The sequence below is a fragment of the Brevibacterium sp. genome, assembly GCF_052105255.1.
GTDB classification, from domain to species: domain Bacteria; phylum Actinomycetota; class Actinomycetes; order Actinomycetales; family Brevibacteriaceae; genus Brevibacterium; species Brevibacterium linens_B.
Window position 1 is genome coordinate 1 of record NZ_JBQDYQ010000014.1, and the last position, 56,753, is coordinate 56,753.

General features: G+C 63.4%; 55 protein-coding genes (1 of these 55 running past the window's edge). 21 read left to right on the forward strand and 34 right to left on the reverse strand.

Going from position 1 to position 56,753, the window contains the following annotated elements:
• Positions 1 to 30 precede the first annotated feature (30 nt).
• The gene (locus tag ACTIIH_RS06040; RefSeq protein WP_441451119.1) at positions 31 to 744 is read right to left on the reverse strand and encodes an acyltransferase family protein; all 714 of its coding nucleotides are present in this window, start codon (positions 742 to 744) and stop codon (positions 31 to 33) included.
• 181 nt (positions 745 to 925) lie between these two features.
• Between ACTIIH_RS06040 and ACTIIH_RS06045 the strand changes: the two genes are divergently transcribed.
• Positions 926 to 2,221 (forward strand): CDP-glycerol glycerophosphotransferase family protein, encoded by a 1,296-nt coding sequence (locus ACTIIH_RS06045; RefSeq protein ID WP_441090897.1) that lies wholly within the window; start codon positions 926 to 928, stop codon positions 2,219 to 2,221.
• Positions 2,222 to 2,275: 54 nt separating this feature from the next.
• Here ACTIIH_RS06045 and ACTIIH_RS06050 read toward each other — a convergent pair whose 3' ends face one another.
• The 11 genes from ACTIIH_RS06050 to ACTIIH_RS06100 form a co-directional block, all read right to left on the reverse strand.
• Entirely contained in the window at positions 2,276 to 4,162 is a 1,887-nt protein-coding gene (locus ACTIIH_RS06050; protein WP_441451153.1) for a glycosyltransferase, read from the reverse strand.
• 59 nt (positions 4,163 to 4,221) lie between these two features.
• On the reverse strand, positions 4,222 to 6,825 hold the full coding sequence (locus tag ACTIIH_RS06055) for a hypothetical protein (protein ID WP_441451120.1): 2,604 nt from the start codon (positions 6,823 to 6,825) through the stop codon (positions 4,222 to 4,224).
• A 184-nt stretch (positions 6,826 to 7,009) separates the two neighbouring features.
• Positions 7,010 to 9,130 carry an acyltransferase family protein gene (locus ACTIIH_RS06060; protein ID WP_441090895.1) on the reverse strand — a complete coding sequence of 707 codons (2,121 nt, stop codon included), beginning with the start codon at positions 9,128 to 9,130 and terminating at the stop codon, positions 7,010 to 7,012.
• Between the two features lie 105 nt (positions 9,131 to 9,235).
• Entirely contained in the window at positions 9,236 to 10,159 is a 924-nt protein-coding gene (locus ACTIIH_RS06065) for a glycosyltransferase family 2 protein (protein WP_441090894.1), read from the reverse strand.
• Positions 10,156 to 10,986, reverse strand: a complete 831-nt coding sequence (locus ACTIIH_RS06070; protein ID WP_241241460.1) for a CDP-alcohol phosphatidyltransferase family protein — start codon at positions 10,984 to 10,986, stop codon at positions 10,156 to 10,158. The genes ACTIIH_RS06065 and ACTIIH_RS06070 overlap by 4 nt, the downstream gene beginning before the upstream one ends.
• A 65-nt stretch (positions 10,987 to 11,051) precedes the next feature.
• Complete coding sequence (gene tagD, locus ACTIIH_RS06075; RefSeq protein ID WP_127364802.1) at positions 11,052 to 11,441, reverse strand: glycerol-3-phosphate cytidylyltransferase; 390 nt, start codon at positions 11,439 to 11,441, stop codon at positions 11,052 to 11,054.
• A gap of 103 nt (positions 11,442 to 11,544) precedes the next feature.
• Positions 11,545 to 12,813: a CDP-glycerol glycerophosphotransferase family protein gene (locus ACTIIH_RS06080; protein ID WP_441451121.1), complete on the reverse strand. Its 1,269-nt coding sequence runs from the start codon at positions 12,811 to 12,813 to the stop codon at positions 11,545 to 11,547.
• Between the two features lie 476 nt (positions 12,814 to 13,289).
• Positions 13,290 to 13,700 (reverse strand): DUF2267 domain-containing protein, encoded by a 411-nt coding sequence (locus ACTIIH_RS06085; protein ID WP_441090892.1) that lies wholly within the window; start codon positions 13,698 to 13,700, stop codon positions 13,290 to 13,292.
• 60 nt (positions 13,701 to 13,760) lie between these two features.
• Positions 13,761 to 13,985: a DUF2795 domain-containing protein gene (locus tag ACTIIH_RS06090; protein ID WP_127364806.1), complete on the reverse strand. Its 225-nt coding sequence runs from the start codon at positions 13,983 to 13,985 to the stop codon at positions 13,761 to 13,763.
• Between the two features lie 13 nt (positions 13,986 to 13,998).
• The gene (locus ACTIIH_RS06095) at positions 13,999 to 14,157 is read right to left on the reverse strand and encodes an aldo/keto reductase (protein WP_241241461.1); all 159 of its coding nucleotides are present in this window, start codon (positions 14,155 to 14,157) and stop codon (positions 13,999 to 14,001) included.
• A gap of 74 nt (positions 14,158 to 14,231) precedes the next feature.
• Positions 14,232 to 15,485: a dicarboxylate/amino acid:cation symporter gene (locus ACTIIH_RS06100; protein ID WP_173151601.1), complete on the reverse strand. Its 1,254-nt coding sequence runs from the start codon at positions 15,483 to 15,485 to the stop codon at positions 14,232 to 14,234.
• A gap of 233 nt (positions 15,486 to 15,718) precedes the next feature.
• Here ACTIIH_RS06100 and ACTIIH_RS06105 point away from each other — a divergent pair, with 233 nt between their 5' ends.
• Positions 15,719 to 16,849 carry a magnesium and cobalt transport protein CorA gene (locus tag ACTIIH_RS06105; RefSeq protein ID WP_441090891.1) on the forward strand — a complete coding sequence of 377 codons (1,131 nt, stop codon included), beginning with the start codon at positions 15,719 to 15,721 and terminating at the stop codon, positions 16,847 to 16,849.
• Here ACTIIH_RS06105 and ACTIIH_RS06110 read toward each other — a convergent pair.
• Both ACTIIH_RS06110 and ACTIIH_RS06115 read right to left on the reverse strand, forming a co-directional pair.
• A complete protein-coding gene (locus ACTIIH_RS06110) occupies positions 16,833 to 18,203 on the reverse strand; it encodes a glycosyltransferase (RefSeq protein ID WP_441090890.1) in 1,371 nt (456 codons plus the stop codon). The genes ACTIIH_RS06105 and ACTIIH_RS06110 overlap by 17 nt on opposite strands.
• A gap of 21 nt (positions 18,204 to 18,224) precedes the next feature.
• Positions 18,225 to 18,527, reverse strand: a complete 303-nt coding sequence (locus ACTIIH_RS06115; protein WP_127364812.1) for a hypothetical protein — start codon at positions 18,525 to 18,527, stop codon at positions 18,225 to 18,227.
• A 153-nt stretch (positions 18,528 to 18,680) separates the two neighbouring features.
• On the opposite strand from ACTIIH_RS06115, the gene ACTIIH_RS06120 reads away from it, so the two are divergent.
• From ACTIIH_RS06120 to ACTIIH_RS06135, 4 genes are all read left to right on the forward strand, one after another.
• A complete protein-coding gene (locus ACTIIH_RS06120) occupies positions 18,681 to 19,286 on the forward strand; it encodes an HdeD family acid-resistance protein (protein WP_441090889.1) in 606 nt (201 codons plus the stop codon).
• A 146-nt stretch (positions 19,287 to 19,432) separates the two neighbouring features.
• A complete protein-coding gene (locus ACTIIH_RS06125; RefSeq protein ID WP_441451122.1) occupies positions 19,433 to 20,308 on the forward strand; it encodes a glycerophosphodiester phosphodiesterase in 876 nt (291 codons plus the stop codon).
• A 91-nt stretch (positions 20,309 to 20,399) separates the two neighbouring features.
• Entirely contained in the window at positions 20,400 to 21,161 is a 762-nt protein-coding gene (locus ACTIIH_RS06130; RefSeq protein ID WP_441090887.1) for a pyrimidine reductase family protein, read from the forward strand.
• A complete protein-coding gene (locus ACTIIH_RS06135) occupies positions 21,158 to 21,667 on the forward strand; it encodes a flavin reductase family protein (protein WP_173151589.1) in 510 nt (169 codons plus the stop codon). The genes ACTIIH_RS06130 and ACTIIH_RS06135 overlap by 4 nt, the downstream gene beginning before the upstream one ends.
• A gap of 239 nt (positions 21,668 to 21,906) precedes the next feature.
• Here the strand turns inward: ACTIIH_RS06135 and ACTIIH_RS06140 are convergent, their stop codons facing one another.
• Entirely contained in the window at positions 21,907 to 24,465 is a 2,559-nt protein-coding gene (locus ACTIIH_RS06140; protein WP_441451123.1) for an ATP-dependent DNA ligase, read from the reverse strand.
• Between the two features lie 183 nt (positions 24,466 to 24,648).
• Between ACTIIH_RS06140 and ACTIIH_RS06145 the strand changes: the two genes are divergently transcribed.
• Genes ACTIIH_RS06145 through ACTIIH_RS06160 form a run of 4 tightly spaced genes read left to right on the forward strand, consistent with a single transcriptional unit; the run spans position 24,649 to position 28,913 of the window.
• Positions 24,649 to 25,161 (forward strand): (2Fe-2S)-binding protein, encoded by a 513-nt coding sequence (locus ACTIIH_RS06145; RefSeq protein WP_441451124.1) that lies wholly within the window; start codon positions 24,649 to 24,651, stop codon positions 25,159 to 25,161.
• On the forward strand, positions 25,158 to 26,192 hold the full coding sequence (locus ACTIIH_RS06150; RefSeq protein WP_441090884.1) for an FAD binding domain-containing protein: 1,035 nt from the start codon (positions 25,158 to 25,160) through the stop codon (positions 26,190 to 26,192). Before ACTIIH_RS06145 ends, ACTIIH_RS06150 begins: the two co-directional genes overlap by 4 nt.
• Positions 26,185 to 28,257 carry a molybdopterin cofactor-binding domain-containing protein gene (locus tag ACTIIH_RS06155; protein ID WP_441090883.1) on the forward strand — a complete coding sequence of 691 codons (2,073 nt, stop codon included), beginning with the start codon at positions 26,185 to 26,187 and terminating at the stop codon, positions 28,255 to 28,257. Before ACTIIH_RS06150 ends, ACTIIH_RS06155 begins: the two co-directional genes overlap by 8 nt.
• Positions 28,254 to 28,913 carry a nucleotidyltransferase family protein gene (locus tag ACTIIH_RS06160; RefSeq protein ID WP_441451125.1) on the forward strand — a complete coding sequence of 220 codons (660 nt, stop codon included), beginning with the start codon at positions 28,254 to 28,256 and terminating at the stop codon, positions 28,911 to 28,913. Before ACTIIH_RS06155 ends, ACTIIH_RS06160 begins: the two co-directional genes overlap by 4 nt.
• A gap of 63 nt (positions 28,914 to 28,976) precedes the next feature.
• On the opposite strand, the gene ACTIIH_RS06165 is transcribed toward ACTIIH_RS06160, so the two are convergent.
• The 4 genes from ACTIIH_RS06165 to ACTIIH_RS06180 are packed head-to-tail and all read right to left on the reverse strand — an operon-like array spanning position 28,977 to position 33,289.
• On the reverse strand, positions 28,977 to 29,687 hold the full coding sequence (locus tag ACTIIH_RS06165; protein WP_441451126.1) for a glycosyltransferase: 711 nt from the start codon (positions 29,685 to 29,687) through the stop codon (positions 28,977 to 28,979).
• Positions 29,684 to 31,114: a PIG-L family deacetylase gene (locus ACTIIH_RS06170; RefSeq protein WP_441451127.1), complete on the reverse strand. Its 1,431-nt coding sequence runs from the start codon at positions 31,112 to 31,114 to the stop codon at positions 29,684 to 29,686. Before ACTIIH_RS06170 ends, ACTIIH_RS06165 begins: the two co-directional genes overlap by 4 nt.
• Complete coding sequence (locus ACTIIH_RS06175; RefSeq protein WP_441451128.1) at positions 31,086 to 32,144, reverse strand: hypothetical protein; 1,059 nt, start codon at positions 32,142 to 32,144, stop codon at positions 31,086 to 31,088. The genes ACTIIH_RS06170 and ACTIIH_RS06175 overlap by 29 nt, the downstream gene beginning before the upstream one ends.
• 56 nt (positions 32,145 to 32,200) lie before the next feature.
• Positions 32,201 to 33,289: a hypothetical protein gene (locus ACTIIH_RS06180; protein WP_441451129.1), complete on the reverse strand. Its 1,089-nt coding sequence runs from the start codon at positions 33,287 to 33,289 to the stop codon at positions 32,201 to 32,203.
• 175 nt (positions 33,290 to 33,464) lie between these two features.
• Here ACTIIH_RS06180 and ACTIIH_RS06185 point away from each other — a divergent pair, with 175 nt between their 5' ends.
• Positions 33,465 to 33,743, forward strand: a complete 279-nt coding sequence (locus ACTIIH_RS06185) for a DUF3263 domain-containing protein (RefSeq protein ID WP_441451130.1) — start codon at positions 33,465 to 33,467, stop codon at positions 33,741 to 33,743.
• A gap of 37 nt (positions 33,744 to 33,780) precedes the next feature.
• On the opposite strand, the gene ACTIIH_RS06190 is transcribed toward ACTIIH_RS06185, so the two are convergent.
• Genes ACTIIH_RS06190 through ACTIIH_RS06200 form a run of 3 tightly spaced genes read right to left on the reverse strand, consistent with a single transcriptional unit; the run spans position 33,781 to position 36,359 of the window.
• Entirely contained in the window at positions 33,781 to 34,917 is a 1,137-nt protein-coding gene (locus tag ACTIIH_RS06190; protein ID WP_441451131.1) for an XdhC family protein, read from the reverse strand.
• A 5-nt stretch (positions 34,918 to 34,922) separates the two neighbouring features.
• Positions 34,923 to 36,179 carry a phospholipase D-like domain-containing protein gene (locus ACTIIH_RS06195; RefSeq protein ID WP_441451132.1) on the reverse strand — a complete coding sequence of 419 codons (1,257 nt, stop codon included), beginning with the start codon at positions 36,177 to 36,179 and terminating at the stop codon, positions 34,923 to 34,925.
• A gap of 36 nt (positions 36,180 to 36,215) precedes the next feature.
• The gene (locus ACTIIH_RS06200; protein ID WP_441451133.1) at positions 36,216 to 36,359 is read right to left on the reverse strand and encodes a GPGG-motif small membrane protein; all 144 of its coding nucleotides are present in this window, start codon (positions 36,357 to 36,359) and stop codon (positions 36,216 to 36,218) included.
• Between the two features lie 262 nt (positions 36,360 to 36,621).
• Between ACTIIH_RS06200 and ku the strand changes: the two genes are divergently transcribed.
• The 3 genes from ku (at position 36,622) to ACTIIH_RS06215 (ending at position 39,035) form a co-directional block, all read left to right on the forward strand.
• Positions 36,622 to 37,524, forward strand: a complete 903-nt coding sequence (gene ku, locus ACTIIH_RS06205) for a non-homologous end joining protein Ku (protein ID WP_441451134.1) — start codon at positions 36,622 to 36,624, stop codon at positions 37,522 to 37,524.
• A 58-nt stretch (positions 37,525 to 37,582) separates the two neighbouring features.
• Entirely contained in the window at positions 37,583 to 37,999 is a 417-nt protein-coding gene (locus ACTIIH_RS06210) for a ChaB family protein (protein WP_441451135.1), read from the forward strand.
• Positions 38,000 to 38,141: 142 nt separating this feature from the next.
• Positions 38,142 to 39,035, forward strand: a complete 894-nt coding sequence (locus tag ACTIIH_RS06215; RefSeq protein WP_441090872.1) for an SDR family oxidoreductase — start codon at positions 38,142 to 38,144, stop codon at positions 39,033 to 39,035.
• Between the two features lie 126 nt (positions 39,036 to 39,161).
• On the opposite strand, the gene ACTIIH_RS06220 is transcribed toward ACTIIH_RS06215, so the two are convergent.
• Entirely contained in the window at positions 39,162 to 39,743 is a 582-nt protein-coding gene (locus ACTIIH_RS06220; RefSeq protein ID WP_441451136.1) for a MarR family winged helix-turn-helix transcriptional regulator, read from the reverse strand.
• 53 nt (positions 39,744 to 39,796) lie between these two features.
• Between ACTIIH_RS06220 and ACTIIH_RS06225 the strand changes: the two genes are divergently transcribed.
• From ACTIIH_RS06225 to ACTIIH_RS06245, 5 genes are read left to right on the forward strand one after another with little or no spacing between them, the layout of a single operon-like run.
• On the forward strand, positions 39,797 to 40,837 hold the full coding sequence (locus tag ACTIIH_RS06225; protein WP_441451137.1) for a polyprenyl synthetase family protein: 1,041 nt from the start codon (positions 39,797 to 39,799) through the stop codon (positions 40,835 to 40,837).
• A complete protein-coding gene (locus tag ACTIIH_RS06230) occupies positions 40,834 to 42,084 on the forward strand; it encodes a cytochrome P450 (protein ID WP_441451138.1) in 1,251 nt (416 codons plus the stop codon). Before ACTIIH_RS06225 ends, ACTIIH_RS06230 begins: the two co-directional genes overlap by 4 nt.
• Entirely contained in the window at positions 42,081 to 42,512 is a 432-nt protein-coding gene (locus ACTIIH_RS06235) for a lycopene cyclase domain-containing protein (protein ID WP_441451139.1), read from the forward strand. Before ACTIIH_RS06230 ends, ACTIIH_RS06235 begins: the two co-directional genes overlap by 4 nt.
• Positions 42,509 to 42,856, forward strand: a complete 348-nt coding sequence (locus ACTIIH_RS06240; RefSeq protein ID WP_441451140.1) for a lycopene cyclase domain-containing protein — start codon at positions 42,509 to 42,511, stop codon at positions 42,854 to 42,856. The genes ACTIIH_RS06235 and ACTIIH_RS06240 overlap by 4 nt, the downstream gene beginning before the upstream one ends.
• Positions 42,853 to 44,523 (forward strand): FAD-dependent oxidoreductase, encoded by a 1,671-nt coding sequence (locus tag ACTIIH_RS06245; RefSeq protein WP_441451141.1) that lies wholly within the window; start codon positions 42,853 to 42,855, stop codon positions 44,521 to 44,523. Before ACTIIH_RS06240 ends, ACTIIH_RS06245 begins: the two co-directional genes overlap by 4 nt.
• Before the next feature lie 28 nt (positions 44,524 to 44,551).
• Here the strand turns inward: ACTIIH_RS06245 and crtI are convergent, their stop codons facing one another.
• Entirely contained in the window at positions 44,552 to 46,210 is a 1,659-nt protein-coding gene (gene crtI, locus ACTIIH_RS06250; RefSeq protein WP_441451142.1) for a phytoene desaturase family protein, read from the reverse strand.
• Positions 46,207 to 47,139 carry a phytoene/squalene synthase family protein gene (locus ACTIIH_RS06255; protein WP_441451143.1) on the reverse strand — a complete coding sequence of 311 codons (933 nt, stop codon included), beginning with the start codon at positions 47,137 to 47,139 and terminating at the stop codon, positions 46,207 to 46,209. The genes crtI and ACTIIH_RS06255 overlap by 4 nt, the downstream gene beginning before the upstream one ends.
• A gap of 316 nt (positions 47,140 to 47,455) precedes the next feature.
• Here ACTIIH_RS06255 and ACTIIH_RS06260 point away from each other — a divergent pair, with 316 nt between their 5' ends.
• Positions 47,456 to 48,592, forward strand: a complete 1,137-nt coding sequence (locus ACTIIH_RS06260) for a hypothetical protein (RefSeq protein ID WP_441451144.1) — start codon at positions 47,456 to 47,458, stop codon at positions 48,590 to 48,592.
• On the opposite strand, the gene ACTIIH_RS06265 is transcribed toward ACTIIH_RS06260, so the two are convergent.
• Positions 48,529 to 49,614 (reverse strand): carboxylate-amine ligase, encoded by a 1,086-nt coding sequence (locus ACTIIH_RS06265; RefSeq protein ID WP_441451145.1) that lies wholly within the window; start codon positions 49,612 to 49,614, stop codon positions 48,529 to 48,531. The genes ACTIIH_RS06260 and ACTIIH_RS06265 overlap by 64 nt on opposite strands.
• Before the next feature lie 336 nt (positions 49,615 to 49,950).
• On the opposite strand from ACTIIH_RS06265, the gene ACTIIH_RS06270 reads away from it, so the two are divergent.
• Positions 49,951 to 50,259 carry a hypothetical protein gene (locus ACTIIH_RS06270; RefSeq protein WP_173151541.1) on the forward strand — a complete coding sequence of 103 codons (309 nt, stop codon included), beginning with the start codon at positions 49,951 to 49,953 and terminating at the stop codon, positions 50,257 to 50,259.
• Here ACTIIH_RS06270 and ACTIIH_RS06275 read toward each other — a convergent pair.
• From ACTIIH_RS06275 to ACTIIH_RS06310, 8 genes are all read right to left on the reverse strand, one after another.
• Positions 50,254 to 52,095, reverse strand: coding sequence for an MFS transporter (locus ACTIIH_RS06275; protein WP_441090862.1), 1,842 nt, complete (start codon positions 52,093 to 52,095; stop codon positions 50,254 to 50,256). The two genes, ACTIIH_RS06270 and ACTIIH_RS06275, sit on opposite strands and share 6 nt — an antisense overlap.
• A 341-nt stretch (positions 52,096 to 52,436) precedes the next feature.
• Positions 52,437 to 52,562, reverse strand: a complete 126-nt coding sequence (locus ACTIIH_RS06280) for a hypothetical protein (protein ID WP_441090861.1) — start codon at positions 52,560 to 52,562, stop codon at positions 52,437 to 52,439.
• Between the two features lie 102 nt (positions 52,563 to 52,664).
• A complete protein-coding gene (locus ACTIIH_RS06285) occupies positions 52,665 to 53,465 on the reverse strand; it encodes an SDR family NAD(P)-dependent oxidoreductase (protein WP_173151535.1) in 801 nt (266 codons plus the stop codon).
• Positions 53,466 to 53,507: 42 nt separating this feature from the next.
• Complete coding sequence (locus tag ACTIIH_RS06290; RefSeq protein ID WP_441451146.1) at positions 53,508 to 54,881, reverse strand: NAD-dependent succinate-semialdehyde dehydrogenase; 1,374 nt, start codon at positions 54,879 to 54,881, stop codon at positions 53,508 to 53,510.
• Positions 54,882 to 55,001: 120 nt separating this feature from the next.
• Positions 55,002 to 55,220, reverse strand: a complete 219-nt coding sequence (locus ACTIIH_RS06295) for a hypothetical protein (protein ID WP_441090859.1) — start codon at positions 55,218 to 55,220, stop codon at positions 55,002 to 55,004.
• 82 nt (positions 55,221 to 55,302) lie between these two features.
• On the reverse strand, positions 55,303 to 55,428 hold the full coding sequence (locus ACTIIH_RS06300; protein WP_441090858.1) for a hypothetical protein: 126 nt from the start codon (positions 55,426 to 55,428) through the stop codon (positions 55,303 to 55,305).
• Positions 55,429 to 55,468: 40 nt separating this feature from the next.
• The gene (locus ACTIIH_RS06305) at positions 55,469 to 55,828 is read right to left on the reverse strand and encodes a hypothetical protein (RefSeq protein WP_181270670.1); all 360 of its coding nucleotides are present in this window, start codon (positions 55,826 to 55,828) and stop codon (positions 55,469 to 55,471) included.
• Between the two features lie 134 nt (positions 55,829 to 55,962).
• Positions 55,963 to 56,753 carry the 3' portion of an MFS transporter gene (locus tag ACTIIH_RS06310; protein WP_441451147.1) on the reverse strand. 505 nt of this gene lie beyond the right edge of the window, so the window shows 791 of its 1,296 coding nt (coding positions 506-1,296); its start codon lies beyond the right edge, outside the window; its stop codon occupies positions 55,963 to 55,965.

A 56,753-nucleotide genomic window follows, 5' to 3' on the forward strand; every position in this document is an offset into this window, starting at 1 on the left:
CACGTCTCCACCGTGCCAGTCCTGGAATGGTCAATAAAGGAGACACGCCCTAGCGACAATGCATACCCTGATACCCACCCCATACGGGATCGGAACTTCCATGAACGAGAAACCCCGAGCGCCGTAGAACCACTTGTGGTCAATGTCGCGAAGAGAGAACGCGACAATCGGCAAAGCTGTCGCCAGAGTCAGGGCCAGTTTCTTTAGGACATTCAGATCTGCCGCCCAGTTGAGCAGGCGTACCCCGTAGAGGTTGCCGATGACGAAGAACGGGAAGAAGGTCATGGCCCGCCCAATCGACAGCTCATAGTCAAGAGCCGGCAACATTCCACCGAAAATCCCAATAGCGAGGGAAATACAGAGCATCGGTATCGGAAATCGCTCTACCAGCGGCAGTGCAAGCATCCACCAGACCATAGCGAGAAGGAACCAAGTGATCCAATACGGTTCAGCTGGTTCGAGATCGGGGTGGGCACCGAAAAGCACAGACCAGTAGAAATAGACGGGCTGAGCAGTAAGAGCGAGCACGACAAATGTGAGGACCCGTTCGCTGAGCCTGCTCGACTTCGCTGTCATACCAGCGAGCAGGACAAATGCCGGCATGTGGAACGAGTAGATCACCGTCAGGGCTCCGCGGCTGTAGCCCATGTCCCAGCCGGATATTGCCTCGAGAAAGTGTCCTAGGACCACGAGGAAAATGAGTAGTCCTTTGGCTGTGTCGAGCCTGTCGTCACGTTTCTGCATCGGAGGTGATACTACCGATTGAATCTAACCCGTGCCTCGGCCCGCGGCGAACAAACTGTGACAGACCCCTGGCAGTCAGAGAACGTCGTCCAACGTCTACCCTCGAGATTGCCCGTACCATTGTCTCTGAGCTTCTCCTTCCCCCGGGAAGACAAGTGAACTCTACGGTGAAAGGCACACAGTGAAGAATCTGATCCGCAATACTGCCCTGTGGGCTTTGCGATCATCTGCATGGAAGAACACAAGTAAGTGGATCAGGGGCACCGAACGGTGGAACCGGCTCGAGGACGAATACGACGGCAGCTACGTTAAGGCGGAGGTGGTGGTCTACTTCGGTGATCGCAGTTCCAAGTTCTATCAGCTTGAGCAGTGGATTCCGGTACTTGAGGAACTGCACAAGAAACACAGGGTCGTCCTGGTCATGCGCAAGGGATCGGCTCTTCTTCGTGCGCTTGAGACCACGCGTCTGCCAGTGGTGTTCAAACGTCGGTTCGACCCTTTGCACACCTTCTATCATGCCAACAACTTCAAATTGGCTCTCTACGTCAACAACGGGATGACGAACTTCCAATCGCTGGCATTCGCACCGATGATGCACGTGCACGTCAATCACGGCGAGTCAGACAAACTAAGCATGGTCTCAAACCAGGCCAAGTCCTATGACAAAGTGTTCGTCGCCGGTGATGCCGCAATTGAACGGCACCGCAGAGCGCTCATCGATTTCGACGAGACCTCTCTCGTCAAGATCGGACGGCCTCAGCTCGACATCGAGCGACCTCTGGAACTCGAACCCTCTGCTGCACGGACCTTCATGTATGCGCCCACCTGGGAGGGTGAGAACGAGTCCAACAACTACACGTCGGTCGACCTGTTCGGACCGCAGATCATCGAAGCTGTGCTGCAGATTCCCAATACCCGAGTGATCTACAAACCGCACCCGCGTGTCGAGACATCCAACGACCCGGCGATGACTGAGGCGAACACTCAGATCTTCGCTCTCCTCGAGGCGGCCAATGAATCGATCTCGGACGAATCCATGCAGCATCAGGTGCTGATGCAGGGCGATATCCTCGCCATGTTCGATACTGTCGACCTGCTCATCACCGATATATCCAGTGTCGGACTCGACTTCCTCTACCTGCATCCGGAGAAGCCGCTCGTGCTGACTGATCGCCGGAACGACTCGGCTGCTCTCAACGCAGACGCACCGATCAGCCGTGCCACTCCGATCATCGACCGTTCGACGGTCGGCAGCCTGGAGCAGATGTTCCACGAGATGCTGTCTGAGGACTCAGCGGCCGAAGCTCGGCTCGACCTTCGTCGACACTACTTCGGCGAGGGGGGAAAGGGGACGTCGACTGTCCTCTTCACCGACGCGGTCTCGAACCTGATCTCCGCTCGTGCTGCCGATCTGGAGCACTTCCATTCCGACGACAGCATCAATGCCGAGTCCGAGGACGAATCCGACCGTGAGTGATCATCCGGTCCGGGACATCACACGTTGCTGATGTTCTGGACTCAGTCACCGGCCCTACGGAGTTGTCAGGGGACGGACCGAGAGGTTCCCATGCTTCGTGGAGTACCATTCCCGCGTCCCAGTCCGCATTGCACTGCGCATCCTCGGCAGGCGGATCCTCCGCTTCGTCGTCCACAGATCGCGGGGCAGTCGCAGATAGACATCGAAGGTCTCTTTGGGAGACTCGGAGAAGCGTTCAAAATCCACGTCGAAAGTCGCCACATGTCGGCGGCCAAACCGGCGGGACGACGTCGATGAGTTTCCGCAGACGAAGAATGTATTGACCTCGCGCGCGGAGACGACCAGCTCCAGTCTTTCGATGACCTCTGTGTGGAGATGAGCGAATTCGAGTTCGATGCGGCACCCATCCGGCAAATCCTCGCACTTGGCGCGTTTCACCTCGACAGGGGCACCCGATGTCTCGATGCGGTCATCATGCACGTGTGCGGCAGGCAGTTCCTCGATGGCTGACTTCCAGCGCCGGTATCCGGCCTCCGGCAGATAGTGCTCAACCCTGTCCATGGCAGACCTGCGCATCGACCCAACGGTTTCTGCGCTCAGGGAGAGAAACTTCTCGATCTGATCGGCCAGTGCGTCGACGTCGTTCCGCGAAGTGATGAATCCGTTCTGTCCCTGTTCTATCAGGTCGCGCGGGCCATATGTGATGTCGTAGACGATCGGAATGCAGCCGGCACCCATCGATTCCATCATCGACAACGGCAGTCCTTCGCTGGTGCTCGTCAGCATGGAGAATGAGGCTGATTTCAACCTGTCTGAGACATCATTGACATAGCCGGGCAGCTCCACTCGATCACGAACGTCAAGAGCGTCGATGAGCTTCTCCAGTTTGGGCCGTTCGGGCCCCTCCCCCAGGATCGTCAGAGCGACGTCAATGCCGCGGTCCCGCAGTTTCGCCACTGCGCGAATCGGATGGTCCACGCGTTTGAGCTCAATGAGGTTGGCGATCATCACTGCCTTACCCATCGACCGTTCTTCCGCAGCCTCAGTCAGCACCGATCCTGCCGGCAGCTCGCCGGTCAGAAGCCTGATGTTGTCGTCAGTGAATCCGCGAGCTCGAACGGCTTCCGCCTGCTGACCTGTCTGCACACCGACCACGTCGAAGCGGTCCAAATTGCGTACGGTGTCTAGTCTGCGGGGCAGCACCTGGCCGCGGTTGCCATTCCACGGATAGCGTAGGTGAGTCCCGTGGAGGAACAAGATGAGTGCGAACCTCCGATCCGAGATCTCGTGGATGAACTCGCTGACCTTTTTGTCATCGACGATGACGACAGCGGGTTCCTGATTCACAGCTGCCTTGATCCAGGCGTTGTAGAAATCTCGCGGACGTCGCCATTCCGCCATCGGCGTTCCGTTCGGAGAATGGAGGATGAATCGTCTGCCCAGTTTCAGATCCCGGACGTCTGCGACCAGCAGGCTACCGTCTTCCCGGAAATAGTTGCGGCGGATGATCTTGCCGCTGCGCGCATTGCGGACGACATCATAGAAGGCAGTGATGTTCTCGATTTCACCGTCGATGTCCGGAATCGGGTTCCGCGGCCGTTCGCCTTCGAGCTGCGCGAGTTCGTGCTCAGATCTTTTCCGCAGGTCCTGCCAGATGTTCACCAGCTCGACGTCGTCACTCATTCGTCCCGACGCGACCAAACGATCTCGAATCTCGTCTGTGTCCATTCGAGGGCTGAACGTCAGGATGGTCTGCGACAGCGGCCTGCCGAATTTCTGAAAGCTCCGAATCCGGCGGAGTGCCGCAGTCGTCATTCCGCCCATCGATTCGGGGATCCACCACAGGACGTTGTAGACGTGCACTTCGTCGGTCCCGAGTTTCTGGTCGGGCTCGTGCCGGACTTGAGTCTTGTCGTTGGCGTCATGCGTACGTCGAGCCATGAAACTCACTGGTGACATCCTTCTCAGCTCTTCTCGTGCGGCGGTCTCAGCGGCGCTGATCAACGTGTCAGTGTCATGCGACCGAAGTAGCGTGTCTGGCGCCGCCAATTGACGATTTTGGGGCTGTCCGACGTCTCCCACTGGGCTCGGACGTTCCATTCGTCGTCGATCTCGGAGTACCGTCCGCCGACGATCGTCTGCATTGCGTCAACGTAACTGAGTTTGAGCTCCTGCATCAGACCGACGATCTTGTTGACGAGGCCTTCGCTGCGCATTCCGCTGAGGTTGAGGACAGCAGTCTGCGGGTCGAAGGGAACGAAGTCCTCGGTGAGGCCGGCATGACTTGCGAAGACGAAGTTGAGTGCGCCGACATGATCGTCGCCGAATGAGCTCGCGATCCTCCTCATCAGCGTGAGACCGCTGGAGCGGCTCTTCCTCACATCATGTTTCGCGGCGAGCAATGTACTCCCGAAGTCGACCCTCGAAAGCTCGACGATGTCGGCAGAGAACTCGCCGGCTGCGGGAACGACGACGAGGCGCTCATGGTCGGGGAACAGCACCGGAAGCAGCGCCTGCACCAGGTCATTCTCGTTCGCGATGTCAGCATAGGACACCGGTCCCAATCTCCCGACTGTGCCGAGCGACAGCTGTGCCTGGATCTCATCGGCGGCTTCCGCGCTCACTTCTCCGGACGGCAGCCAGATGCGATACCTGCCGGAGGCGTGGGCGTCGATGGTCCTGATGGCCGTTGCAACCAGCGACTCTTCGCCCTTCTCGACAGTCATGAAGACGTCTGTGACCTGTTCTTCCGGAGCCGGTCGGTCGGTCGTGTTCACGGCGGCGGAAATGGTTGTGCTCTCTGCGCTCGGCAGCGTGGCAGTGGCGAGATACTCATCGGCCGCAGCCATGTCCTCGGCAGTGATCTCGACCCACTTCGAGTAGATCTCGTCGTCGGATGCACCCGTCGCGATGAGCGGCAGGAGCACTGAGAGTTTGTCCAAGATCCCGTCCCGAATGGCGTCGAACTCGGCTTCATCGATGCCGATCAGCCCGCCGAACCGTGAATCCGATTTGTTCTTCGGTTCGAATTCGACCTCGGCGCCCACCGACCGCGCGGGCAGGTTCGCGTGCAGTCGCGAGGTGAGAACTCGCTTGTACTTGTAGGCGTAGTCGGCGACCCAGTTGCGGGCCAGCTCCAGGTTCTCCGGAAAGGTCTTGTCCCGGATTGCGGTGACGGTCTGTTTCTTCTTCGGCCCTTTTCCGCCCTTGGTCCAATCGATTTGCACCGTGCCGGACCGACGGTCAGCCGAGGGAGCAGGAAACAGGGTATCGACCGTCGTGGTGAGGCACCCGGAGAAGAATGCCGGGACACCGACGGCTCTGAGCACGGCGACGGACTGCCAGTCGCGGCAACCGACCGGTCCGTACTTCTTGAGATAGGCGATGGCTTCGGGGGTGAGCATCTCGGGGTAGCGCACGAACACGGACAATAGGATCGGGCGCAGATTCGGGTGGAACGGAATGTTGAACGACTTACCGAAGATGTCGTGCATGTACCAGCCGAAGGCGATGTACCAGGTGTCCTCCGGGATGTCCTGGTAGACGTTGCCGTCGCGATAGACCTCGACCAGATTGAGTTCGCCCTCCGGCCCCGCGTACTTTCGTTGCTCTTTGACTGACTTGCGGAACTTCTTGAAGAGCTCGGTCAGCCCCGGGTCACCCGAGAAGCTGAGATTTTCGTACCGCAGAAGATGGCCGATTGACGCGATCGTCTGGATGTAGTCGCCGATGTTGCGTGATCGGATCCCCGGCTGGTCGTAGCTGAGGACGCCGAAGTTGCGCTTTCCGGCTGTCGTCGGCAGAGCCTCGAGGTGCTTTCCTCCCGGGAGCCAGTCGCGCATGCGATTGAGCTCGTAACGCACCGCCGAATCCGTCTCGTCTTCCATCTGGTTCAGGCGTGATTCGACGAGCGAACGGACGTGGTCAAAAGCTCCGATGCAGAAGGCCGATTCAGCGGTGCGCAGCACGGCTTTCGCACTCCAGCGGTCGGTTTCGCCTGTCTCGTTCACCCGGTCCAGGAGCGGCAGACCGTCGTCACCCAGCGTGTCGATCGCAGTCGGGTAGTACTCCTCGGCGGCAGAGACGATGATGTCCCGGTCGTCGATCTTCTCGAACTGTGCCCACGCCACCGCGAAGTCCGATGTCCGCTGGTAAGCCAAGCCTAAGAGGACTCTGCCAGCATCCTCGGTGGAGGGATTGCTGCGGAGGTTGAGCCCGATCGACACGGTGTCAGCCGTGTGCCCGGCGGCGACGAGCGACCGACCGGCTTCCACAACTGCGGGACCGAACGACGATCCCTGAGTCAGTGCTTCGGACAATGCCGCGTGCGCCTTGACGCGTGCCAGCTGCCGTGCCTTGGTGTCGACCTCTCGGGTCGACGGCGCAACGGTCCATCCGTCGATGCCCTCTGCTGTCGCTCCGCGCAATCCTGTTGCCAGTTTCCGGTAGGCCCGGGCGGTCTCAGTCGCGATCTTCTTGGCCTTCCCGGACGACTTTCCGGTTCCTCTTTCGCCTTCCGCACGTTCTCGCACGTATCTCGTCCCGGAAGCCCGTTCGACCACCGGCAGAGCACGACGGGCGATCCCGTGGACAACTGGTTTCACCAGTTCTCTTCCCTTGCTGAGGTACCGGTCCGCGGCATTTCGTCCAGTTGTCACTCGTTTCGTCCTTTGCAGAGATTTCGGTGAACGGTCGTGGGCTTATGTAAGTTGTTCGGGATCAATCAGGCTCACGATATCGGACTTGACTGTCAGTTCGATGAACCGGTGGGCGGGCTCCCCTCGGCGCTCAATCAAAGGTGTCCAAGCCGGACCTGCGGAGGCTTGCGTCGAGCTGCGGGGCAAGGGTCTGCGCATAGGTCGCGGTGATATGGGCTGTATCGAAATAGGTGATGACGCCACCGATGACCGGCTCGCAGCGCCCGTCCGGGCAGAACCAGTCCTGGGGGTAGATGATCGAAAGCTGCTTCGAATCGATCGATTTCGCCGAGGCGGCCAGGGGATCCATCCAGTGCCATGATTCCGGAGTTCCGGAGCACTCTTCGAGGTCGTCTTTATGCTTGGCAACGCAATCTGGCACGGTGACACCTGCCCCGCCTGGGTATGGGGTATCCCGAATGACCACAACATCCAAATCAGCATCGACCCAGCGCTGCAGGATCTCACGATGTCCTTCAGGCGCCTTCTTCTCGGTTTCTTCCCAGTCCATACCTTTCAGCGGCGTGGACTGCCGCTCGGAGGTGATGACTGCGTCGAAGCCTCCTTCGGTCGTTCTCTTCGAGACCCAATCGGCGTAGTCCTGACACCCTTTGGTTTCGTCCTGCGTCGAAAGGTCCTGAGGCAGGGTAGAAATGCTGCAGTTCGAGGCGAGGAAAGTGGTGATTGTCAGATCTTTTTCATCGGCCAAGCGCTCGAGCGTCGGCAGCCAATGTCCGGCGTGTGAATTTCCGACGAGCGCGACATGTTTCGACCCGTCGCCATAGGTGCATTCCGGTTTGCTTGCATACGGTGCGCTGGCCCAACAGCCATCCGCGTACGCCTTGGACTTGTCCTTCTTCGCCGCAGCGGGCTCCATCTGCAGCGAATTCTTGTCTTTGCAGTTCGGGTTGTCCTTCGCGTTGGGAAGAAGAATCCCGGCACCGAGACAGGAGTCGGGGTCATCCAATTGAGCCTGCAGTTTGTCTTCGTTCTGCTCGACGATGGAGTTGGCGACGACCATCTGGCTGAGCCCCAGAGCCGAGACGAGAGCCATGGCGAGTGCTGCGAACGCGAAGGTCTTCTTCGAGCTGCTGAAGAACGACGACTTGCGGAACCGGTTCTCGACCCACGTCGTCGACGCCCACGCGGCAATGATCGAGACGAGAATGATCGCGATATTGTCCAGTACGCCCAGGCTCTCCGAGCGTCCCAGTTTGGCCGAAAGATAGGGCACGAGAACGATGAGCGGCCAATGCCAGAGATAGACGGAGTACGAGATATCGCCGAGGAAACGAACGGGCCGCAATGACAACAGCGTAAGCACGGAGGTCCGACCCCGCGAGTCAGCGAGGATGACGAGTGCCGTCGAGAGCACCGGGACCAGCGCAATGTAGCCGGGGAACGGCATGTCTGCGCGGATGAGGAAGGTGGCGGCCACAATTCCGGCGAGTCCGACCCACCCGAGCAGAGAGCTGAACGGGAGGCGCTCAGGTCGAACGTAGATGACGAAGACGGCAACCAGCCCGCCCATGGCCAGCTCCCACATCCTGGTCGGAGTGATGAAGTAGGCCATCGCCGGTTCGTCGGCCGTGTAGACGATGGAGAAGGTGAGTGAGGCGAGGAAGATTCCGAGAACGGTGAAACCGACGATCTTCTTGGATCGGCCGAGCTTCGCCCCGACGAGGAACGCCAGACCGATGATCATCGGCCAGACGAAGTAGAACTGTTCCTCGACGGACAGTGACCAGAAATGCTGCACCGGCGACGGAGCATTGTCCGCAGCCAGGTAATCGACGCTGGATACGGCGAAGTCCCAGTTGACGACGTAGAGCCCTGCGGAGAGGATTTGGCGTCCGGTATCGGCCCAGACAGATTGTGGGGCAACGAGGAAGGTTGCGATTCCGACGAGGAAGAGGACGAGCAGTGACGCCGGCAGCAGTCGCCGGACTCGTCGCGCCCAGAACTTTGCCACATCGCCCCAGCTGCGCGGGGGGGACTTGATGAGGTGGCTGGTGATGAGGAAGCCGGAGATGACGAAGAAGATGTCGACTCCGACGAATCCGCCGTCGAATGTGGTCGGCCACAGGTGGTACAGCAGCACGATCCCTACGGCCAGTGCACGCAGCCCCTGGATATCGGAGCGGAAGCCGGAGGGCTGAGGTGCGCTGTTCGCGTGGGGAGAGCTTTCAGCAACGTACGCTGATGACGACATGAAGCGGCTCCACTCGGTTTCTCAGTCGGTGAGGTCGGACCCGACCGCGGTCCCCTCTTTGTTCGCGGTGCGATCTCTCGCGCGCCGGGCAGATAATCCTGGCGTTCACACGATCGGGGGGCGTCCGTGCCGGGACATTCGAAGTACACCTCTTCTTGACAGCTTCTGCCGGTCTTCGTCTTGACCCCAGGGGTCGAGACGCCAGCCGGCGCGCCATCCTTCCATCCAGGCCTTGAGCTGATGTGGCTTGTTGGCCCACTTGATGAACTGCATCAATGTCCATGAACCGACGTACGCCCAGCTGAACGGCCAGGGCAGGTTCCGTCGGGCCAACCAGACGCGGTTTCTGGCGTTCATGTAGAAGTATTCGTCGTGGCGTCTCGGGTCGATCACCGGGTGGGCGACGGCGAGATCGCCCATGTACCAGACGATGTAGCCGGCGTCCCAGACCCGCCACGCGAGCTCGATTCCCTCGTGCGCGTACCAGAATGGTGCCGGCCATCCGCCGCACTCGTCGAACGCTCGACGTTGCATGCAGACTGCGCCTTCCCACACCGAGAACACGTTCGATGAGTGGTCGGCGCTCCCTTTCTTGAGTCTGGGAATCCACCGTTTCGGCGCATCGGGCCCACCGGGTTCCTCGACCCTTGGCTGGATCAGTCCGATCTGCGGCTTCGTACGCATCAGTTGCGCCATGCGCATCAGCGACGTGTCGTCCGGCAGCCATGCGTCATCGTCAAGGAAGAACAGGAACTCACCGTCGACGTGAGGGACTCCGGCGTTGCGCCCGGCAGGGATGCCCAGGTTCTCCGGCAGCCCCAACTTCTTGACGTGGTCCGGTATGCCTCCTGGCTCCCATCCATTTCCAACACAGACGATGTCGAGATCGACGCCTTTCTGCGCCAGCAGTGATTCGAAACCGCGGTTGAGGTCGTCGAGTCGTTTTCCCTGGCTGAGCACGACGACGCCGAACGTGTAGCGACGATTGTCTTCGAACCGCTGGGAGAGGATCTTCGAGTTATCGCTCATGACAGCCTCCTTGATGCCATGATCGACAGGAAGTGTCCGATGACCGACAGCAGGCACAGCGGCACCATGATGAGAACGAGCAACCGTTCCCCTAATAGCGGTTCGGCCCCACCTGCCACAGCAATCGCAGTCACAATGCTCGAGAGCAGAGCCATCAGAGACATCTCCACCGAGTGGAAGATGCGGTGGAAGGGCACGAAGCGGGCGATACGCTTGAGAGTGGCGACGAGGCCCGGGTTGACGGCGGTGGCTTCCTTCGAATCCGCGAGTTTGTCGAGTCCGTTGAACGCGCGGGAGACATGGACCATGTCGTTGAGTGCCTTGTTCAACAGGACCAAAGCTGCTAAGACGGTCCCGGCGAGGAGAAGCGGGTACGAACCGGCCGGGTCGTCTATGAGGTTGCTCCACTCCCCCACCGCTCGTATTCCGAGGGCAACCGCGACAAGACCTTCGGTCGTATAGTGGCCGACCTTGTCGAGAAAGACGCCTTTGGCACCGCTCGTTCCGCGCCAGCGGGCGACCTCACCGTCACAGCAGTCGATGTACATCTGCAATTGGGCGAAGAACACGGCAAGGACTGCACCCCAGATGCCGGGGATCAGCAGGCTTACGGCGATGCACCAACCTGACAGGATCATCAGCCCGGTGACGCCGTTGGCGCTGATCCGGGTCCGAACGAGCAACATGGTGAAGTAGATCGAGATGTGCCGGAGATAGAGCTGCGCGGTCCAGTGCTCCGCGTTTTTGCGGCTGCGGACTTCTATCGGCTGGGCCTTGGCCCGAAGCTCCGCCAGCGACGGATGTTTCGCCGGAGACTTTTCGGGCACGTCCGTTCCTCTCTGGTCCATGGTTGGTCTCCAGCCACGATAGCGCGAAGTCCGCGCCCCTTCGGTCAGGACTTACCCAGCTCGCTTTTGATTCGAGTGGTCGAGATCTCTGGAGTGCGGGGAAGGTAGACGACCTCGCACTTGTCTTTGAGGAAGTCGAACTCGCCTTCCCAGTCGTCGCCCATGACGAACGTGTCGATGTGGTACTTGTCGACGTCGGTCGACTTCTGTTCCCAGTTGTCTTCAGGAATGACGAGGTCGACGTAGCGAATCGCTTCAAGCATGTGCTTGCGCTCTTCGTAGCTGAAGTACGACTTCTTGCCCTTGCCGGCATTGAACTCGTCGCTCGACAGGGCCACCACCAAATAATCGCCCTGTTCCTTGCACCGCTGGAGCAGGCGAATATGCCCGTAGTGGAGCAGGTCGAAGGTTCCGTACGTAATGACTCGTCGCATTGCTGTTTCCGTCCAGTGATCGGAGCCCAGGTGGTGGGCCGCGGAATTGGTCCGGCGTTATTTTACCATTCTGTAACTTTAAGTTAAGAAATTATCAAATGCTTCACACGAGGTGCTTTAACCGATGCTCCTCGACCCGCTGGGCGATCACCTGCTCGCTTGACCGGATGAAACGGGCGATCTGCGCCCCTGGGCTCGTGTCACCGAGATAGAGCTGGGCGATCGCCTCAACAGACCCGGCTTGCGCGACTGCCTCGTCGATGACGTCGACGACATCGGCTTCACCGGTGGATCCGACTGTCGGACACAGATCCAGCAGGCCGCCTTCGAGCACCTCTGCCTCGGGTTCGTGAGGCTGGACCATCACGAGGGGTTTCCCGGAGGAGAGCCAGTCGAAAGCGACGGAGGTCATCTCGACCACTGCGAGATCGGCCTCGTCCAACTGCCAAGACACGTCTGGACTCTCGTCGAGGAACCCACGCGGATCGGACTCGACGATCTCCGCCACGTCTTCCACAGCCTTCTCAAATTCGTGGCACTCCACCCCGGTGCGCGGGTGCGGGCGGAAGATCACTCGGTATCCGGCTTCCAGCAGCGAAGTGACGAGCTGCGTTCCGTTGTAGGCGATGGTGCCGTACGCCATCGACGGAGAGTCACCCTCCCACGTGGGCGCATAGAATACGGCTTGCCCATCCGGGGACGCCTCTTTGAATCTCTTCCACTCGTGCGGAACCGAACGGGGGCGGTCGAGCTGCGGTCGTCCGACGTCGAACATGCGATCGTCGCTCATTCCGTAAAGAGCCTGCTGGACGCGTTTCCTTGCAGCCCGGCCGGCTGTGAAGACATAGTCGTACCCCTTGAGCTGGTTGGAAATCATCGAAATCTTCTCGCTCTCGCCGTGGCTGAGGTGCACGTGAGCGGGCTCGGGGTAGCGCAGCGCTTGGAAATTGCTGGTTCCCTGGTTGACATAGAAGACGGCACGGAGACTCGGCGACTGCATGAACTTGTCGAGGCCGCTGGTCAGGCGTGAGAACCGCACCGGGAACGAGGTGATGCTCTTAAGGTACTCAGCAACCGGGGCATTGCGGACAATGATCCCGAAAGGCTGATCCCCATGACCGGCTTCCTTGAGCCGCGCTTCGAGCTGCTTGAAGGGCCAGAGCCACTGCTCGAGCTGGTAAACCGAGGTGAGGTCACCAGCGAAGTAGCCGGCTGCAACGAAAACGTCATCGTCCTGCGGAGAGAATTCGTCTGGCAGTCGCGATTCACGGAAGCGTTCCCGCAGCCTCTGAGCCACGAGTTTGGCGACCGACTGCGCGAAATTGGCACCGCGAACAGCGGTGTGCGGCAGATCTGCCGGTAGGAAGGTCATGGAGACTATTGTGCATGCCCATCTGTGTCCGACCTGAACTCGACCTCCGTTCCTGCTTGATCGTGGTCAGCTCTCACGCGGTGTGGTCGGCTTCGCCAAGAGCATCCTCACACCACGCACCACGCACCTCGCGCTCTTCTCGCATGAGGGCTACGCCCCGAAGTCGTCACCCGGAGCGAGGGGCTCAACCTCGTCGAGGTCGGGTTCGCTGCTGAAGGATGCCCGAGGCGGATCCGGCAGCATGTCGATGAGTTCATTGACGCCCGGCGCAATGATGTCGTGCTGGTGGCCGGAGAGTTCGAAGACTGTCCATATTCGCGAATTCGCAGCCCTCGAAAGTCGGATGGGGTTCACGCGCTGTGCGCTGCCAGTGGGCCCCGGGATTCATTCATCTCGACGGTGTTCGCGCCGCCGGGTTCAGGTGCGGCCATGACGCCGGAGACAGATCGCCCCTCACTCCGGCGAAGACCGTGCCTTCACCAGGGTGAGGGGCGAAGCACAGATCGGCCTTCGAACAGCGGTGCGAAGCCTGCCGGCAGCTGTGAGCGGAGATCATCGACCTCGCCCTCTGAGACCGCGGCGTCAAGCGTCGAGATCACGGCACGCGCGTAGGCACGGGCGGTATCAGGATCGATTGCCTGGCCCAGCTGGTCAGCCAGACGACGGAGGAACTCATCGACGTCGTCGGTCAGCGGCGCCTCCGACCCGTGCCGTTGGAGCGGCTCCTGCAGTTCGGCAGGAAGCTGGGCGGCCAGATCCGCCGCCTCTCCGCCTTTGAGCCGTTTCCCCAGGTTATCCAATACCGTCCGGGTCACGACGGCAGCGCTTTCAGGATCGCCGGGCCCGCCGGTTTCGGTGACGTTTTTGAGGAACTCATCACTGCGCATGTTCGAACACCTTCTTCCGATTCGCTGTCTTCTGTCACGTCGTCAGTGCACCGGCCGATCTCATCGGTGCACCCCTCCGGGAGCGTCGCCTTCGGGCTCCTGCGGCACTGCCTCGACGACATCGTCCTTGTTCTCGAACTGCCGATCCGGCAGAGCTTGCAAGGCCTGAAGTGTCTTCGCCGTGGCCGAGCGTTCGGTTGCATAGTCGATGAGCTCGGTCTTCGAAGCGGGGAATTCCATCCCCTGCAGGGCCTTCTCTGCACGGAGTTCGTCACGTGTGGTCATCGGTGTTTCTCCTTCATCTGTGATTCGTATCTGAGGTGAGGATGACTTCATCGCGTTTGTCGCCCATGATCTCGCCGAGGACTCTTTCCGCGTCCCCGGCCGAGCAGAGGTTGGCTGTATCGATGCAGTTCACTCCACGGTCCAGGGCCTCGCCGTATCGTCGGGTGAGCACGTGTGCGGACCGTGCCCTCAGGCTTTCAGAGTGACGAAGCCTTCGCCACCCCTCCCGTGATTCGAGTGAAAGGGCTACAATTCTCGGCTGCCCTCGCTGATCCGCTTCTCACTCTTGTCGATGAGGTGGACTCCGACGAGGTCGCCGGTGATATTGAGCATCGTCGCCCCCATTCCGAGCAGAACGTCGACACCGGCGACCAGAGCGACGGTCTCAAGCGGGAGACCGGCTTGCTGCAGCAGGATCGTCAAGCCGATGAGTCCGGCGCCGGGGACTCCTGCGGTGCCGATCGAGACGAACGTGGCCGTGAGGACGATCGCGCCGAGTTCGAGCACGGACATGTCATGGCCGACGATATTGGCAGCCAGCACCACGGACGCCCCCAGACGGATGACCGCTCCGTCCATGTTGATGGTCGCACCCAATGGGATGACGAAGCCAGCGACCTCTTGGCGGATGTTTGCTTTCCTCGTCGCCTCCAGCGACACAGGGATCGTCCCTGAGCTGCTCTGAGTCGTGAACGCCGTGGCCATCGGCGCACCGGCGACGCGGAAGAATCCGCCGACCGGAATCCGGTTGAGCAGCAGCAGCGGAATATAGACAAGGAGGATCTGCGCTGCCAGACCGGCATAGACGACGCCGGTCAGTTTGCCCAGTGCCGCCAGGGCATCGATTCCTTGGCTGCCGATATCGCTCGCCACCAGGGCTGCGATACCGAACGGTGCAAATTGGAGTATCCCTCCAAGGATGCGGAACGTCATCTCCTTGGCCGCGAGTACGAGGTCGTACACGAGCTTCCCGAAGCCGGAGATCGTCGAATCGGACGAGCGGCGCATACCTGCCATCGTGAGGCCGACGATCAAGGCCACGAAGATCAGAGCGAGGATGTTGCCGTCGACCAGAGCCTTGAAGACGTTCTCGGGGAATATGCCGACGAGCTGGTCGACGAATGAGGGGGCCTCGGGTGTCTCTGCGCCCTTCTCAGGGCGCTGGAGACCGGTCCCCGGTTTGACCAGAAGGGCCAGGGACAGACTGATGATGACGGCGGCGATCGTCGTGAGGATGTAGAAGGCGAAGGTCTTGAAGGCGACCCTGACGAGGTTTCCGGGGCGCGTGCTGTTGACCGCGTCGATCAGCGTCACCATGATGATCGGGATGACGATCAGCTGGAGGAGGTTGAGCAGGATGTCACCGATCGGTGACAGCACCTGCGCCTTCTCTCCGAAGACGAAGGCAACGATGAGTCCGAGGACGAACCCGGCCGTCATCTTCAGGAAGAGTGCTGTATCCCGGTAGCGGCGCCAAAGGCGGAGGAATATGCGTGGCATGGTCTACGGCTCCGTCCTCTCATGCTCCTCGTGGTGGGCAACCGGTCCGCGACGATGCCGACCGGTTGCCACTCTAACCCCATCTGCGCACGGGCGCAGTCAGAGATTTGGCGCAGGCACCGCACCCGGTCTGAGGATTCGACGATGAAGTATTTCGCCTGCCACTTGCTGCGTCCTGAGGCCGACCTAGGTGTGCGGTACCGTTGAGGAGCTGTCAGAGGAAAGGGAGCACAATGGCAAGAGTCCGCAGAGACAAGCCCGAACGACCGTCGCTGCGCAAGCGACCGGCGGTGGGGTCAGAAGCGAAGTCCACCGAGGCACCGACGCTGTTCAGCCGCCGCATCATCGACAGCGAACCGCAGGAGATGAACGTCGTCCGGTCCTTCGCCGACGCGCTGTCTGCACATGACCCGGACGGCTCCGGCTCGTCGGTTCCCGGCTCGATCACGCAGATCGTCATCACCAGGCCCGCTCCCGGGCTGTTCGCGGAGGTCGCCTCGACGTGGGACCTGCATCCGGTTCTCGTCGATGACCTCTTCCATGCGAACCAGCGGGCCAAGGTCGAACGTTACGGTGATGTGCTCTTCGTCGTCCTCAAATCAGCGGTCTACATCGACGCGAAAGAGGAAGTCGAGTTCAACGAGTTCCACTTGCTGATGAAGGATGATGTGCTCGTCATCATCTGTCAGGGAGACCGATTCATCGACGGCACACCGATTCCGGCGGACACCAGCGGAGTCCAGGAGTACTTCACGAACGAGAGGCGCAGCTGGGCGAAAGACCGCGAACTTCTCGCACTCGGACCAGAGGCGCTCATGTTCCGCCTGCTCGACACCGTGGTCGATGGATACTTCCCCGTCCTCGACGGACTGCAGGGTGACAAGGACGGGATCGAGCGGCAGGTCTTCAGCGGGGACACTGCCGCTGCCGAGCGCATCTATCTCCTCAGCCAGGAAGTGATCGATGTCCTCCACAACTCCACCCACCTCAACCGACTGACGCAGGCGCTCGGGAACGGGGAAGCCAAGTACGCGATTCCCGACGACCTTCGCGCCTACCTCGATGATGTCACCGACCACCTCACGCGAGTCCTCGCCGAGGCGGGCGAGCTGAGAGAAGCCCTGTCGCAGATCCTCAACGTCAATTCCACTCTCGTTGCCCAGCGGCAGAACGAGGACATGAAGAAGATCTCCGGCTGGGCAGCGATCCTCTTCGCCCCCACCGTCGTCGGAGCGATCTACGGCATGAACTTCGACGATATGCCCGAACTCCACTGGACTTTCGGCTATCCGATGGCGTTGGGGCTCATGTTTGGGTTGGGAGTCGTTCTCTACGTCGTCTTCCGAGTCAAGAAGTGGATGTGAGATCCGTTCGGACAAGGCGGCCACTGAAGTTCCCGTGCTTGGTCGAATAGAGATGCACCTGGTCTGAAGTTCTGATAACGGAGTCTTCGCCACAGGCGATCCGCACTCGTTCAAACCCTCTGTCAAAGACGTGGTCAAGGGAGAAGTCAACGTATTCTCCCGTCATATGCTCGATCCGAGAATACGGAATCTCGGCCGTGATCAGCTGTCCACTCCGGCGAGCTTCGACTCGCCCATAGAAGGTGCCAGCCCGCGACTTCCAGGAGACGAACGTCTGGGTGAGGGTGCTCTCCCTCAGGTCAGAGACTCTCAGAGTGATGGCAATTCCGTTTGCAGTCACTTCGGCAGATTGGGCCTCGGCGCGCGCGTCCTCGGCGCGGAAGATCGGAGCAAACGACTGTGAGTCCAGTGCCTCTCCCCACCGTCGAATAATGGGACGTTCGAAGAAGTCTGCTGCTCGGGATACGGCATTTCGGCGCATCGCCGAAACCTCGTCTTCAGACAGAGAAAGGAATGTCGAGATCGCGTCAGCCAGTCCGTCGACGTCGCCCGGGTCGACGAGAAAGCCATTGACACCGTTCTCGATGATGTCTGCCGGGCCAAAGTCCACCTCGTAACAGATAGGAATGCAGCCTGCCGACATACTCTCCAGCACCACCAGCCCTTGCCCCTCGTATCGACTGGTCAAGAGGCTGAACGAGCTGGCGAGAAAGTTTGATTTCGCACCTTCAAGACGAGCGATCATGGAGCCCTTGTGGCGGGCCCGCGGTCGGTACGGGTCTCCATGCAGGTCATCGGTCAGGTTCGACACCGTTGTGAGTTTTCCCGCCGACAGGTTCAGCCTCTCCATTGCGACTCGCTGCGAATCGGTGAGTGTGGTCGCCAAGTCGAAATTGTCCAGATGACGGAGGTAGCCGAATTTGTCTTCAGCCAGTGCTCCAGTGGGCTCATCATCCGCATCAGCAAGAAAATGATTGTGGTTGACCATACAAAGAATCACATTGTCGCGCCGAAATTCGTGGATGAAAGTGCCGACGAAGGCCGAGTCGCAGATGAGGTACGAAGGCTTGTCCCCGATGACGACATAGAGCCAGGCCTGGTAGAACTCACGAGCAGAGCCCCATTGGGCAATCACCTTCTGGTCACGGTCAAACAGGGTGATCCGGCGTCCGCCTCGGCGGCCTCGCTCCTTCATGTCCTGGCGATCGATGACAAGCAGATGCCCACGATCGTGATACCTGTCGGCCTGGAGCAGGTGGCCCTCGGAATCTTCCCTCAGCTCAGTCCAATCCCGTCCGCTCCGATTCAAGACGTCATCGACTGCTGACGGATCGGGGTCGATCGTGCCGACCATTCGTCGAAGGTTTCGGTCGGACTACGAGGTGAGGTCCTGCCACAGATTGCGGATCTTCACCTTGCGATCGAGGGTTCCCGCCTCGTGGAGTTCGCGCTCACGGTCCCGACCCTTCATTTCCGGACTCAGCGTCAGAATCTCAACCCGGCGGTTGTCGAGCCGGGCGAAGGCCGAGCTGCGTTCCAGGGCGACTGTGGTCATCCCGCCGTAGTCATAGCCGATCGCCCACGTCAGAGTGAAGTATCTGCCTTCAGGCAGGACTCCGCGGTGGGGAAACCTGTGGGGAGGGGACCGCGCCGGGGATTTTTCAGGAATGCTGCTCACAGCAGAAACACTAACGATTGGTCGCCTGATTACCAGCGCACACTCGGTTGTAATTCAGTGATCTTCACGGACATGCCACCCACCGCACCCTTCTCCCACCGCAGCACAGGACTATACTGAAAATAACCCGAAGACATCTCAGAAGGAGGAGACATGGCTACACCACAGAATCCCACGAATCCCACAGGCGCGGTCCGTTCGCTGATGACCGAGCTCGGCAAAGGCGCCTTTTGGGCGGTGCTGATCCGCGGCATCCTCGCCGTCCTCTTCGGCATCCTCCTCCTCGTCGCACCCGCCGCAATGGCAGTAGCACTCGGAATCTGGGTCGGCGCTTGGCTCATCGTCGACGGCGTCTTCGAGATCACCCATGCACTGCAAGCACGCAAACAGGACCTGTCATGGGGTTGGGAACTGGCCGCAGGCATCGCCTACGTCATCGGCGGCATCATCATCATGATCGTACCGCTGACCTTCGCCGTCATGGGCGGCACCATCATCCTGCTGATGATGGCGTCGGGAATGCTCATCCGCGGCATCCTCAGCGTCGCGTCGAAATCCTTCAAAGGATGGTCGAAGGCCCTCGGAGTCCTCGACATCATCTTCGGCGTCATCATGTTCATCGTCGTCTTCTCCAACCCGGGAGCCGCATTGCTTGCGCTGGTGTGGATCATCGCGATCTACACGATCGTCTTCGGCATCTTCCTCATCGTCATGGCCTTCGTCGGCCGCTCGCACACGAAGCAGGCCTTCGGAAACTGAGGCACTCCCCCACCAATCCCTCGGCCCGGGCAGCTTCCATAAGAAGCTGACCCGGGCTGGTTGTTACCCACCCGTTCGCCCACTCTGCGAAGAACGTTCACGGCGGCTTCGCCACAAGATCACCTTCGCTTCGTAGCGTCGCGGACGTGAATACACAGAAAAAGACATCCACACGCACCCGTCCGTACACGAGTCTCGCCACTGCAGTTCTCGCTGCCTCGGCCACCTTCGGCGCAGGCCTTGCGCCCGCTGTAGCCACGGGCCTCGGCTCCGCGGGAGACGCACCAGGGCTCGGCTCCCCCAGCGATTTCACCGCCCCGGACAAGGTCGCTGACATCGAATTCCCGACCACGATCTCCCACCGAGGCGGTGCCGATGTCTATCCGGAAGAATCCATGGAAGGATTCACCGCCTCGGCGAAGGACGGATTCCTCCCCGAAATGGACATCCAGTTCCTCGAAGACGGCACCCCCGTCCTCATCCACGACGACACCGCCGACCGCACCCTCAACGGCGCGACCGGCCCTATCCGGGACCTCAGCCGGGAGGAATGGGACGCAGCCACGATCAATCACCCGGCCGGCGGAGAAGAAGCCGCCACCGTCACCCTCGACGAACTCCTCGACGAGATGGGCGGCGAGGTCGTCCTCGTGCCCGAGATCAAGCCCGGGGCCACCCCCGAGGAGGTCGACCGCGTCCTCGACGAATTCGACGAACGCGGATTGAAGGACTCCCTTGTCGTCCAGTCCTTCGACTTCGAAGCTGCGAAGACGATCGCCGATCGCGGCTACACCTCGCTCTATCTCATGGGGTCGACCATGCCGAAGGAATCACCGGCAGAGATCAAGGACGCCGGCATCGAATGGGTGGGACCGAGCAAGAAGCTGCCGACCAACAAGATGCGCGAACTCGACAAGGCCGGCTTCCACGTCGCCCCGTACACACTGGCGACCGCGAAGGACGGTCACCGTCTGCCCGGGTTCATCGACGGCTATTTCACCGACGACGCCTGGACGGACTGACTCACTCGCGTCGGTGAACAGTCAGCGGGATCCGGGTGATGGTCGGAAAATCCTCGCTTCGAGTACTGGCGAGGTTCAGTAGACTGCATGGATGGAGCCACTTGAACGCGGTGCCCCGATCCCGGACCCGCTGACACCCTATCTCGAGGTCGATCGCACCCAGCCGCGGCACGAATGCTGGGTGACCGGTCATATGGTCGCCGGTCTCGACGGAACCGCTGCCATTCACGGACGCGTCGGTGCTCTGTCGACAGAACCCGATCAGGACCTGTTCCGACGGATGCGACAGATCGCCGATGTCGTCATGGTCGGCGCGCAGACGGTTCGCAGCGAAGGCTACGCTCCGATGCGGCTGAGCGAGGCCGCCCGAGCGCAGCGTCAAACACGGGGACAGTCCGAGATGCCTCCGGTGGCGGTCGTCAGTCGCAGCCTCGACCTCGACTGGTCGTCACAGGTTTTCACCGCAGCACCCGAGCAGGCGCGCACCATCGTCATCACGTGCGCAAAGGCCGATCCGGAGCGGCTGGCGGCCGCCGAACAGGTGGCCACGGTCATCATCGCCGGCGAGGAGCGGGTCGAACCAGCCGCCGCTCTGCAGGCCCTTGCCCGTCTCGGCTATCGGGTCGTCCTGTGCGAAGGCGGACCCCGATGGCTCGGGGAGCTCGTCGCCGCAGACCGCCTCGACGAGCTGTGCCTGTCGATCTCACCGATGATGGGCGGCGATGCGCTGCCCGTGAGCGTCGCGCCGCCGGGAGCCGGCATCGCGCAGTTCTCGCTGAAGTCGACGATGGTCGCCGATGACACTCTCTTCCTCCGATACGAAGCGAAGCCGGCGGCGGAGGGACGAAAATGAGCACCTCCGGGCTCGACGACCTCATGGGTTCGGTCGATTCCCCGCTCATCGTCGTCACCACCTCGGCGGAGGGCGAACGTGCCGGATGCCTAGTCGGATTCCATTCCCAGGCGAGCATCGATCCGGAGCACTACTGCTTCTGGCTGTCGAAGGCCAACCACACCTACCGGGTGGCGCTGCGTTCCGAGCGCTTCGCGGTGCACTTCCTCACCGACGTCGACCGCGAGTCGGCACGGCACTTCGGATCACTTTCCGGAATGGAGACGGACAAATTCGCCGGTTTTGACTTCACCGTCACCGAGGACGGGGTGCCGCTGCTCGAGGACCTGCCCAACCGTCTCATCGTCGAACGCATCGCGATGCTCGACGACGGGAGCGATCACGTCTGCCTCACTGCACGTGTGATCGCGACCGAGACGACGGGCGGCTTCGCATCGCTGCGCCCTTCGCAACTGGGAGACCTCACCCCCGGACACAGCGCCGAGGAACGGGCAATCCGCCCTTGAGCCAGCCGTGTGCCGATCTGCTGTCAGCGATGACGGAGCAGATGGTCAGACACACCTCTACTGTTGAGCATAGGACGACAACGGCAGAGCTCATTCGGAGTCAATGGCATGCCCGAAGTGCGTAACCCGCATCGAAATGCCATCGACCGGGTGGTCGTGGCCTTCCTCGTGGCTCTGCTCCTCGGCACGTGCGTGACGAAAGGTCCTTGAGGATCGGAGCAGAATCAGCGTCGACTGGTTCAGACTCGGACGTCCTCTGCGTCGATGTCGGAGCGCAGGCCGCGCCAGACCGGGTGCCGCAGGCGTCCGGCCTCGGTCAGGCCAGAGAACCGGACCTCCCCGACGAGGTCGGGTCGCACCCAGTGGGCATCTCGCGACTCGGCGGCCGGCACCGTGAGCGCCGGCGTCTTTCTCGACTGGCGATCGAGACTGGAGCGCAGACTCCGCAGGGCCGCCTCGTCGAACCCGGTGCCCACGCGGCCGAGGTAGTGGAGCCCGTCGTCGTCATGGGCGGCGACCAGCAGTGAGGCGAAGCTGTCCGAGCGTTCGCCTTCTCCGGTCCGCCAGCCGACGATGATGACATCGCGCGTCGAGGCGTGCTTGAGCTTGGCCCAGGTGCGGGTGCGTTTTCCGGGGAGATAGACGCTGTCGGTCCGCTTCGCCAGCACTCCTTCGAGTCGAAGCTTCCGGCTGGATTCGAAGGCGGCGTCGACGCTTCCTTCGAAGGCCTCGGGCACATGGATGTGCTCGCTCTCGGTCACAAGTTCGAACAGACGTTCGCGCCGCTCCGTATAGGGGGTGCGCAGCAACGACGATCCGTCCGCGTGGAGGACATCGAAGAGCATGAGGTAGACAGGGGTGCGTCGCTGTTCCCGTTCGATATCGCTGTCCCGGCTCAGCCCCATTCTGCGCTGGAGGCGTCCGAAGTCCGGTCGGCTGCCCTGCCCGAGGGCGACGATCTCACCGTCGAGGATGCAGTCGACATCGATACACTCGACCAGTTCGTGAAGCTCCGGGTACGTGTTCGTCATGTCAAGGCCGTTGCGACTGGTCAGCTCGATGCTGCCGGTGCGCTCCCCGTCACCGGGCTGCACCCTCGCCAGCGCACGGATGCCGTCCCATTTCATCTCGAAGGCCCAATCCTCGGCCTCCCGCCGGAGGGAGCCGATGTCGCCGATGCTCGCGAGCATCGGAGCAAAATCGGCCGGCAGAGCCTCCTTCTTCGCGGCTCGCTTCTTAGAGGTACGCCCGGTCGGCGTGCCCTTCTTCGATGAGTCGTCCGCTGCCGCCGACTGCTTCTTCGGTTCGTCCTCCATGAGATGGATCATCCAGTTCTTCTCGGGCTCCTTGTTCGGTCCGTGGTCACCGGTGTTGAACAGGGCGAACCGCCGCACTCCCCCGAGACCGCCGTCCTCGCGCCCGTGGAGGACCGCGACGATCTCCTTGCCTTCGTGCCACTTCTCGACCTCGATGGTGCCTGCGTCCCAGATCTCGACGTCGCCGGCCCCGTACTCCCCTTTCGGGATCGTGCCTTCGAAACTGCCGTATTCGAGGGGGTGATCCTCGGTCTGGACCGCCAGGTGGTTCTCCCCGGGGTCGGTCGGCGGTCCCTTCGGCAACGCCCAGGACACCAATACCCCCTCGTGTTCGAGTCGGAAGTCCCAGTGGAGGCTCCTCGCATGGTGTTCCTGGATGACGAAGGTCAGCTCGTCCCCGCTCGTTCCCTGTTTCGCTGGCACGGGTTCGCTCGTGCGCTTCGGATCCCGTTTGGACCGGTAGGCCACCAGTCGGTCGCGCCCGGCTTTCGGGGCATCGTCCGACTTCGGGTCGGCTTCGGACTCCGATTCGGCCCCGGACTCCGGGGCAGAAGCGGTTCCTCCGGCCGCCTCAGCGAGGGGCTCGAGGAGGTCCCCGGCATCGTCGATCCGGTCGAGAACCTCCTCGAAGCGCACCTGCTCGACGGCGGCCGGGTCGTCGAATTCGTCCCACCCGCGCGGTGCGGCGACCATAGGGGTGAAGCGTCCGCGCAGAGAATACGGAACCACCGTGGTCTTCGACGCCGAGTTCTGCGACCAGTCGATGAGGACCTTGTTCTCCCGCAGCGTCTTCTTCATCGCAGAGACGATGAGCTTCGTGTGGTCGGCCTCCAGGCTGCGGGCGAGCTCATGGGCGACATCGGAGACCTGCTGCGAGCTCACCGACCCGTCCAGCGGCGCATACAGGTGGACGCCTTTCGATCCGCTGGTCACCGGGTAGACCTCCAGGTCCATGCCCTCGAGCAGTTCGCGGACGAGCTGGGCCACCTCGATGCAGTCGGCGAGGCCGCGCCCGGGGCCCGGGTCCAGGTCGAAGACCATGCGGTCGGGGCAGCGGGTCTCCGCGTCGATTGTGCCGGGGTCCTTCGCTCCGGCGCTCACCGTCCACTGCGGCACATGGATCTCGAGCGCGGCCATCTGCGTGAGATAGGTCAGGGTCGCGAGATCGTTGACCAGGGGATAGCGTTTGGTGCCGGTGGAGTGCCGGATCGCCCGTGTTCGGATCCACGACGGTGCGGAGTCCGGGAGGTTCTTCTCGAAGAACACATCCCCGGGGTCATCGGGAGTGCCGACGCCGTCGACCCAGCGTTTTCGGGTGGCGATCCGGTCCTGGGCATGGCGGATGAGGTGCGGGGCGATCCTGGCGCAGTAGTCGAGGATCTCGCCCTTCGTCGTGCCGGTCTCCGGGTAGAGGACCTTGTTCAGATTGCTCAATGTCAGTCGATGGCCCTCGACCGTGACCTTCTGCTCGTGACCTGCCACTGAGCGCCTCCTCATGTGCACCGTTCGTGCTGGATAGTCCTTTCACCGTACTTCGCGCCGATCATGTGCAACAGGGGGTGCGGGGCCGCCCGAACGCCCTCGGCGCCGGTGAACCCTCTTGTCGGGGTGTCCGAACGGGGTTAGGTTTGATGGACGTCGACAATGCTGTCTGGAGGCTCCCACATGGGACATTCGCTGCACTTCACCGTCGACGGCCAGGAGCACACTCTGGTCGTGGATTCCAGAACCACTCTTCTCGATGCGCTGCGGGACAGGCTGGGGGTGATGTCTGCGAAGAAGGGCTGCGACCACGGCCAATGCGGGGCCTGCACCGTCCTCGTCGACGGTCGTCGGCTCAACTCCTGCCTGGCGCTCGCGCTCACCCACGACGGCGCCGAGGTCACGACGGCCGACGGTCTGGCCCCCGAGGGTGAGCTCTCCACTCTGCATCGGGCGTTCCTCGCCCTCGACGCATTTCAGTGCGGGTACTGCACACCGGGCCAAGTCTGTTCGGCCGCAGGCATGCTGGCCGAGGCCGCCGAGGGCGCTCCGAGCGTGGTCACCGATGACCTCGAAGGACCGGTGGAGCTGTCCGAGGAGGAGATCCGCGAGCGGATGAGCGGCAACCTCTGCCGCTGCGGAGCCTATGTCAACATCGTCGCGGCCGTGAGCCGAGCCGCAGAGGAGTCACGATGAACCCCTTCGACTACGAACGCGCCGCCGATGCCGCCGGAGCCGTCACGATTGTCACCGATCGTCCCGATGCGGTGTTCCTGGCCGGAGGTACGAACCTCGTCGATCACCTCAAACTGGGCGTCTCAGAACCAGGTCTCGTCGTCGACATCAATCGTCTCGAACTCACGGAGGTCGAGGCACTCGACGACGGGGGACTGCGGATCGGTGCGATGGTGCGCAACAGCGACGCCGCCGCCGACCCGCGCATCCGACGCGGCTACCCGATGCTCTCGCGTGCCCTGCTCTCCGGTGCCTCCGGTCAGCTGCGCAACGCGGCCACGATGGGCGGGAACCTGCTGCAGCGCACCCGGTGCGTGTACTTCCAGGACACCTCGACCCCCTGCAACAAACGCGAACCCGGATCCGGCTGCTCGGCCATCGGCGGCTACACCCGCTACCACGCGATCCTCGGTGCCTCAGCGGACTGCGTGGCCACGCATCCCTCCGACATGGCCGTCGCTCTGACCGCACTCGATGCCACGGTCGTCGTCCTCGGTGCGACCGGTGAACGCCGGATCCCGGTCACCGAGCTCCATCGGCTGCCCGGGGATCGCCCCGAGCAGGACACGGTCCTCGAACACGGCGAGCTCATCACCGCCCTCGAGCTCCCTCCCCCGCGCCCCGGGGCTTCGACATATCGGAAGATCCGCGACCGCGCCTCCTACGCTTTCGCTCTCGTCTCCGTCGCGGCCCGAGTCGACGTCGACACGGCAGGGCCCGCACCGGTCATCCGTGAGGCCGCGATCGCCCTCGGCGGCGTCGCCCACAAACCCTGGCGGTCCCGCGCCGCCGAGGCGGTGCTGCGCGGCGCGGAACCGAACCAGGAGACGTTCCTGGCAGCAGCCGACGCCGAGCTCGAGGCGGCCGAACCCCTCGCCGGCAACCGCTTCAAGGTGCCGATGACACGCGGCGCCATCAGCACCGTGCTCGCCGAGCTCACCGGAGTCCCGGAAGCTCTGCCGGAATCGACTACGGAGGACACTCATGAGTGACCTGCTCACCACCACGGCGGTCGGTACCCATCAGGTCCGCCTCGACGGCCCCGACAAGGTCCGCGGCCTCGCCCCCTACGCCTATGAGCACCCTCTCGACGATCCGCTCTACCTCTTCCCCCTGCAGGCGCAGATCGCCCGTGGGCGGGCAGCGCACATCGACGCTTCCGCAGCCGAAGCTGCGGAGGGAGTGGTGCATGTGCTCACCCACGACAACGCCCCCGAGCTGGCGGACACGGATGACGGTGAGCTCGCGATCCTGCGCTCTGCTGAGATCGGATTCCGAGGCCAGTACCTCGGTGCCGTCATCGCCACCTCTCCCGAGCAGGCCCGCCACGCGGCGGGCCTCGTCGAGATCACCTATGTGCAGGACGATCACGACGTCGAGCTGCGCGAGGATCACCCTGCTTCCCGGGAACCGGAGTCCGGCAGCGGGGATGTGCGCACAGGCGATGTCGACACGGCCCTCGCTGAGGCGGCCGTATCCATCGATGAGCGCTACAGCACCCCCATGGAGCACAACAATCCCATGGAACCGCATACCACCGTCGCCCTCTGGGACAGAGACGAACTGACCCTGTGGACCTCGACGCAGGGCGTGCACCCCGCACGCGCGACATTGGCGCCGATCCTCGGGGTGGCGCAGGAGAAGATCCGCATCATCTCCCCGCACGTCGGCGGCGGCTTCGGCTCCAAGGGCCTCCCCCACGCGGACATGATGCTCACTGCCCTCGCGGCGCAGGCGGTGCCGGGTCGACCCGTGAAATATGCCGTGACCCGGCAGCAGATGTTCTCGATCACCGGCTATCGGGCTCCGACTCTGCAGCACATCCGTCTGGGCGCGCGAACCGACGGCACGCTCACGGCCTTCGCCTATGATGCGGTCTCCATGTCCTCGCAGACCAAGGAGTTCCCCGAGGAGTCGACGAAGCCGGGCCGCATGATGTACGCAGGCGACAACCGCCGTCTCACCCAGCGAGTGGTTCCCCTCGACGTGCCGGTGCCCTCCTGGATGCGTGCTCCCGGCGAGGCTTCAGGCATGGTCGGACTCGAAATCGCCATGGACGAACTCGCAGTGGCCGCCGGAATCGACCCCATCGAGCTGCGGGTGCGCAATGAACCGACCACGGACCCGGACACCGGGCTGCCATTCAACCAGCGCCGCCTCATCGACTGTCTGCGAGAAGGAGCAGACCGTTTCGGTTGGGAGAAGCGGAATCCGCAGCCGCGCACCCGTCAGGAGAACGGCTGGCTCGTCGGCATGGGCGTGGCCTCTGCGACCTACCCGGCCGGTCGGCAGCCGGGCTCCGTCGCGCGGATCCGCCGCACTCCCGAAGGCTTCGAGGTCTCGATCGGTGCCGCCGATCTGGGCACCGGGACGTGGACCGTCCTGTCTCAGACTGCCGCGGACGCTCTCGGCGTTCCCATCGGGCAAGTCGAGCTGCGAATCGGCGACACCGCGCTGCCGAACGCGACTGTGGCCGGCACATCCACGGGACTGGCGAGTTGGAGCCCGGCGATCGTCACCGCAGCCAAGGAGCTCCGTTCCGAGCATGGAGCCGATCCTGCCATCGGCGCCGAGGCCCTTGGCGAGGCCGAGGCCAATCCCGCGGCGGAGAAGTTCGCCCTGCACTCTTTCGGAGCCCATTTCGCCGAGGTCCGCATCCAGCCGACCACCGGTGAGATCCGACTGAGGCGCATGTTCGGCATGTTCTCCGCCGGTCGGATCGTCAACCCGACCACCGCACGCTCACAGTTCATCGGCGGCATGACCATGGGCGTCGGGATGGCTCTGCATGAGAAGGGCGAGCTCGACCCGCGCTTCGGTCACGTAGTCAACCACGACCTCGCGGAGTATCACGTGCCCGTCAACGCCGACATCACCGACATCGAGGCAGATTGGCTCGACGAGAAGGACCCGCACGCCGGTCCCCTCGGGGCGCGCGGTGTCGGTGAGATCGGCATCGTCGGTGCCGCAGCCGCGATCGCCAACGCCGCCTTCAACGCCACCGGAGTCCGAGTCCGCGATCTGCCGATCTTCGGCGACGCCTTCCTGCCGACGTGAGCGGCGAGACCGGGTCGACTCCTTCCAAACGACCCGCCCCCGGTCGCCCGAGAGGGCTCGTCCTCGCCGCCGGAGCGGGGCGACGCCTCGGCCAAGGGCCGAAGGCACTGCTGGTGCGGGAGGATGGGCTCACCCTGGTGGAGTCGATGGTCCTCGCCTTGCTCGACGGCGGCTGCCGGGACGTCACAGTCGTCACCGGAGCCTGCAGCGAGCAGGTCGCGAGTCTGCTGGCCGGGAGTGACCGCGTGTCCGTCGCGTTCAACCCGGGCTGGTCTTCGGGTATGGGTTCCTCGTTGCGCCGCGGCCTGCAGGCGATCGGCCCCGGGCCCGACGTCATGGTCACACCTGTGGACCGTCCCGGAATCTGTGCGGCGGAAGTCGCTCGTCTCATCGCCGCCCATCGTCCCCGTGCGATCACCGCTGCGGGCCACTGTGATGCGAACGGGTCGCTGCACCGCGGTCACCCTGTGCTCTTCGACGAGAGCTGGACGAGCCAGGCGGCGGCCGCCGCGCATGGCGACGTCGGTGCCCGCGACCTGCTCGAGACGCACAGAGCTGTCGTCGACCTCGTCGACTGCTCCGACCTCGACGACGGGGCCGATGTCGATGTGCCCAAGGACCTGCACAGGCTGAGAGTCGTCAGTTCTCGCGATTAGCTCTGGGTTGTCGGGAACAACTCGGCCGGAGGCGGCCTGAAGTGCTGTGAGCAGAGTCGGGTCTCATCGAAGGCTCTGCATGAAGCTGCTGAAGCCTCCCTCCGCGCGTCCCTCCAGACGGGCCGAGGTGAGAACCCGGCAGGTATCGGTGCGTCTCACGTTTCCCCCCGCGGCGAGCACTGCAGCAACAGTTGCGGCATCTTCGCCGAGTGGCAGCTGAGGCATGCCGCCGATGATGTTGAGATACGAGCCTCGAATGCCCAGGTTCGCGCCGAACACGTGGGGATGGTCCTCAAGTAACGTGTGGTGAGAGTGCCATTTCGCGATCAGCGCTGCCGACCCGGTATCAGGTCGAGGCGACACTGTGCCGACTAGGCAGTCGCTTCCGGCTTCCGCCATGGCAAGATGCGTCGTCAGCCAGTGGGTGGGAACTTTGCTGTCCGCATCGGTGAACGCAATCCATGTCAGGTCGAAGTTGACATCGCGCTCAGCTTCAGCCGTCTGCTTGAAATGGTTCCAGGCGAAATTCCGGGCACTGCCCACGTTCTTGAACGACGTCTCAAGTATCGTGACGTGTGCATGCTGTTCGGCGAAGTCTGCGACGCGGCTCACCGTCTCGTCGGTACAGGCGTCGGCCACGACGAGGATTCGAGTGGAGGATTGCGCGAGCCCCTCAGGGACCTGAGCACGCGCTTGGGCCACCGAGTCGAGACAGCCGAGGATCTCGTCTTGTTCGTTGTGAGCCGGGATGACGATGCCCAAGTGCGTGATCACTCAACGGCTTCCGCAGGGAGGACATCGTCAGTTTTGTCCACCGTCACGATATCGAGACGATACTCGGCCTCGAAGCGAAAATCGGTCCGCAGTCGGGGCCAGTAGTCCAGGCACGCGTCATGGACTTCATCGGCGCTCAGAGGCCAATCTTCGATGTCACCCTTCCAATGACAGAGAACGAGCACAAAGCGCGATGGGGTTGATCCATCAATGCGCTCCAACGTTCGTTGCAGCTGTGCGCGTGTCAGATAGAAGCCGGTCTCTGAGAGGACGACGCAGTCGAAATGCCCTTCGGGCCATTCGTATGGGACAGTGGCGTGCAGGAAGGCTATTTCGGTTGCAGTGGTCGGCTGCAGACGTTTCGCTGTTTTCAGCGCCTCGCAGCTGGCGTCGACAGCTGTCACTCTGACGCTGTAAGCGGCAAGCGCTCGAGTCAAAGCGCCGACTGAGCAACCGATCTCGAGAATGTGGGAGAACGAGGTCGACGGGAGTTGGGACACAAGGGTCTCGCGTTTGGCGATTTCGTATTCGGAGTCCCACACCGTCCACGGATCACTCCGTTCTCTGTGCACATCATCGAACACCGCTGACGCAGTGGACGCATCATTGATCGGTCTGCCTATTCCCTCCTGACCATAGCCGGCCGATGCCTCACCGGATCTGAAATCCGTGATCGCGAAAGTATCGTGGCTCCGGATGAAGTGTTCCAAATGGGCCCTGGTGAGGATCGCTTCGTCCCCGTGCTGATCCGACAGCGCTTCTGTCTGCGACGGGTAACACGCGAGCAGAGCATTTCGATCAAGACCCTCAGGGTCAGGTAAGACTGCCCAGGACTGCCACCGAGGGTCTGTGGTAGCAGCCCAGTGCCAGAACCAGATGGGATATTCGAGCACTACGGCATGATGTGATCGCCCGATGTCGAGCGCCGCGGCGCCCACCGCCTCGTGATCACAGTGCCCATCCCGGCTGTAAGGGGCAACGAGCGTCACCGGCCCATCTGCTCGTGCGATCTCCTGTCGGATCGCGTCTCTGATCTGGCTTGAAAATTCGGGCAGCTGACCGTCGGGCAGATCGAGAAAACGACTGGAGTGCGCCTTGTCGAAGGTGCTCAGCGCACGATCGAACTCCTCCAGACGAATGCTTTTGAGCTGATCGCCGGTATGCGTCGGCGACTCAGGGTGCGATTTCTCGCCTGCGCTGAAGAGTAGGACTTTCAGCTGGCAGCTCCACTCATCGGCACGTGCGAGCAGCGCAGCGGCTCCCAGTGCTTCATCGTCTGGGTGTGCGGCAAGGACGACGATGGTTCCGCCTGTGGCGATTGTGCTCTCCGGAACCGCCGGAAGGTCAAGGGCGCCCGCCTGCACCCAGGCATCTTCTCTGGTGCTGCGGTCTTGGTGACTAAACCTCATCGACATCTGACTCTGCACAGATACTCTCGCCCAAGGCAGCTTCGTCCCGAGGCCCGTGATGCTGACTGAGGTAAACGGTGAGATCAGCGTCAGCTTTGGCAAACGCCGCATCACTCGTCAGAACCGCGGGACCGGCCAACTCCCTGCTCAGAAGCTGGATCCGTTGGGCACTGCGGTATATGTTGTTGCGAACTCTCAGAGCCAGTCTCCACGCGTGTTCTCGCGAGAACTTCTCATCCCCATCCGCTGCAGCAGCAGTTTGCGCCAACATGGTGCGGACCGTGAAGATCTCAGCATCAAGCTGCCCGAGCTGCATCTCTCCCATCGGCGAGCGCCCAGCCCTGTTCAGGTGGGTTTGGGCTGCACGCCGGGCCAGTCCCAAAGCTCCACCGAACCAGCAGGCTGCCACGCGAATCCCACCCCAAGCGAAAGAGGGGCGGTCAAGGTACCAATTCGGGGGGCCGACACTCGTCGCCGGTGCTCGGTCGAAGACAACTGAGCCGCTCGGGATTTCTCTGAGACCCAGACTCGGCCAAGCACCTGTCTGCGGTCGTACACGAGGGTGCCGAAGATTCACCGCGTAGGCTCGGTTCCCGTCGCTGCCGCTGGCGATGACGATCGCGTCGGTGAGTTCCGCGGCCAAAGAGCACCACGCTTTCGTGCCGGTGAGGAGGTTTTCCGCACCGGCATCGATCACGTTCACGCGATGTGTGGGCAGGTCAGCCGCGTACACGCCCCAGGCAGAATCGGGGCCAGGTGTTTCGTGTCCGGCCTCGGCGAGGATGCCCAGAGCGTCGACGTGGGGTTCAAGCATACGAGCGACGCCGACGTCGATCGCAGCCACTTGAAGCAGCCTTTCCCATTGATCGATCTGAGGTGAACACCCTGTGAGCTGCAGAAGACGGGCAAGGGCGGTGATCTTGTCGACAGTGGACGCACTGCTCGTGACGACCTCGGAGAGATCATCCCTGAAGTCTGGAGTTTCCCACCACGGTTCGAACGGTGTGGCGATGATCCGAGACGAGGTTGAGTCGGACAGGGTTTCCATTTCACGTCCTTCAGGCAGAACATCTTGTCGGAACTCGGACGCTTGGCAGATCTCAGTCAACTGCTCTCCACCGTGTCGTCAGCATCTGTGCTGTTGTCTGTATAGACTCGCTGCCGCATCCGCTGACCATGAGTCAGCTTCCGCACGTCGGCATCAGTGTCGAAGCTGGCACCGAGGCCGCCGGCGACCACACCCATGGCTGCGCTGAGCCATGCGATATCGAGGTAGTTGGTGAACGACGCCTCTTGTTGAATCTGTTGGGTCATAAATGCCGGATCGATGACGACTAGGCCGCCCAGGAGAATGAGGACGACCAGTGTCGCGTAGAGAGCGATCACAGTGATCAGCAGTGTGAGGACGGTGGAGAGGTTGTAGTACATGACCACCGTGGCCAGACTTTCGTTGACCGGTCGATCCCAAAGTCTGTGACTGACGATCAACCAGGCGACCATCATTAGGATGGCAAGCGCGCCGATTGAGAGCAGCCGGAGGGTGGACAGGTAGGTCGACATCTGCCAGATCGAACTGTAGAAGATGCCGAAAGCTCCTGTTGCCGAGGCTGCCGCGAGGGCTCCTGAGAGTTTCGGAGCCGTGCGCCAGGGTTCGTTGGCAATCGTCATCCCCATGATCAGCCGTGGGCCTCCGGTGATGGTGTGGGCATGCAAGGACTGATGGTTGGAGTCTTCGTTGTTCGACCAGTTCGACCATCCGAGCAGAAATTTGCGCGTCGTGTCTTCGGGGTCCCACGGGACCAACTTGTTCACTGAGCTCATCATGACTTTGATGATGCGGCGCTTGGTGGCCCACGCGCCGAGTGTGGGGCATGAGATGACCGCAAGGTTGCGGTCAGAGTAGACTTCGGCGATCAGAGGATCGCCCTGGGTGTGCCGTGGGATCTCTGTGAGGATGAGGATGATGTCGACGTCGGGGTAATCAGCGCGGAGGTCTTCGACTGCGTCTAGAGCCAGCTCGCGCTCGGGTGTCAGATAGACCGTGTCGGTGCGGGTGTACAGCGTCGTTGTGACCCCATACGCCTCGCGCAGATAGCGCTCTAACGAGGAGTGGATGGAAGCCGCTCGCCTGCTGGGCAGTCCTGGGTCGGCTACGACCAGTACTTGAAGAGCCTGGGATGAGGTGGTGGGCATAATGTCCTCCGCTACTCGACCTACGAGTTGTGTAGAAGATTGTTCTGGTTCCGAAGTCTACTGAGCATGATCACTATGGCGTAGTCCTACATGTCAGCTTCGCTGTCTGAAGCTCTATCGCCAGCGCTGACACCTGCTGCGCGGCGTCGAATTCTGCTGTGTCACAATGGTCCCCATGGTCCCCGGCACTGTGCACGAACTGTCCGAGCATGATCGGTTGATCCTCGACCTCGAGAAGACTGCGCCTACTGCGGCGGGCCGACACGAGTTGTGCCAGCGAATCGAACTTCCAGCGGAGAGGTACGCCATCGTGCTCGAGGGGATCGTGGACACGGACGCCGCATACGCCTACGCGCCGGACGTTGTGGAGCGGGTGAGGCGGTTGCGGGCGGAACGGTTCGCATTCGAACGCCGGCAAGGCCGATGGAAGAGGCACAGCAACTTCGCCCTCTAGCCCGAAATGCCGCCAGCGATTGGCGACTCGTTTGCACTCAGTGAAGAGGCGAATCTTCCCGTTCGTCGCTGAGGGGAACGACCTGTCGGCGGCCACCGCGTACAGCGAGGATCTCTGCGAGGATCGACACAGCCACCTCGGCGGGGGTGAACGTCTCCAGATGAAGGCCGATCGGCGAATGCAACCGTGCCAGTGACCGGCTCTCCACTCCCGCTTCGCGCAGCGCGGCGCGGCGGTCGCGGTCACTGCGCCGCGAGCCCATCGCCCCGACATAGGCCACGTCGAGGTCGAGCGCGACGGCCAGGGTGGGGATGTCGACCTTCGGATCGTGGCTGAGGACGCAGATCATGCTCCGGTCGTCGAGCTCGCCGGTGGCGGCTGCCTCGACGAGGAATCGGTGCGGCCAGGCCCGGACCACGTCGGCGCCGGGATACGATGCCGGGTCGGCGAAAGCCGGACGGGGGTCGCACACGGTGATGCGCAGTCCCAAGGGTCTGGCCGCCTCGACGAGGGCGTGACCGAAGGCGTTGGCTCCGACCACGAGCAGATGGGCCGGGGTGATGCGGGTCTCGACGAACAGCTCGATCGGCTCGCGGCCGCCCTCCGGCGGAGCAAGCCGGACCCTGCCGGTGCGACCGCTGCGGATGAAGGCCCCGACACGCTGGACGGCGGTCTCGACCACGGCGTCGGGCACCAGAGGCTCGAGGCTGACGGCCAACGAGTCGGTGCTCTGTCCGGTGCTCCCGTCCACAGCGGCGGCGGAGACAGCTGCCGCTGGGGCCCAGGCGTCGTCGGAGGGCAGCCTCAGCACCATGGCAGCCGGCTCGCCGTCCGAGCGCAGGACGGGACAGCCCGAGCGGAAGGGCTGGATGAGCACGTCGATGCGACCACCGCACATGAGCCCGACGGCAAAGGCATCCTCATCGCTGTAGCCGAAACCCTGCACCGAGGCATTGCCGGTGGCGAGGGCGTCCTGACACGCCTCGAGCACGGCTCCTTCGACGCATCCGCCGGTGAGGGAGCCGACGATTCCGCCCGCGGCATCGACGAGCATCGAGGTGCCTGCCGGGCGCGGCACTGACCCTTCGGTTTCGATGATCGTCGCAACGGCGACGTCCTGCGGCTCCTCCGAGTCGAAGAGCCGGGTGGCAGCGGCGGAGAGAATGTCGAGCATTCGCGTCACAGCCAGGGACGCATCGGCACGAGAGCGCGTTCGGCGAGTTTGGTCAGCCGGTGGCGGTTGAGCCACTCCGAACCGAGTTCGACACAGTGCATGGAGTCACAGTCGAAAACCTTCTCCATCTCGGCGGCGAATGCACGGTCGATGACTTCGACATTCGTCTCGTAGTTGAAGGTCAACGACAGCCGGTCGATGTTCGCCGTACCCACCGTCGACCATTCGCCGTCGACAGTGGCGACCTTCGAATGGATCATGCTCGCGGTGTAGAGCAGAACCGTGACCTTCGAGTTGATCATCTGCTCGAAGAATCCGCGGGAGAGCCAATCGCCGAGGATGTGGTTGGACTCCTGCGGAACCATGACCCGCACGTCCACGCCGCGCTCCGCCGCCTCGACGAGAGAGCGGAGCAGCTGCTGGTCGGGAATGAAATAGGGAGTCGTCAGCCAGATCCGCTTCCGCGCACGGGCGAAGGCGTTGAGATACATGCTGCGTATGGGATAGACGAGGTGGATCGGAAGATTCGCCGAGACCCGCAGCTTCGACTCCCAGGCCGCGGGCGGCACCCAGGCGACCTGTTCACCGGAGTCGTGGAACTCGTTCCACACTTCCGCGATGGTCTGCCGCAGACCCCAGGCTCCGGGGCCGACCGATCGCAGGTGGGTGTCGCGCCAGTGACGGGCGTAGAGAGAGCCGATGTTGAACCCGCCGACGAAGGCTACATCGTCGTCGATGACGAGGATCTTCGAATGGTTGAAACCCGAATGCCGCATCGGCCCCCGCCAAAACCTCCGCGCCACCGACGGCAGGCGCAGCACACGGACCTGCTCGGAGAGCTGATGGTAGAACGAGCTGGGCACCGACAGGTTGGCGAAGCCGTCGTAGATGAGATGGACCTCCACACCGCGGGCCGATGCCGCGTTGAATGCGTCGATGAACCTCTGACCCACCTCGTCGTTCTTCCAGATGAACGTCTCCATGAGGATCGACTCGCGTGCGGAGCCGATCGCATCGAGCATGTCCTCGTAGAGAGTGGCACCATCGGTGTAGATGTCGAGCTCTGACTCTTCGACCGTCGAACTGAAGGTCCCCGGTCGCGGCGCGGGGCGCGTCTTCCGTCCCCGTTTCTGGAGGAGGTCGATGGCCATCGAAGCTGCGACGGTCGCCGGCACCGCACTGACGAGGCCGGCGACCGCCCAGGGCACGATTCGCCGCAGACTGTCGGCTTGGCGGAGGGCAGGATTTCTCAGAGGAGACATCCGCTCACTCTATCTTGTCCGTCCTCTCCGCCTGTCTCAGCCGAAGATGCTCACTCCCCCGGGCCCGACGAGGCAACCGACGACGATGAGTACGACTCCCCAGAGAATCTGCTTCCTGAAGATGGCGAAGATTCCTGAGATGACGAGGATCGCTGCGAGGATCCAGAGAATGAATGCCATGGGTACTCCTTTGCGCGATGATTGCGAAGGCTGCTTTCCGGCAACCGTTCGCGTTCGAACCGCCAATCTAACACCCCTGCGCTGCACGGACGGAATCGGTAGCCGGACGGCGGTGCCTCACCAGTAGGTCCGGAGGCGATCACTATGGGTGAAGTCCAACGCGAAGCAACGGAGTGTCTCCGGCGGCCGGGAGTCGCCACCGACCCGCTGCAGATCGCCAACGGGTCTAGCCAGTGCTCGAAACCTGCGTTTCAATGGGGTAATGAGAGCTATCTGGACCGGATCCATCGCCTTCGGCCTCGTGAATGTGCCCGTGAAGCTGTACTCGGCCACGGAGAACCACGACGTGAGAATGCACCAGGTCCACGCGAAGGACGGCGGGCGGATCCGCAATCAGCATCGGTGCGAGAAGTGCGGGAAGACCGTCGAGTACGACGACATCGAGAAGGCCTATGACGACGGCGAGCATCGGGTCGTCCTCACCGACGAAGACTTCGAGGCCCTTCCCGCAGAGGACAACGACGACATCGACGTCCTCCAGTTCGTGCCCAGTGACGAAATCGACCCCATCATGCTGGAGAAGTCCTATTTCCTCGAGCCGACGTCTAAGACGCCGAAAGCCTACCTTTTGCTGCGTCAGACGCTTGAGGACACGGAGCGGACCGCGATCGTCAAACTCACCCTGCGCACCAGGACGCGTCTGGCCGTGCTGCGAGTGTGCGGAAAAGTCCTCATGATTCAGACCCTGCGCTGGGCCGATGAGCTCCGTGACGTCGACTTCAAGGGCGTGAACTCGAAGGCGAAGATCTCGGACAAAGAGCTCGAGATGTCAAAGAAGCTCGTGGAATCGTATTCCGAGGACTTCACCCCCGAGGAGTTCAGCGACGACTACCAGGTCGAACTGCGCAAACTCATTGACGCGAAGATCGAATCGGGCGAGAGCTTCGATGTCGATGAGACCTTCGCCGAGGACGACGCCGAGGAGGACTCCGGAGGCGATGTCATCGACCTTATGGAGGCCCTGCGGAAGTCCGTGGACAGTTCTCGATCATCGAAGAAGGGGTCATCGGGCAAGAAGTCGAGCGCGAAGGCGAGCACAAAGAAGACCTCGTCGAAGAAATCGGAACCGAAGAAGTCGTCCGCTGCAAAGAAACGCACCGGGTGAGGGCCACCGCACTTAACTGACCGAAACGACAAACCGATCGCGAAGGAGCTGTTCCACTATGCCGAAGACGACGAAGACAGGAAAGCCGAAGGTGAGCGAGCTGCCCTCGACGCTGGAGAAGTCGAGCAAGAAAGCGCAGCGGACCTTCGCCAAAGCTTACGACTCGGCCATCGACCAATACGGAGACGAGAAGCGCGCTCACCAGGTGGCCTACGACGCGCTCAAGCACAGCTATGAGAAGGTCGGGGACAAATGGGAGGCGAAGGCCTCCTCCGGCCCGTCGGACGCGCAGAGCTCCGGCGGCAAGAACACCAACCGCACTACCGCCGGCGGAGTCGACGCGAACGCCTCGAAGGACCACCTTTACGAACAGGCGAAGAAGCTCGGCATCTCGGGACGCTCGTCGATGACGAAGAACGAACTCGTCGATGCGCTCGAGCAGGAGAGCAAGCGCAAGACGAAGCAGAATTCCTGACACCGCCTCGAAGCGGCGAAACCGAAGCGGCATAAAGAGATCTTCCGGCAGCGGTGCCGATGACTCACCCACCGGTAAGGAGATTCCCATGGCTGCCTGCGACACCCGCGGAAACGACCGTCAACGATCAAGGAGGAAGACGATGAGCGACCAGCTGACCTTCCAGGACCCCACCACCCGCTTTCCCGACATCACGCCGCCGAAGCAGGATCAACCCGAACCGGGCCTCGACGCGGAACTCATCCCCGGCACAGATCGCGGTGAGGACAGTTACACCGGCACAGGCAGGCTCCGCGGCCGCAGGGCACTCATCACCGGCTCTGACTCCGGCATCGGGGCCGCGGTTGCGATCGCCTTCGCCCGAGAGGGAGCCGACGTCGCCCTGTCCTATCTGCCCGCCGAGGAGGAAGACGCCCAGCACGTCTGCGAGATCATCCGAGGAGCCGGCCGCAGAGCTGTGCCGCTGCCGGGCGATCTGGCAGACCGCAACACCTGTCGCGAGGTGGTCCGACAGGCTGCCGAAGAACTGGGCGGACTCGACGCTCTGGTCAACAACGCCGGCCGACAGATCGCCGTCGAGGACATCACTCAGCTCTCGGACGAGCAGTGGGAGAACACGTTCAGGACGAACATCCATGCGATGTTCCGGATCTCCCAAGCCGCGCTCGAGTACCTCGAACCCGGGGCGACGATCGTCAACACGACCTCCGTCCAGGCCTACTCGCCCTCCGCCCATCTCGTGGACTATGCATCGACGAAGGCGGCGATCAACAACTTCACGAAGGGTCTGGCCACTCAGTTAGCCCCGAAGGGGATCCGGGTGAACTCCGTTGCACCGGGACCGATCTGGACCCCGCTGCAGGTCTCCGACGGGCAGCCGAAGGAAGCCCTTCCGCACTTCGGCAAGAACACTCCGCTGGGACGGGCAGGGCAACCGACCGAGCTCGCACCCGCGTACGTCTTCCTGACCTCGTCGGAGTCGAGCTACGTGGTCGGTGAGACCCTCAACGTCAACGGCGGCCAGCCCACCCCGTGAGCAATCGCTCCAGGAATCAGCTGCCTGCCGGCGACCATGACCTTCCTCTTCGTCGCCTATATCGTCGGGGTCTTCGGCTGATCCGACCGCAGAAGACTCAGGGACGGTGAGAGGAACGGTAACAGCTCAGTCCTCAGCACGGTCCTGCGTCGACCGTCCGCTCCCGTCATCAGCCAGCACGCCCTGCGGGCGGTCAGCTTCGGTCATGGCAGAGAGGAACCGCAGCACGGTCTCGCGTTCCCGGCTGTTCAGGGCCGCGATCACGTCGAAGCGACGGGCATGCTGGCGACCCACCGACTCGTGCACTGCCTGCGCGGTCTCCTCTGTCACCTCGATGCTGGTGGTGCGCCTGTCGTGGGGGTGCGGAACCCGGATCAGGTGCCCACCGGTGACGAGGCGCTCGACGAGCTTCGTCGTCGAGGCGCTGGAGATCCCCACAGCAGCAGCGATGTCCTTGGGAGTGACGATGAGCCCCTGCCGCTGTGCGCGGATGAGCAGGCGGATGGTGCGCATATCACTGTCGTTGAGCTGCATATACCGCCGTGACGCCTCGGCGAGGTCGCGTTCGGCCTCGTGCCACTGCCGCAGGGCCTCCATCAGCGCGGTGCACTTCGCGATCTCGGATTCGGACAGGGCCGAGCGATCGGAGAACTCCGATTCATTCGAGAAGTAGGTCAGGCCAGCTGCCCTCGAGTCTGCGGACGGCACGCTGACAGCATACCGCTGACGTGTTAGATTGAACTCTCGCCTGGCTAAAGAAATTGGAGAGCGTCCTGACCGTCGAATCCCGCCTCGTCGAAGTCCTCGCCGCTGCTCGGCGACGCTCTCAAGTCCGAACTCAGCAGTACGAGCAGCTCTGGCAAGCGCTGTCGAGGATGGCGCTGGGCGGAAAGATGATCAGGCCCCGCCTGCTCATTGATGCCCACGAGGATCTCGGAGGGACGGCGACGTCGGCCGCGATCGACGCCGCCGGCGCGATGCAGCTGCTGCACATCGGCCTGATCATCCATGATGACGTCATCGACAACGACACCGTGCGTCGAGGGGAGATGAACATCACCGGTCAGTTCTCCTCCGAGGCCATGCTCCTCGGAGCCACGAGCGCCGCAGCGCAGACCTGGGGAATCTCCTCGTCCCTGCTCGCCGGTGACCTCATGCTCAACGAGGCCCAGTCCCTCCTCGCGCGTCTCGACCTCGACGCCCCGCGCCGACTTGCCGTGCTCGACATCTACGATGAGACGATCGCCGAGAGCGTCGCCGGAGAACAGTCCGACGTGTGGCTGAGCCTCCACCTCGACGTGGCCGACTCCGAAGACGTGCTCACGATGATCGGATGCAAGACCGCCTCCTACTCGTTCGAAGCCCCGCTGGCCATCGCCGCTGTCCTGGCCGGAAGCGACGCCGGCCTGGTCGAGCGATTGCGCGCCATCGGCCGCCGCATCGGCATCGTCTACCAGCTCAGAGACGATGTCCTCGGACTCTTCGGCGATGAGCAGGAGACGGGCAAATCCGTACTCGGCGACCTCCGAGAAGGCAAGGAGACCCTGCTCATCAACACGGCCCGGGCCCATTCTGCCTGGTCCCAGGTCGCGCATCTCTTCGGTGACCGGGGCCTCGACGCCGAGGGTGGCCTCCGGCTGCGGCAGGTCATCGAGGAGTCCGGGGCGAGGGCATACGTCGAATCGATGATCGCCGAGCACTGCGAGACCATCGCCGGGCTCATCGCCGAGGCGGAGCTTCCGCAGGCGCTTGCGGGCAGACTCGCGGACCTCACCTCTGCCTGCAGTCTGAGGCGCGCATGAGCGGGGCCGATCGGCACCGTTCGAGCCGACGGGCGGTGCCCAGCGATGAGCCGGCCGGTCCCCCGATCGAGCAGGTGCTTCTCGATCACGGTCCCGACCTCTGGCGCATCCGCTCCTTCGACGCCGCCCGCCAGGTGCTGCGGGCCCGACACCTCACGACGCAGGCCGGATTCACCGCAGAGCGTATCCCTCGCGGCGTCTTCCGCCGCCACCCGATCCTCATCTCCGACGGGGAGCCCCATGACTCGCAGCGCCGAGAGCTCGCCCGCTTCTTCGCCCCCGCTGTGATCGCTGACAGGTACGGCGAGCGCATCGATGCTCTCGCGCAGGACACGGTCGACCGGATTGCCGCGGCCGGCCGGTGCCGTCTCGACGAGGTGGCTCTGCACTTCTCCGTGGCCGTGACCTCCGAAGTCGTGGGACTGACCGAATCCTCCATCGTGGGCATGTCGCGGCGGCTCGAAGGATTCTTCACCCAGCCGCCGGTCGACCTCGCCGCCCCCGGTTGGGGGCGGACCCGGCGGCAATGGCTGCAGGCTGCGGTCAACGGCCTTGTCCCGATCGTCCGGTTCTATCTCGCCGACGTTCGTCCGGCGCTTCGCGCCCGGCGCCGCAGGCAGCGCGATGACGTCTTGTCCCATCTCATCAGGACCGGACACAGCACGTCGGACATGCTCGTCGAGTGCGTCACCTACGGCACAGCAGGGATGGTCACGACCCGCGAGTTCATCACCATGGCGTGCTGGCATCTGCTCTCAGATGACGAACTCGGGGCGGAGTACCTCGCGGCCGATCGGCCGCGACGACTGGAGATCCTCGAGGAGATCATCCGCCTCGAGCCGGTCGTCGGCCACCTGTTCCGACGCGCGGAGGCCGACATTGAGGTGACGGCACCGGATGGCACCGTGACGATCCCTGCCGGGGACCTCATCGACGTCTGCGTCCGCGCGACGAACACCGATGAAGAGGCGATGGGGCCCGACCCTCAGTCTCTGTGCCCCATGCGACACACAGCCGGAGCCGTCCCGGCCGTCGGCATGAGCTTCAGCGACGGGGCACACAAGTGTCCGGGGCAGTCGCTGGCGCTGTTCGAGACCGATGCGCTCGTCCACCGCCTGCTCGGCCGCGGCCCGCGACTGGTCGCCGAGCCGGAGATCGGCTGGGACAGCGTCATATCGGGCTACCGGCTGCGCGGACTCCAGCTGGCCTTCGACGAGGGCTCCGGCCCGGAGAGGAGACTGTCGTGAGCCCCTTCGAGTATCTGCTCCTGATGGGGGCCTGTGTGCTCATCACCCTGCCCCTGGAGCTGTTCTTCCGGGCTCGGGTGTACCGCCGGTGGAGAACCGTGCTGTGGGCGCTCGTGCCCGTCATCATCGTCTTCTGTCTCTGGGACGTCGTGGCCATCGCCCGCGACCATTGGGTGTACAACCCGCGGTTCGTCACCGGCATCCACCTCGGCAACCTGCCGCTCGAGGAGCTCGTGTTCTTCATCGTCATCCCCCTGTGCGCCCTGCTCAGCTATGAGGCGGTCGGCACCGTGCTCGCCGCTGTGCGCAGCCGCATCCGGCCGGGAAGCCTGCCCCGCTCAGACCGTTCGCACCGGCCCGCGATCCAGTCCCGGCCACACGAGCGCGCTGGTGAACGACCCGAATCCGAAGGAGGCGGCGAACGATGAGCGTACCCGAGTACACGATCATGACCGTCATCGGGATGATCCTCGTCGTCGGCCTCGAGCTGTTCGTCTTCCGCTCAGGCATCTTCCGCCGGGCGAAGTACTGGGCGGCGCTGAGCATCTGCCTGGTCTTCCAGTGCTTCGTCGACGGCTGGCTGACGAAGCTTTCGGTCCCCATCGTCATCTACAATCCGCAGGGGCTCAGCGGCATCCGGTTCCCGTGGGACATCCCGATCGAGGACTTCGGCTTCGGCTTCGCCATGATCACTGCCGTCCTCATGCTCTGGCAGTGGCGCCTCAACCGACAGACTGTTTCAATGTCCGCCACCGGAGATGAGAACACATGAGCCGTCCTGCCTCCCAGCCGCGCCCCCGCGACCGGCACGCGATCCTCACCCCCTCCCACCCGGGCCGTCCGCGATTGCTGCGGCCCAAGCGAGTGACCGTCGTCGGCGGAGGCATCGCCGGACTGGCCGCGGCCACGGTCCTCGCCGAGCACGGGGCCACTGTGCACCTGGTCGAAGCTGAGTCCAGCCTCGGCGGACGGGTCCGGGCCTGGAGCCTCGACGGGGGCCGGACGATGAGCCGCGGATTCCATGCCTTCTTCCGCCAGTACTACAACCTCCGCAGCCTGCTCGCACGCACCGACCCCAGCCTCGACCGGCTGGTCCCGGTCACGGACTATCCGCTCGTGGGTCGGGACGGTCTGCGCGACTCCTTCGCCCGGATTCCGCGGACTCCCCCGCTCAGCCTCGCGGGATTCGTGCTCACCAGCCCGTCCTTCCCGCTGCGCGGTCTGGCCGACGTCGACCTGACGACGGCGTTCGAACTCATCGACGTCGACTTCCCGGACTCCTACCGACGCTACGACGGAGAGTCGGCCGAGCAGTTCCTCGACCGGCTGCGGTTCCCGGTCGGGGCACGGCATCTCGCGCTCGAGGTCTTCGCCCGCTCGTTCTTCGCCCACCCCGCGGACTTCTCCGCCGGGGAGCTCGTCGCGATGTTCCACACATACTTCACTGGCTCCGCCGAAGGGCTGCTCTTCGACGTCCCCGACGACGACTACGACACCGCACTGTGGTCGCCGCTGAGCGAATACCTCGCCGAGGCGGGAGTGCGGATCGAGACCGACACCGCGGTCACCGCGCTCCGCCCTCCGGACAGAGCGGGCCGCACCGGGTGGCGCGTCGAGACGACGAGCGGGACGCTCGAGAGCGATGCGCTCGTGCTCGCCGCCGATCCGCGGAGCACTCGAACGCTGCTGGCCGGGCTCGAGGACTCGGTCGACACCGACGCGCTCGGACACGCACCCGGCTCACCGGCCGCAGGCACGGGAGCTCGCGAGCGGTGGCTGAGCAGTGTCACCTCGCAGCGGAACGCGCCCCCGTTCGCGGTGCTCAGACTGTGGCTGGAAGACGAGGTGGATCCGAGCCGCCCGGCCTTCCTCGGCACGACCGGCTATGCGCTGCTCGACAACATCTCGGTCCTCGAACGCTTCGAGGCCGGGGCCGAGAGGTGGCGGCACACGCACGGCGGCTCCGTCGTCGAACTCCACGCCTATGCGCTCGGCACCGAGCATCGGGCCGGCGCGCGAGCGATGCTCGAGTCCGAAGACGTCGACCGGGAAGCCCTGACACGCCGACTGCTGGCCGACCTCCACGCTGTCTACCCGGAGACAGCCGACATCGCCATCACCGCCCAGGAGCTGCTCATCGCCGACGACTGCGCGCTCGCCGACACGCGGGCGTACAACGACCGCCCTGGCGTCACCACCGCGTTTCCCGGACTGGTGCTCGCCGGCGACGCCGTCGCCTGCGAAGCGCCCGTGGCGCTCATGGAACGCGCGGCAACGACGGGGTTCATGGCCGCGAACGAACTGCTCGCCGGTTGGCGGGTGGAGGGAACCGAGATCTGGTCGCCGCCTCGGCGCGGTCTGCTCCGGCGGGGCCTCCTCGGCGCACTGCGCGGACGCAGGGCAACGAGGCACAGGCATGGAGCACCGGCCGAGGACTGACTATCGGTCTCGAAGCCCCCTCACCGGCTCAGGTCGGCAGCGGTCCCGGGCTGGAGTCTCCGCGGAGGCGTTTGAGGACGAGCTCGGCGCTGATGAGGCACATCGGCACACCGACGCCGGGCGTCGTCGTGGCGCCGGCATAGAACAGCCCGTCGACTGTCCTCGAAGAGTTCTGCCGTCGGAACATCGCGCTCTGTCGCAGTGTGTGCGCAGGTCCGAGCATTCCGCCGAGCCAGGAGTTGAATCCTTCGGCGAAGTCCGTCGGGCCCTGGGTTCTGCGCACTCTTATCCTCCGGCGCAGGTCGGGGATGTCGGCCCACCGGGCGATCTGGTCGATCGCACGGTCGGCGGTCGTCTCGATCCGCGGGTCCCCTCCGCCGTCGTCTCCCCCGGCCCCGAGTCCCGCATCGGCGGGGACGGGGATGAGGAGGAAGAGGTTCTCGTGCCCGGGCGGAGCGACAGTGGGATCGGTGGCGCTGGGACGACAGACATAGATCGAGGCCGGCGAGGGGATCTTCTGCCTGGACCCGAAGATCGCGTCGAAGTTCGCCGCCCAGTCCTCGGTGAAGAACAGCGAATGGTGCGGCAGTGCCTCGAGTTCGCCTTCGATGCCGAGGAAGACGAGCACCGCGCCGGGACCACTCGTCACCGACGTCCAGGAGCGTTCGGGGAAGCTCTGGTCCTCGGGAGAGAGCAGTCTCGTCTCCGTGTGGTGGAGGTCGGCGGCGGAGACGACGACATCGGCAGAATGCGTGTGTGCACGTCCGTCCTTGTCGGTCCAGTTCAGGCCGGTGACTCGACGTCTGGTTCGGCCGCGCCCGACTGGCCCGCGCTCGGCTCGACCTCGCCCTGCTGCCTCGGTGTCGATGTGCGTGACTTCGGCTCCCGTGTGCAGGCGCGCCCCGGAGTGTTCGGCCAACCGGACCAGGGCGTCGATGATCGTATGGAACCCGCCCATGGGGTAACTGACACCTTGGGCGAGGTCGAGCGTGCTCATGAGGTGGTAGATCGCCGGTGCTCGTCTCGGGTCGGTGCCGAGGAAGATCGCGGGGTACTGGAGGATCTGGCGCAGCACCGGATCGTTGAACGAGGCTTCCGCGAAGCTCGCCAGCGACGTCCCCATCTGCCGGACCAGTGTCGGGAGCCCGCCGAGGATGTCCCGATGGAGCAGTGACCGCGGCGAGGTGAAGGGGTTGTAGAGGAAGTGGGCGAGCGCGAGCTCCTTCGTCTGCTCGGCCGAGAGGAGATAGTCGTCGAGGGCATCTCCCGTGCCTCGCTCGACGCTTTCGAAGGTCGCCCGCACCCGGGACCTGCCCTGCGGGATCGTCAGTGCTCGCGTGCGCCCCGGGGCTCCCGTGCTCTCATCGACCGGCCCCGGTGGGCTGAATACGGTGTAGCCGGGATCGAGCGTGCGGAGGTCGAGTTCTGCCTCAGCGCTGGTGCCGGCGAGAGCGAAGAAGTGTTCGAAGACCTCGGGCATGAGATACCAGGAGGGCCCGGTGTCGAAACGGAAGCCCTCACGCTCGAACACGCCGATGCGGCCACCGAGTTCGGTGTTCTTCTCGTACAGGTCGACCGAGTGCCCTTCGCGGGCGAGGAGGATAGCTGTGGCCAGCCCGGCGGCTCCCCCGCCGATGATGCCGGTGCGCGGGCTGCTGACGGCACCGGAGCCGCTCCGCCGGTTCACTTCCGACCTTCGCGGGCTGAAGTCATGACTGCGTGGGCTGTCAGTCGAGCCTTAACGGCGCTCGGGACCCGCACCCGCTGTCGGTAGAGCTCGGCGACGGGAGTAGAGGCGATCCTCTCGGTGAGCGCGGTGAAGAGCGCGCAGGCGCAGCGGACCGCGGTGCGCGCGTCCTTCGGCAGTCCGGTGATGGCATCCTGGGCGGCGTCGAGCTGCTCCCGGATCGTGTACACCCATTCGGCTTTCTCAGCCTCGGTGAGTCGGTGTCCGGAGGTGAGGTAGCTGCGGCCGAGGCGCTGATCATCATCGGCCAGGTCGCGCAGGAAGTTGACATTCTGGAACGCCGCTCCCAGCTGCCGTGCGCCGTACTCGAGCCGGGCGACCTCAGCGGGGGTGCGGTCGAGATCGATGAGGAAGACCTTGAGGCACATGAGTCCGACGACCTCGGCGGACCCGAACACGTACTCGGCATGTTCCTTCGCGTCGAAGCCGCGGACCGGCGACGCGGTCGCCGCCTCGGTCCTACGACCGGGACCTCTGTCCGCAGATTCCAGGTCTGCCCGCATGGAGGCGAAGAACGGGTCGATGAGCTCCGCGTCGATGCCGGCTGCGCGGGCGGTCCGGGCGAAGGCATGGATGACGAGGTTGTCACTGATGCCGTTGCGCAGCGCTGCGTGGGTGGCGGATGCGAACCGGTCCAGCATCTCCCGCTGCTCGGCCTCGTCAAACCCTGCTTCGAGGGCCAGGCCATCGACAATCTCATCGGCGATGCGGACCAGGGCGTAGATATTGCGGATATGGTGCCGGTTTCTGGCTCCGAGCAGTCTGACCGCAAGACCGAAAGAGGTCGAATAGCTCGCGATCACGGCCCTGGACGCATCTTCGGCGGTGCGCGTGTAGAGCTCATCGATGGTGCTGCTTCGCGGCGTCATGTTCTTTAGCTTAGCTAATGAAATGCCCGAGGGGCGAATCTCCCTTGCGGGCCGAGGCGACGTCACCCGAGGACGAGGCGGAAGTGCCGGGGGATGTCGATGTGGGCCTGCAGCGGAACGGAGTTATCCGGCCAAGAAGGGGCGACCAAGCCCTTCGCGCGCGAAGTGGAAGTGGAGGGCCTGGGAGGTCAACGCAATCCATTAGACGAACCCCGCGGATCTGTAAAGACCCTTCCGCACGAACTTTGCCCTCAATAGCGTGATTGCCAACATGGGAACCCCTGCGGCTCCTCGAACCGATTCGGAGGAAGACATCATGACTTCACCCATCCAACTCGCCCGCACCTACGCGCGCTCCTATGAGGCATCGTCGCGCAAGGGCAAGGGCACGATCCTCGACTCACTCACCGAGGCAACCGGGTGGACTCGCGATCACGCGCGCCACCAGCTGCGCAGCCAGTCCCATCAGATCAGGGCCGGAGTCTCCCTCGACGCCGTCGTCGACCGCCGTCGTCTCAAGCCGAAGAAATTCTCCCCCCACGCCCAGCGGGCTCTCGAGCTGGTGTGGAAGTCTTCCGGCCGCCCCTGCGGTAAGTACCTCGAGGCAGGGATGTCCGACTGCCTGGAATCCTTGGAGAGGCACGGCCACCTCCGTGAGGGACGGCACGGCTATTCTTCCTCGGTGCGAAGGGAACTCCTCAATATCTCCGCGGCGACGATCGATCGGTACCTTCGCGGTGCCAAGGCCGGCGACCACGACGATTCGTGGCTGACCGGCACCGGGGCGGGGATGCGCGCTTCGTTCCCGCGGCAGCGCATGCGTTCGCTGCTCGAGCCCGAACCCGGCTATTTCCTCGTCGAACTGCTGACGATCAAGAGACCGACGGGCGAGGACTGCGTCACAGTAACATTCACCGACGTCGAGATCGGGTGGGTACAGACGAAGACCTTCGCTCCCGGCACGCAGGTCGTCGACATGCTCGCACAGATGGTCCGCGGGGTGCCTTTCGTCGTCACCGGAGTCCTGCTGCCGCCAGCGGTTCCGGACAGCGCCATCACTACGTGGGCGGAGGCGAGCCTCATCGAAATCCACTGCACAAGCGATCTCCGACAGGGGCCCCGCGTGCCAGATCGGACGTTCCGCGGCCTTGACCTTCCGCTCGGCACACCGCACGCCACCGATGCCGCGATCATCAGAGTCAACGGTCTGTGGTCGGCCTTGGCCGACCGGCTCAATCACTTCATGCCCGTGAAGAACCCGGTGGGCTGGCGCCTCACACCTTCAGGAGTGCGTCGACGCGAATACGACCAGCCGCGCACACCGGTCTCCCGACTCCTCGCATCCGGCATCCTCTGTCCCGAACAGACGCGAGAGCTGTGTAAGAAGAGTCAGGGGCTTGACATCGCCGGGCTCACCGCACGCATCGCAGAGCTGAAGTCGACTCTGCACTGAAGGGACAGTTCACCGCGGGGCCCGGCGGGCAACGACGGAAAACCACCGTCGGGAGCCATTGGCGGGCCCTGACGCGGACGAATACTGAAGACTGAAGACAGCAAGCCCAGGGTCGGCACCTGAGACACGATTGGAGCGGCATCTCCGATGGACGGGACCTCAGCAGTATCGACCGATGACATACCCCGCGACGCGGCTGCTGCTCCCGCGCCCACCGTTACCGATGACGAACGGCATCGACTTACTGCGCAGATCGGCGAGCGGGGTGCTTCGACTCCATCCGCGAGCATCGCATCGTCCGGGCCCCGGATCTCACCGAACCCACTCCCTGGCCCCGGTTCGCCGGTCCTGTGCGTGGGTGAGAGCCGGACCAGCCAACCCAGAGTCGCCTCGTCGAACACCACGTCCGATCGCAGCGCAGCAGCGATCTGCGCATCGTAGTCGTCGAGGTCGTGGAAGTGAGGCGGAATGCCGAAGACGACCCACCGCCGGTAGTGGATGGAACGCCAGCTGGCGAAGCCGCTGTCGGCTCCGCGCCAAAGAGGAGAATTCGCGCTCAACGCGGTGAGCACGGGAATCCATCTGCGCAGGCCGTTGAGTGCCCTCAGTCCTGCTTCCCGGTCGGGGATGTCGACATGGACATGCATGCCGTTGACGTACTGATCGGCTGCGATCCCGGGCGCCAGGTCCGCGAACTCACGGTAGCGACTGCCATCACTGACGCCTGCGGGGGCGCCCGAGATCTGAGGCGCTGTGCCGAGGCCGACAGCGAACAGATCGCGCGCCCGAGACGCTGTCGAGAGGCTGCGGCGAAAAGCGTGCAGCGATTCGACCGCCTCGTCGGCCGTGGTCAGGACGGGAGTGGCGAATTCGATCTGCCCGGGCAGCCATTCGGCACAGGCTTCTCCGCTGCTCGGGCTCACCGCGTCCTCTACCTCCTGCAAGCTGCTCTTCGATAGAGCAGGCAGAAGTGAATGTCGATCGACGAGGAGGAATTCCTCCTCGATGCCGAATTCGCTCATCGTCACCTCATTCCGTTTCTGACCCGCTCACGCTATTGGACCGGCCGCGGATGCGACACCAGATGTGGGACCTCACTGAAATACCTGCGTAGAGGCTCCTTCGGCAGGTGCAGGCGTTATGCGCTCGCGGCGATTTAGAAGCGGCAGACCGATCGCCGACACCCCCTAGCCCTGCTCGAGAAGCAGAACATACACTTCGGGAAGATTCGAGACCAGCGACCAGCGACCAGCGACCAGCGAGAGCAGGGAGCGCAGGGAGCGCTGGGCCCGGATCGCTGGCACACTGGGCAGGACGAACCTCCTGCCGCGAAAGTCACGAGGCGAATCAGCACACGTATGGACGATCAGAACCCGAAGCGCATCGACACCCACTCCGGTGACTCGTTCTCAGACGAGCGCGCGATCATCAGGCGGAGGCAGCTCACGGAGGCCGTTGATTTCTGGAACATATCGGTTGCCGGAGCGTGGCTGCACTATGTCAGCCTTGGCGGTGAACTCACCGAATACGAGCTCGATGCCTACCTCCACGAGGCTTACTTCCTGGAGCCCTATCAGCACGACATTCTGGCCGAGGCCGTCAATGAACTCATCGATATGCTTCCTCCGCCTCCGCGAGCCCCGCTGACCGACGAACCCGGTCTATGATCGGTCGCCTCGGTATTCCAGCCTGCCGCGGCGGTTGCGATGGACGGCTCCCTGCCGAACTGCTTCACGCACCGCCGCACGGAAGCGTCCTGGGCCCCATCGCCGAGCCCCGATCGCACGGTAGAGTTCGACCTCACCGACAGGTTCCATGTCGCGGACGAAATCGATGATGCCGTTGACCTCGTTGGCCGAGACCTCGGGCGGAACGTCGCGAGAGGACACCGAAGGCCACGGCGCATAGACGCCGGCCGATCCCGGGCCCGGACGCAGACGCTCCCTTCGGCTTCCCGCCTCAGGGCCCGCCGACGATTCGGCTGCGGCGGCGGAGCCCGCCCGGTCACTGCGCTCGGTCCGCTCAGAACCGCTTTCCGCAGCGCTTTCGGCACCCTCAGCGTCCTCGGCCGTCAAGGGGCGGGCGATGTCTTCGAGGTCGGCACCTTCCGCCTTGACTCCGAAGAGCAGTTCGGCGACTCCGCCGAGCGCCATGACCGCTGCCCCGATGCAGAACGCCCAGGCCACTTGGGAGCGGTCACCGGACTCGATCATGCCGCCGAAGAGCAGCGGACCGGCGATGCCTCCGGCGGCCGTACCGACGGCGTAGAAGAACGCGATGGCCAGTGCTCGAGTCTCCATCGGAAAGATCTCGCTGACCGTGAGATAGGCTGCGCTGGCACCGGACGACGCGAGGAAGAAGCACACGACGAGGATCAGGAGGAAGAGCCATTCGCCGCCGACTTCACCATTGAAGACGAAGGCGAGGACGACTGCGACGACCGCCGATCCGAGGTAGCTGAACGAGATCATCGGCTTCCGACCGATCGTGTCGAAGAGCCTGCCGAGGACGACGGGGCCGGCGAAGTTGCTCAGCGACCACAGAATGATGAAGATCGGCACCGAGGCTGCGGCGACTCCGTAGAAACCGCTGAAGATCGTGCCGAGGTTGAAGGTGATGCCGTTGTAGAGGAACGCCTGACCGACGAAGAGGACGAGGCAGAGGATCGCGCGTTTGGGATAGATCGTGAAAGCGACCTTCATGATCTCGACGAACGAGATCGTCTTCCGCTGCCGGACGGTGATGGTCTTCTTCGGCGCCGGCAGAGTCTGTGAGGTCTCCGCTTCGATGCCGTCTTCGATCTCGCCGACGATGCGTTCGGCCTCGTCGTTCCGACCGTGGATGAACAGCCACCTCGGACTCTCTGGAACGTTCTTGCGCACGACGAAGACGAAGATCGCCAGCAGCATGCCGACGGCGAAGGCCAGGCGCCAGCCGATCATCTTCGGCAGGATATCGGTGTTGAGGAAGAGCAGGGTCGTTGCCGCACCACCGGCGGCACCGAGCCAGTAGGAGCCGTTGATGATGAGGTCGATGCGGCCCCGCATGCGGGCGGGGATGAGTTCGTCGATGGCCGAGTTGACGGCCGCGTATTCCCCGCCGATGCCGGCACCGGTGAGAAAGCGGACGAGGAAGAAGTACCAGGCGGAGAACGAGAACGCCGTGGCGACGGTGGCGACGAGATAGAGCACGAGAGTGATGAGGAAGAGCTTGCGGCGACCGAATCGGTCGGTGAGCTGACCGAAGACGATCGCACCGACACAAGCACCGAGCACGTAGATTGCTCCGGCCGTGCCGATCTGCCCCGCAGTCATGTCGATGCCGCTGCCCTCTTCGGTCATCCGAGCCGCGACGTTGCCGACCATCGTGACCTCGAGACCATCGAGGATCCACACACTGCCGAGCCCGACGACGACCATCCAGTGGAACCGGGCCCACGGCAGCCGATCCAACCGTGCCGGCACGTCGGTCTTGACAGTCCCGAGTTCGATCTTCCCACTCATCACACGCCTCCTGGACAGTTCCTGGACAGAGTCTTCTGATTGTCAGGAAGTCTAAGCACACTCTGCGGGGCCGACAAGGCATAGTGCGAACGCCTGAAGGAGAGTACTCTGCGCCCACAGCGCACGGTGGCGCTGAGTCGAAGGATCGAGGGCAGGCGCGAACACGGCTCAGCGCCGCGGGCCCCTGTGAGGTTCTGCCCAGAGACTCAATTCACGAGATCCTGGTCACGAGGCCACCCGGGGTGTGGTCCCAGTCTTCGGCCAGTATCTCCCGTGCGTCATCGAGTCGGCCCTCCGTACTCACCATGAGGGCTCCGCGGACGCGTCCGTGGCTGCGATGCTCAGGTTCCGGCCCGACAGATCCCGCAGACGACGGTATAGGGCTCGTCGACGTCATCGCTGATGATGGCAATCGAACCCTCCTCGTCGATCTCCCGTATCCCCTGGGCCGCGGAGTCAGCGGCCATGCCGCCGCCGATGACCACATATCGGAATTCAGCCCTGTCGGACGCTCCTCTTCCTGTCGTCTCTGCCGTGCCTGCATCCGGTGTTCGGGGCGCTCTGGCGCACTAGATCGTGGCCACCGATCCGGCGTCCACGCGATAATTCGAACCGTTGACGAAGCTCGCAGCGTCCGAGCAGAGGAATGCGATGACCTTGGCCACCTCCTCCGGTCGGCCGCGACGACCGAGTTCCATGAACGGACGCTCCTCGCGCAGGAACGAGGCGATGGCCTCATCGAAGCTCGTTCCCTTCTGCTGGGCTCGCTCATTCATCATCTCGTCGGTCATCTGGGTCGCGATGAACGCCGGAGAGACGGTGTTGACCAGCAGTCCTTCGGAGGCGTAGGTGCGCGAGAGTCCCTTGGCCAAGGAGAGCATGCCGGCTTTGGCCGCACAGTACGGCAGCTCGTCGTCATAGGGCTGCACAGCGTCTTCGGAGGACACGAACACGATTCGCCCCCAGCCGCCTCGGCGAAGACCCGGAAGGAACGCCCGAGTGACACGGACCGGTCCCATGAGGTCGACGTCGATGGTTCGGTCCCAGCCCTCCTGGCTGATCTCGTGGAACAGCCCGCCGGCCCCGTGAATGCCGGCGACGTTGACGAGGATGTCGAGGTCGCCGACGTCGGCGGCGACGGACGCGGCGAGTTCGTCGACTGATTCGTCATCGGCGATATCGGCGTCGTGGACGTAGATCCGCTCCTTGAATTCGGCGAGTTCGTCGACTGCGGCTTTGAGTTCGTCGGGCTCGGGCCCGGTCATCACGACGACGGCTCCTTCGGCGAGGAGCTGACGGGCTGTCTCCAGCCCGATGCCCGAACTCGCCCCCGTCACCAGTGCCTTGCGGTCGCGGATGTTGAGATCCATCTGTCTCCTTCCGGTATCTCGGACGACTGTCGGTCTGCTGTGTCAGGGCGTGCGAATGAGCTTCTTGTTGACGAACTCGCGAACGCCCTCTGCGCCGAGCTCCCGACCGACGCCCGAGCGCTTGGTCCCGCCGAAGGGCAGGTCGGGTTCGGTCCAGGTGGCCTGGTTGATCCACACCATTCCGGTGTCGATGCGGTCAGCGACGCGTTGGGCCTTCTCGATGTCGTCACTGACGACCGTGCCGCCGAGGCCGAAGGACGAGTCGTTGGCCAGAGCGACAGCTTCGTCCTCGCCTGCGACCGAGTAGACGACCGCGACGGGTCCGAACAGCTCCTCCGAGTAGGCGCGCATCTGTTCGGTCACCCCGGTCAGCACCGTGGGTTCGACGAAGGCACCCGGTCGGTCGACTCGGTGCCCGCCGGTGTGGACCTTCGCACCGTGATCGATGGCGTCATGTACCTGCTCCATGAGTTCCTGCGCCGCTTTCTCGGAGGACAGAGGTGCCATCGTGGTGACGGAGTCTGCAGGGTCTCCTGCAACGAACTGCGACATCTTCGCCGTCATCAGATCCACGAACTCGTCGTAGAGATCTTCGACCACGATGAGGCGCTTGGAGGCGATGCAGCTCTGCCCGGAGTTCGTCATCCGCCCTTTCACGGCGGCGGTGACGGTCGCATCCAGATCCGCGGAGTCGAGGACGATGAACGGGTCGCTTCCGCCGAGTTCGAGGATGGACTTCTTCAGGTTGTGGCCGGCGGCCCCTGCCACTGCCGCTCCGGCGCCTTCGGAACCGGTCAGCGAGGCGCCGCGAACTCTCTCGTCCGCGATGACCGTCTGGATCTGATCACTGTCGGCGAAGACGTTGCGATAGCAGTCGGACGGCAGCTGCGCATCATTCATGACCTGTTCGAAGGCCAGAGCCGACTGCGGACAGTTCGATGCGTGCTTGAGGATGATGGTGTTGCCCGCCACGAGGTTCGGCGCAGCCAGGCGGACCACCTGGTAGTAGGGGAAGTTCCACGGCATGACACCGAGTATCGGACCGATGGGCTCGTACTTCATCACCGCGCTGCCTCCGCTGGACGGTTCGAGCACCTCGTCAGAGAGCAGCAGGGGTCCCTCTTCGGCGTAGTAGCGCAGAATCCTCGCTGCCAGTTCGACCTCTGCTTCGGCCTCGGCGCGCAGTTTGCCCATTTCGAGCGTGAGGAGCTCAGCGAGGTCCCATCTGCGCTCGTCCATGAGATCCGCCGCTCGGGCGAGCGGTGCAGAACGCTCCCGGACATCGGTCGTCCGCCATGTCTGGAAGGCCGCGTCGGAGGCGTCGATGACGGCGGAGATCTCCTCGTCGCTGGCTGTGGGAAATTCCTTGAGGACCTCTCCGGTCGCCGGGTTCGTGGTGTTGAATTTCGCGGTCACGGTTTCTCCTTTCCTCGAGGTTCGTCAAGGTGCTCGGCGGAGCAGTAATCGTCACCGCTCCGCGACCTCTGCCGAACCGAGACTCCACCGTCCCAAACGTCGACGCCCGCGACCAGTCCCTTACGGTATTCGGCGATTGCCTTTATAATCCGCACGGAGATCGGGGTCGCCGATCACACGCAGAATCGCTCCGTTGTCGAGATCGCTTTCGAACTTCTGGATTTCATCGGAGTCGAAGACGTACCGCTGAAAGCGGTTACTGAGTTCGCCGCCTCGTTCGTTGTACCGCTCGGCCACGAGCTCTCTGGAGCCTTTCAGGGTTCCGCCGGTACCGACCACTTAGTCGGTGCTCTCCGCATCATGGGCGAAGACGTGCAGGGCCGTCTTCGGCACGGCGGATGAGGTCAGGCCGAAAAGCGACTCAGGCAGGCACGCCGCCCAGCATGGTGGCGATCAGCCCCAGTACCGCCAAAGCCGCGATGACGATCACGATCACACGTTTGCGCATGTTCCGGATTCTACTGCGACCCACCCGCTGGATGTCCAAGGTGCCCTACCGCAGGCCACCGTCATCACAGAGTCGCCCGTCACCACGGGTTGGCCTCCTGCCAGCGGGTGAACCAATAGCGGTCGCCCTGGTAGTGCGACTTCTCCGGCTTGCACCCTTTGAGATCCGAATGCTCGCCCAGCCACGTCCGCACCAGCGGCATGACCTCGTCCAGACGATCGACCCAGTCGTCGAGCGGCAGCAGCAGAACCGATCCGTCGTCGGAGTCCAGTCGGCATGAATAGTTCGGCAGTCCCTCGGTGATCTGCGAATGCGTATACCTGATCTGATCGCAGCCGGTGGTGAGATAGAAGCGGATGAACTCACCGCAGACATAGGAGCACAGCGTTTTGAAGTTCCGGTAGCGGATCATCCACGCCGGAGGATCATATTCAGACATGTGTTCTATTGTAAGCACACGTCGCCCCGATTTTCGGTCCCGATCTCATACGGGCCGCCTCGGCGCCGGGAAGGCGCTCGGGACGACACCCCTCGCTCTGGCTGAACGGTGGGTCGACTGTGGTCGACTGATCCTCAGCTGCGGCGGGAGCTTGAGCGGATGAGGATGAGCGCGAGGATCACGCACAGCACATAGGTGGCACCTACGGCGATCCAGCCGAGTTCGAACCCGCCGGGCGAGCCGACGATGACGCCCATGAGCAGCGGGCCCAAGGCGAAGCCGAAGAACATCCCTGCCGTGACCATGCCGCTGGCCGACGCCATCGAGGACGCCGGGATCGCACGTACGAGTGCGGCCATGAGCACCACCGAGACGCCGAGAGCCGAGATTCCGTGGAAGGCCACGGCGACCCAGACGAGCAGTCCCCACCCGGCCGTGTCGGCGATGAGGAACAGCACCGCTCCAGCCAGGGCGATGAGGGCGAGGACCAGCAGCAGGTGCGGCCCCGAGGCGCCTTTGGCCATGCGTCTGGCCCAGGTGACGCGGGCGATGACGCCGATGACGCCGGCCAGTGCCGCCGTGGCACCGCCGAGGACGAGGCTGAAGCTCATCTCGCGCACGGCGAAGAGGGGCATGTACACGTTCGTCGCCTGCACGCCGATGCCGTTGATCAGCCCGAACAGCGCCAGGGCCCACACCATGCCGGGGTGCCTGGCCGGACGGGTGGGTGACGGTCCTGGGTCGGGTCGGGCCGCCTCGGCGGGAGTGTCGGTCTCGGCGATGTCAGGGTTGAGGTCGGCCGCCTCGGCGGGGGTATCGCTTGAGGTTTTCGGAGCGGTCAGCAGCGGGGTGGTGCGCAGGGAATACCAGGTCATCGCAAGCAGGATGAGCGGGATGATCGCGACGGTCAGGGCTGCGCCGCGCC

Coding starts and splice junctions, on each gene's coding strand:
- ACTIIH_RS06230 (WP_441451138.1), top strand. CDS start 40,834: ATGAGCGGGGCCGATCGGCACCGTTCGAGCCGACGGGCGGTGCCCAGC.
- ACTIIH_RS06040 (WP_441451119.1), bottom strand. CDS start 744: ATGCAGAAACGTGACGACAGGCTCGACACAGCCAAAGGACTACTCATT.
- ACTIIH_RS06120 (WP_441090889.1), top strand. CDS start 18,681: ATGGCTACACCACAGAATCCCACGAATCCCACAGGCGCGGTCCGTTCG.
- ACTIIH_RS06090 (WP_127364806.1), bottom strand. CDS start 13,985: ATGACCACACGTGACGAACTCCGTGCAGAGAAGGCCCTGCAGGGGATG.
- ACTIIH_RS06135 (WP_173151589.1), top strand. CDS start 21,158: ATGAGCACCTCCGGGCTCGACGACCTCATGGGTTCGGTCGATTCCCCG.
- ACTIIH_RS06100 (WP_173151601.1), bottom strand. CDS start 15,485: ATGCCACGCATATTCCTCCGCCTTTGGCGCCGCTACCGGGATACAGCA.
- ACTIIH_RS06085 (WP_441090892.1), bottom strand. CDS start 13,700: ATGCGCAGTGATGAGTTCCTCAAAAACGTCACCGAAACCGGCGGGCCC.
- ACTIIH_RS06255 (WP_441451143.1), bottom strand. CDS start 47,139: ATGACGCCGCGAAGCAGCACCATCGATGAGCTCTACACGCGCACCGCC.
- ACTIIH_RS06185 (WP_441451130.1), top strand. CDS start 33,465: ATGGTCCCCGGCACTGTGCACGAACTGTCCGAGCATGATCGGTTGATC.
- ACTIIH_RS06145 (WP_441451124.1), top strand. CDS start 24,649: ATGGGACATTCGCTGCACTTCACCGTCGACGGCCAGGAGCACACTCTG.
- ACTIIH_RS06215 (WP_441090872.1), top strand. CDS start 38,142: ATGAGCGACCAGCTGACCTTCCAGGACCCCACCACCCGCTTTCCCGAC.
- ACTIIH_RS06200 (WP_441451133.1), bottom strand. CDS start 36,359: ATGGCATTCATTCTCTGGATCCTCGCAGCGATCCTCGTCATCTCAGGA.
- ku (WP_441451134.1), top strand. CDS start 36,622: ATGAGAGCTATCTGGACCGGATCCATCGCCTTCGGCCTCGTGAATGTG.
- ACTIIH_RS06175 (WP_441451128.1), bottom strand. CDS start 32,144: ATGGAAACCCTGTCCGACTCAACCTCGTCTCGGATCATCGCCACACCG.
- tagD (WP_127364802.1), bottom strand. CDS start 11,441: ATGCGACGAGTCATTACGTACGGAACCTTCGACCTGCTCCACTACGGG.
- ACTIIH_RS06155 (WP_441090883.1), top strand. CDS start 26,185: ATGAGTGACCTGCTCACCACCACGGCGGTCGGTACCCATCAGGTCCGC.
- ACTIIH_RS06050 (WP_441451153.1), bottom strand. CDS start 4,162: ATGGCTCGACGTACGCATGACGCCAACGACAAGACTCAAGTCCGGCAC.
- ACTIIH_RS06130 (WP_441090887.1), top strand. CDS start 20,400: ATGGAGCCACTTGAACGCGGTGCCCCGATCCCGGACCCGCTGACACCC.
- ACTIIH_RS06195 (WP_441451132.1), bottom strand. CDS start 36,179: ATGTCTCCTCTGAGAAATCCTGCCCTCCGCCAAGCCGACAGTCTGCGG.
- ACTIIH_RS06105 (WP_441090891.1), top strand. CDS start 15,719: ATGGCAAGAGTCCGCAGAGACAAGCCCGAACGACCGTCGCTGCGCAAG.
- ACTIIH_RS06280 (WP_441090861.1), bottom strand. CDS start 52,562: ATGGCCGCTGACTCCGCGGCCCAGGGGATACGGGAGATCGACGAGGAG.
- ACTIIH_RS06270 (WP_173151541.1), top strand. CDS start 49,951: ATGGACGATCAGAACCCGAAGCGCATCGACACCCACTCCGGTGACTCG.
- ACTIIH_RS06180 (WP_441451129.1), bottom strand. CDS start 33,289: ATGCCCACCACCTCATCCCAGGCTCTTCAAGTACTGGTCGTAGCCGAC.
- ACTIIH_RS06110 (WP_441090890.1), bottom strand. CDS start 18,203: ATGGTCGGCACGATCGACCCCGATCCGTCAGCAGTCGATGACGTCTTG.
- ACTIIH_RS06065 (WP_441090894.1), bottom strand. CDS start 10,159: ATGAGCGATAACTCGAAGATCCTCTCCCAGCGGTTCGAAGACAATCGT.
- ACTIIH_RS06275 (WP_441090862.1), bottom strand. CDS start 52,095: ATGAGTGGGAAGATCGAACTCGGGACTGTCAAGACCGACGTGCCGGCA.
- ACTIIH_RS06080 (WP_441451121.1), bottom strand. CDS start 12,813: ATGACCTTCCTACCGGCAGATCTGCCGCACACCGCTGTTCGCGGTGCC.
- ACTIIH_RS06210 (WP_441451135.1), top strand. CDS start 37,583: ATGCCGAAGACGACGAAGACAGGAAAGCCGAAGGTGAGCGAGCTGCCC.
- ACTIIH_RS06265 (WP_441451145.1), bottom strand. CDS start 49,614: ATGAGCGAATTCGGCATCGAGGAGGAATTCCTCCTCGTCGATCGACAT.
- ACTIIH_RS06150 (WP_441090884.1), top strand. CDS start 25,158: ATGAACCCCTTCGACTACGAACGCGCCGCCGATGCCGCCGGAGCCGTC.
- ACTIIH_RS06245 (WP_441451141.1), top strand. CDS start 42,853: ATGAGCCGTCCTGCCTCCCAGCCGCGCCCCCGCGACCGGCACGCGATC.
- ACTIIH_RS06260 (WP_441451144.1), top strand. CDS start 47,456: ATGACTTCACCCATCCAACTCGCCCGCACCTACGCGCGCTCCTATGAG.
- ACTIIH_RS06060 (WP_441090895.1), bottom strand. CDS start 9,130: ATGTCGTCATCAGCGTACGTTGCTGAAAGCTCTCCCCACGCGAACAGC.
- ACTIIH_RS06190 (WP_441451131.1), bottom strand. CDS start 34,917: ATGCTCGACATTCTCTCCGCCGCTGCCACCCGGCTCTTCGACTCGGAG.
- ACTIIH_RS06305 (WP_181270670.1), bottom strand. CDS start 55,828: ATGTCTGAATATGATCCTCCGGCGTGGATGATCCGCTACCGGAACTTC.
- ACTIIH_RS06240 (WP_441451140.1), top strand. CDS start 42,509: ATGAGCGTACCCGAGTACACGATCATGACCGTCATCGGGATGATCCTC.
- ACTIIH_RS06285 (WP_173151535.1), bottom strand. CDS start 53,465: ATGGATCTCAACATCCGCGACCGCAAGGCACTGGTGACGGGGGCGAGT.